Genomic DNA, 57,671 nt, shown 5'->3' on the forward strand with positions numbered 1-57,671 from the left:
TACTCACCATCTGCGGCACATTTATGTTATACTAAAAGATAACTATGTGGTTTAAAGAGCTGTTTTTATATACAGGAGGAATATAGGTGAGAAGGAAAAGGTGGTCGTACCTGATTGCCTGTGTGGTGCTGGCAGGTGGGCTGGCAGCACCTGGCACATATACCAAGGTGTACGCGCAGGATTATGAAAATGTAGAATACGTAACCAGTGTGTCAGAGCTTAGAGATTCCATGGACGAAGCTGATGTGGTAAACTCGGCCGATGTGATGGATAGAGGAGCGGATGTCGACGCAGCGGCAATGTACAGCAGTGAGTCAGCCGACATATACAGTCTTCGCAGGATCATATTGTATACAGATGAAGTGCCGGAGACCTATGGCGCGACAACAGTCATCTGTTATGACAAATACGATTACTATGTGCTTGGCTACGATACCGAGGAAGCGACGAAACAGGCATACGAAAAGCTTCAGGAAGAGTACGAGCCTGACAAATGTATGCTTGATCAGGTCATATATTCAGAAGATGTGCTGGCGGATTCAGATTTGGATTCAAATTCGTATGCTGCACAGCGGAACGTTGATGCCATGCTTGCCGCATCGGAGACATATAAGGCTGTAAGCTGGGGCACAAGGTACATGGGAATGGACAGGCTGAAGGCAGAGGTGTCGGAGTACAAGCTGAATGCTAAGGTAAATGTGGCGGTCATAGATACCGGAGTTAATTCCTCGGATACTCTGTTTGAAGGCAGGATAAATGAGGAAGGAAGTATGAACTGCTGCGAGGGCGAAGACCGGAGCGACTACGGAGACAACATGGGACATGGAAGTCATGTGGCGGGCATAATAGCGGATGCGACACCGGACAATGTCCAGCTCACGATCATCAAATGTTTCACAAGCCGGGGAGCAACCACAGTGTCAACGGTACAGCAGGGAATCATGGCTGCGCTTGACAGCGGTGCGGACGTGATCAATATGAGCTTCTGCTTCTATGGTAAAAATGCAAGTGACAACACCAGGTCGATGCTTGACGAATTGTTAAAAAGTGCAAAAGAAGATGGCGTCATCATGTGTGTGGCAGCAGGCAATACGAACAGCACTGTGAACAACTGGGAGATCAGCGACGTGGAAGGTGTGTCATATCCTGCGGACAGCAGCGATGTGATAACAGTGTCGGGGCTTATGCAGAAGGCTGGAACGGAGGAGACAGCAGACAGGATATCGACGGATGCGGTGAAATTTGACGATAGCTATTCTTACTATGGAAATGCTGTAGATTTTTCCGCTCCCGGAACGAAAATAACATCGGCGTGGAAGACCGGAACAAATCATGGGTTTTCCACTTCAGGAACATCCATGGCGGCTCCGCATATATCAGCGGCGGCGGCCTACGTGAAGCTGGCGGAGCCAGAGCTTGACAGTGACCAGTTGAAGAATAGACTTATCTCATATTCCGTGGATCTGGGAACAGCGGGAAAGGATAAATACTACGGTTACGGTTGTCCATACATGGCGGATTATTTTGCTAATACATTTGGCGGAAAACATCCGGAGACAAAGGTCGGAACCTGTGCGGTGGAAAGTCTTGGAAATGCGAAGGATGGACTGAGACTGTCGTGGACTTCGGCGGATAATGCAAGTGGGTATAAGATATACAGGAAAACTGCGACAAGCGCATACAAATGTATAGCTGAGATAAAAGGTTCAGGAGTCAGAACATACACTGACAAGACTGCGGCGGCTGGAATCAGATACAGATATGCGGTGAGGGGCGTGAACGGCACGGCCGAGGGACAGCCGGCGGCTACAAAGGCACTGGTCAGACTTACCCAGCCGAAGTACAACGTGAAGAATGCATATTCCGGCGTGAAGGTATCCTGGAACAAAGTAAAGGGCGCGAGTGGATACAAAATATACCGCAAGGCACCGGGGCAGAACGGATGGAAGCAGTACAAGGTGCTGTCAGCGGGAACGCTCACATTTGTCGATAAGAATATGACTAATTACAGAAACTATACATACACGGTCAAGGCGTTCAAGGGTACTTCTGCAAGCTCGTATGATACTGCGGGGGTCAGGTTGTACAGGATGCCGGGATGCAAGGCGAAAACGGTCAGATCAAATTCCAGAAAGACGATGGATGTAACATGGAACAAGGTCAGGTATGTCAGCGGGTATCAGATCCAGTACAGTACATCGTCGAAATTTGACAGATATAAGGTGGCAACGATAAATAAGTCCACAAAACTCAGACGCAGGATAAGCTCTCTGTTCTCAGGAAAATATTATTATGTGAGGATGAGAACCTACAGAAGAGTTGGCGGCAAGACCATTCATGGCGGCTGGAGCAGTGTACAGCGCATAAAGGTAAAATAGTGAAAGGCAGATAAGATGGCAGAAAATAAGGATTTGGAAGGATACAAGATCTCCACGATGGAGGATGAAGAGGATTATTTTGACAATGTGGAGATGGAGCTCGACTACAGCATCAGTATAACTGAGGGTTCCATGGAGCTTGGAAAGGACAATATAAAGGAACAGAAGAAGTACATGCGTGACAGCCATGGAGACATGGACGACGAGGAGTTCCTGCAGAACATGCAGTCGGTGAACAATGATGAGGCGTTCCTCAGAAGAGCTGCGAAGCGCCTGGAGGTGTATGAGCACCAGAAGAAGGTGCCGTACTTTGGCAAATTTGTATTCAAATATAAAGATGACGAAGAGTATCTCACGGTATATGTGGGTATGAGCGGTTATCAGTCAGATATGAATGGGCAGCAGCTTGTGTACGACTGGAGAGCACCTGTATCCTCTATGTATTATGCTTATGAAAAGGGACCGGCATCCTACAATGTCCATGTGGATGACATGGAAGATGACGAGTTTTCTGGAGACATAGTGGAGAAGAAACAGTTTCTGGTGTCAAATGGCAGACTTAAAGACGCGGTGGATACTGACTCCAACATCAACGACGCCATATTGCTGGAGGCCCTTGGCGGCAACAGTGGTGTGAAGATGAAAAATGTGGTGGCTACCATACAGAAGGAGCAGGATGCGATCATAAGAAACCGCACGGCGTATAACCTTATAGTGGACGGCCGCGCCGGAAGCGGCAAGACGGTCATAGCCATGCACAGACTGGCGTGGCTGTTGTACAATTACAAGACACTTGAGAGTGACAATGTCATGATACTGTCTCCAAACAGTATATTTGGTGATTATATATCAGAGGTTCTCCCGGAGCTCGAGGAGAACAGTGTGCCTGAGAAGGAATTTGACAGTCTGCTTGAGGAGCTTCTTTTCATAGAGGAGGAATATGAGAGCAAGCTGGATCAGTCGGAGTTCATTATAGACAGCGGCGATCAGGACAACCAGAGGATGAGAAATATCAAGGTCAAGTCGTCCATCTCTTTCTACGACAGTTTCAATGAGTATCTGGACAGGTATGTGTCAGGTATAAAGTTCAGAAATTTCCACTATCAGAAGGTGGAGTATACAGGCGAGGATATAGCTGCCATGTTCAATGGAAGATTTGCAAGAAAACCTGTGTATGAGAGATTCGAGAACATAGCATACTTCATAGTAGACAGGGTGGAGGATAATTCACCAAAGGAGTTCCCGGACGAGAAGAAGCGTAATCTGGCAAGGCAGATACAGAAGCAGATGGTAAATTTATTTGCAGAGAGGAATCTGGTTGAGTTGTATGTTGGATTCCTGGCGGAGATGGAGAAGAAATATCCGGGTATATCGGAGTACAGAAATGAATATGGAAAGATATGCTATGAGGATATCCTTCCTATACTTTACCTGCAGGTGTATTTCTACGGATGTCATTCCTACAACAATATCAAGCACCTCGTCATAGATGAGATGCAGGATTACAATATATTCCAGTATGCGGTGATAGACAGGGTGTTTGGCTGCAAGAAGACTATCCTAGGCGACAGGTATCAGGTGCTCTTCTATGATCCTGAGGAGACTGTTGTGGATGTTCTGATGAAGATATTTGCAAAGCGTAACGGACAGGGCGGTTACGAGCTCAAGGAGTTGTTCGCATCGTACAGATCAACTGCGGAGATCACAGAGTTCTGTAACGGCATACTTGGCGGTGAGGGGGTAGGCGGCAATACCGTGGAGAGGCACGGCAGGGTGCCTGAGGAGATACAGTGTGAGTCACTGGATGAAGCTGTGGAGTTCATAAATGACAAGCTGAGCTACGGAGACATGGACGCCTACGACAACATAGCAATCCTGACAAATGACGAGGCAGACGCCTACGAAGTGTACAAGCAGCTTTCGGAGTACACCGAGGTGACGCTCATCACCAATCAGTCGGTTGTCTATGCGGGCGGTGTGGTCGTACTTCCAAAGTTCCTTGCAAAGGGAATGGAGTTCGATGCAGTGTACGTCATGACGGACGGAACCTACGACGGAAGCATGGTCACAAGACATGCGCACTATATAGCCTGTACGAGAGCACTCCATGAGCTGTATGTGCTTGATGTGGAGCAGCCATAGGAGTGATACAAAGACAGAAATATTATATCTAGAAATATTTTTCGGGAAAATCGCGATTCCAACTGAACATATATGATGTACTATACGGCATTTCCGCTTTGGGAGATGCCGTATTTTTTATTGTTGCTATATGGCAGATGGTACGCCTGAGCAGAAATGTAATTGTGAGTGTCAGAACTCTGTAAATTATTCGCCAGCTAATAATTGAGATTTGTGTTGATTGTGCAAAAATTATACATAAATCGAGATAACGTATTTTTATTGTTGCAATATCTACAAAGAAATGTTATCATCAAGGAAACGGGGAAACTAAAAATAGTTTCTGAGTTTCCTGAGCGGGAAGTATGTACAGGAAGCTGACAGACACGGATGGACAGGAGGGAGTTATGGACGGAGAAGCACAGCAGCAGCTTAAATTGAGGATATATGAGGCGACCATAGAGGAGTTCCGGGAGAAAGGGTTCAAATTCACCATGGACGATATGGCAAGGCGACTTGGAGTGAGCAAGAAAACCATATATCAGGTCGTCAGGGACAAGGAATCATTGTTCTTTGACACGGCGACATATATATACGAGCAGATCAAGAGAAGTGAACAGGCGGTCATGGATGACGACCGCCTGACCACGGTGGAGAAGATAAAGGCGATTCTCATAGCCATGCCGGACAGCTACAGCGAGCTGGACTGGAGGCAGATATACCAACTGGAGAATTCATATCCACGGATATTTGCCAGGGTGAGAGTAATGATGGAGCAGCAGTGGGATAATACCATAGAGCTTCTGAAGCGCGGAATTGCCGAGGGTGTTATAAGGAATATTCCGATTCCGGTCATCAAGACGATGTTCGAGGCCACGCTTGAGAAATACATGGAGACTACAGTCCTGATAGATGCAGGGCTTACATTTGACGAGGCGGTGCAGTATACACTGGATGTGCTTATGAATGGTATATCCTGTAAGGAGTAGAAACGGCTATGAATGAAGGGATTATCTGGAATAGGGCCCCGCGACCGGTTCAATTCACCGGGGTGAGATGGGTGGTATATATAAAAGACAGGAGGGTGTGCTATGGGCAAGAGATCTGAGGTTATATTTGGCAACAGGATGAGCGGTCAGGTCGTCAAAAAGGCGGAGAACTCCAAGGAGAGATTTGTCAGGAGATTCGGTGATGACAGTGAAGTGGATTATCCTCTTGCAGTTGTGAAGAATCCGTATATTGGAGATACTCTCGGTGTCTCCAATATTGTGATCGACGGCGGAGTCAGTGATGATGCGGATGCCGGTGAACGTGAGGCGTTTGACAGGGACAAAGGAATCATAGTTGGCAATATCAGGATGGGATTCGGACACTACAGGATATCCATGGCGATAGCATCAGCGGCCAATCATCTGGGATACAAGCCGTACTGGATGGATCTCAATTCCTACAGTGAGACCACTGGAGGAAAGGTCATAGAGGCGCAGAACAAGCTCTATTCCCTGGGATCCAGGATCTCTGGAAAGAGCAAGGTTTTCAACAAGGTGGTGTGGGAGCCTATGAATTATGAGGGCTTCAGGAAGCTGTCATACAATGCCTCAGATCAGATGAATGCGGAGCTCATGACACCCGTATTCGGGAATGTTCCGAAGGATATCCCGCTTGTGGCGACACATGTGTGGCCTGCCCAGGCGGCGGTTCATGCAGGAATGAAACATGTGGTGAATGCAATCCCTGACAACTGGCCTATGGCGCTCCACCTTGCGGAGGGAAGCCTTCACACGGTTCAGACCAGATCGGCATACCTCGGATACAGGACCCTGAACGGAATGCAGGGCGACGAGGTGCTTAAGCCTATGCCCAGCGATTCAATCAGATACGTTGGACACTATATAGACCATGAGCTGGTGGCAGCCATAGAGGAGGACTGCGACAGGAGAATAGAGAGAAGAAAGAAAAAGGCACCGATGCGTTTCCTTCTCACCATAGGAGGTGCCGGAGCACAGAAGGATATATTTGCAGCTATCATCAGGACGGCGCTTACCAGTGTGAAGAAGGGCAACATGGTCCTGTATGTAAATGTGGGCGACTACATGAACGTGTGGGAAGAGCTGGTGAGAGAGATACCCGCCATGGAGAGCCTTGTCACTACACATTTCGATGACTGGAGCGACACCACAGCATTTGCGGATAAGGCTCTTAAGGAAGAGGTGTACGGAATACACGCATTTTGCCATGAGAATATATATGAGGCTGTGTACTGCACCAACCTTCTCATGAGAAGCTGTGATGTACTCATAACGAAGCCGTCTGAGCTGGCCTTTTATCCAGTTCCAAAGCTGTTCATCAAGAGAGTTGGCGGGCATGAGCAGTGGGGGGCGATACACTCGGCGGAGATCGGAGATGGAACACTGGAGTGCCGTGATATACCGCACACTCTACAGATGATGAAGCTGTTCATGCAGGATGACAGCATACTCACAGATATGTGTGAGAACATAAAGCGGAACAAACTGGATGGAATATACGACGGAGCGTATGAGGTCGTAAAACTGGCGATGGATATGAAGAACTGAGAATGGAGGGTTACATTATGTATAAGGTAAAGAAGAAAGAGACATTTATACCATCATCAAATGGCAAGGACAGGCTGCACGTTATCGTGTGGGAGCCACAGGGGGAGATAAGAGCGATACTTCAGATATCCCATGGAATGATAGAGCTGATAGACAGATATGATGAATTTGCAAGGTATCTTGCAGCAAAGGGCTTTGTGGTGGCAGGAAATGATCATCTGGGACATGGACTCACGGCGGCAAATATGGATGAACTTGGATATATGAATGCATACGATGCGAGCAAGGCAATAGTCGCGGATCTTCATAGAGTCACTAGAAGTCTGAAGAAGGCATACAAAGGAGTACCGTTCTTCCTGATGGGACACTCTATGGGTTCATTTATGGCGAGACGATACATGAGTGACTACGGCTGGGATCCAAAATATCCGTCACCTTACACGGAGGGCTCAAGTGTGGACGGCTTTATCTGCATGGGAACTGGAAGCATGCCTGAGTATATGCTGCAGATCGGAAGACTTGTGTTGGAGCTTGAGAAGAGTCAGCACGGCGAGAGATACAGAAGTACCCTCATGGAAGTGTTGGCATTTGGAACATACAACAGGGGTATCCCGAAGACCACTATCGTGGACGGTGAGGTGAGAAAGAGGACGAATAAAGACTGGGTGAGCCGTGACCCGAAGCGCGTGGATGCATATGTGGATGATCCGCTGTGCCAGTTCTCATTTACCCTGAAGGGCTACGAGACGCTGTTCAATACACTCCACTATATACAGGAGGACAGGAACATAGCGAAAATACCGAAGAATGTGCCGGTTCTGTTTGTGTCCGGTGACAGGGATCCTGTTGGACATTACGGCAGGGATGTTCTGAAGCTCTACGAGTTATACCACAGGAGAGTTTCGCACAATGTGGCATGCTATCTGTATGAGGACTGCAGACACGAGATACTGAATGAGCTGTGCAGGGATAAGGTATTTGACGATATTGACAAGTGGCTTGAGACAAGGCTTGCAGATATAAAAGGTTAGGCCTTTAAGGAGGTTATATATGGGAGAAAATTCACAGGATAATACACAGAATGGCGCACCTACGGGCGGCCTTCAGAAAAAGACAAAGATAGCCTACGGAGTAGGGGCCGTGGGAAAAGACATGGTGTATATGCTGGTAGCCAGCTATATACTGTACTACTACAATTCTGTGCTTGGTGTCAGCTCAGTGTTCATAGGAACAGTGCTGATGGTGGCGAGAGTGTTTGATGCATTTAACGATCCTATCATGGGTATCGTGGTGGCAAAGACCAGAAGCAGATGGGGAAGGTTCAGACCGTGGATATTCTCGGGAACCGTGCTGAATGCGGTTGTCCTCTATGCGATGTTCGCCGTGCCGGAAAGCATGGGAGCTGGTGGGATGAAGGTGTTTCTGACAGTGACATATTTCCTGTGGGGAATCACATACACGTTGATGGATATTCCGTACTGGTCCATGATCCCGGCCATCACTGAGCCGGGCAAGGAGAGGGAGAATCTGTCTGCACTTGCAAGATCCTGCGCGGGCGTGGGTTCTGCCATCCCTACTGTACTTACTATGATAGTAGTTCCAGCCATCAGCGGCGCAGCCCTGGCGGCGGACAAGCTGAAGATCACGGATTACCGCATCGGCTTCAAGTGGTGGGCTCTTCTGGTTGCAGTGGTGTTCGTCATCTCGGAGGCCATTTGCGTGGCAAATGTAAAGGAGAGGGGTGACACAGTAGTGGAGTCCCATGGCATAGGTGAGATGTTCCATTCGCTGGTGACAAATGACCAGGCTCTGGCGGTGGTCATCACCATCGTGCTCGTAAACTCTGCACTCTATATAACAAGCAACCTGCTCATATATTTCTTCACATATGACATAGGAAGTGAGAGCGGATATGCGCTGTTCTCCGCATTTGGCGGCGGTGCGCAGATACTTGCTATGATGCTGTTCCCGCTCTTTAGAAAGAAGATGTCCAAGAGAAAGCTGTTTGTACATTCGGTGGTATATGAAATCGTCGGATATGTGATGCTGCTTGCCTGCAGCCTTGCCGGTGTTACCCGTATGACGGTGGGCGGAGTGCATTGTTGGTACGTTCTGTTCATCCCGGGACTTCTGGTATTTGCGGGAAGCGGACTTCTAAATGTGCTGATAACTGTGTGTCTTGCCGACAGCATAGACTACGGAGAGTACAAGAATGGGCAGAGAGATGAGAGTGTCATATGCTCCATGCAGACATTTGTAGTAAAGCTTGCATCGGGAGTTGCAGTGTTCTTTGCCGGACTTGCGATCAAATGGGTCGGACTTATCCAGCCAGCAGATGGAACATCGGAAGTCATAGAGCAGAGCACAGGAACTCTCATGGGACTTTCCATGATGATGACGGTCGTTCCGATAGTCCTTCTCATCATAGGACTTGTATTCTTCATCAGGAAATACAAGCTGACCGAGGAGAGGATGCAGGAGATCATGACGAAACTTAGATAGGAGGAACCGCTATGAACGAAGTTCATACTCGGAATCGGTTCCGACGACCTGCCCCGCTCGCATATGCGAGAGGGGCGATACATATTAGATAGGAGGAACCGCTATGATCAGATATATAGAAGAACATCAGGTATTCATACTGGAGACAAAGTCGACGCAGTATGCCATGTGCGTGCGCCCGGATGGACACCTTGAGCACCTGTACTACGGTGGCAGGAGTCTGGACTGCGGAGATCAGAATATTGTGGGACTTTGGGATGTGGCACATGACCGCAGCCTGTTCGAGACCGGCAATGCCATAGTGCTGGATGGTGGACTTACCTTAGAAAGTCTGCTGCAGGAACTGTCGTCAACCGGCAAGGGGGATGTCAGCGAACCATTTGTCTGTATGACCCATGCAAATGGCAGTACGACCTGCGACTTTGTGTACGAATCATACGAGATAAAAAACGGCAGGGATGAGCTTGAAGGACTTCCGTGTGCGGTGGAATATCATAGGGGGACAGATGGCAGATTCAACACAGTAAATGAGCAGCAAGGCACAGAAGTGGGAAGCGGTGTGGCTGGTGGATTGCAGAGCATACAAGCATATGAGCGACAGAATACAGCGGGCGAGGTAACACAGCTCACAATAACCCTCCGGGACAAATTCTACAGACAGAAGCTTGAGCTAATATATGTCACATGGGATGACTGCGACGTGATAACCAGAAGTGCCCGCCTGACAAATGAAAGTGATGACGTGGAGCGGGTGGACAGACTTATGTCCATGCAGTTTGATATGAGAATGTATCAGGAATATGACATGATACATTTCGGAGGAGCCTGGGCGAGGGAAATGCACAGATCGGTGCACCCTGTAAGGCAGGGAAGAGTGTCTGTCTCATCGTCGACCGGAACCTCGGGCAGCAGGGCCAATCCGTTCTTCATGGTGGTTGAGCACGGCAGTTCAGAGGAACACGGTGAGTGTTACGGCTTCAATCTCATATATTCAGGAGACCATATGGAGAGCTGTGAACAGAATTCATATGGACGTATGCGTATACTCAGCGGCATCAATCCTGAAGGATTTTCATTTGCGCTTGAGCCGGGACGGTCATTCCAGTCGCCGGAGGCGGCCATGACATATTCAGATTCAGGATTTGGCGGTGTCAGCAGTCATATGCATGCATTTGTCAGAAGACATATAGTCAGAGGCCGCTGGGTGGACCGGGAGAGGCCTGTTCTGCTGAATAGCTGGGAGGCCGCATACTTTGATATAAATGAGAAAAAGCTGCTGAAGCTTGCAAAAGAAGCAAAGAAGTGCGGCATAGAGCTGTTCGTCATGGATGACGGCTGGTTCGGACACAGGGACAATGACACATCCTCACTTGGAGACTGGCAGGAGAACCGCAGCAAGCTTCCGGGCGGAGTGAAGCAGCTTGCGGACAAGATAAATGCACTTGGACTTGACTTTGGCATATGGGTAGAGCCGGAGATGGTGAACGAGGACAGTGATCTCTACAGGGCACACCCGGAGTGGGCGGTCAGAGTGCCGGGACAGAGCCATGCCGAGGGGCGTCATCAGATGCTTCTGGATCTCACCAATAAGGATGTGAGAGACCATATAGTGGAAGCCATGACAAATGTGTTCTCATCTGCCAATATATCGTATGTTAAGTGGGATATGAACAGGATTATGTCTGACAGGTACAGCCAGACGCTGCCGCCTGACAGGCAGAGTGAATTTGGACACAGGTATGTGCTTGGACTCTACGACATCATGGGAAGACTCACGGAGCGTTTCCCTGAGATATTGTTTGAGGGATGTGCCGCCGGGGGAAACAGATTCGATCTCGGTATACTGTGTTACATGCCGCAGATATGGGCGAGTGATGACACGGATGCCAGGGAGAGGCTTGAGATACAGACGGGTTACAGCTATGGCTACCCTATGTCGGTAGTCAGCAGTCACGTGTCCGGATGCCCGAATCACCAGACACTCAGAGTCACCCCGCTTGAGACGAGATTCGGAGTGGCGGCATTTGGCGTGCTGGGCTATGAGTGCAATCTGTGCGATATGAAGAAGAAAGATCTGGAGGCAATAGAAGAGCAGGTGGAGTTCTACAAGAGACACAGGCGCACATTTCAGTTCGGCGAATATCACAGGATCGAGAATGGCACAGTGTCAGATCTCCGGAGGAATGAGTACCAGTTCATGACGGTTTCCCAGGATGGCTCCGAGGCGGTGTCTTGCTATTATGAGGGACAGGTGATACCGAATTACACTTACAAGCATATGCGGACTAAGGGACTTGACGAGAATGCAGTTTATGTCATGGAGGGCAGAAGCCTGCAGTACAGCGTAAAGCTCATGGGAGATCTCATCAACACTGTTACGCCGGTGCATGTGAAACCTGATTCCCTGACCCAGAGTGCGATAGACAAGGTGGTAAAGCTTCAGGGCGAGAAGGAATATGTAAAGGCGTCCGGTGCAGTGTTTAACCGCGTTGGGGTGAACCTTGCTCCGAACTTTGCGGGAACTGGCTACAACGACCAGACCGCTCTCTGGACAGAGCATGGACTGAGGTTATATACCTTCACCAGACAGTGATATATATGATCACATGCAAATGCTCATACATGGAATTGAATCACAGGAAAAACTTACATTATAAAAATAGTGGAAATAATATATGGAATGTGTTATCTTACTCTTATAGAGAACTGTTCCTAATAGAAGATTATAAATACCAGAAGGAGGACTATACAATGAGTGAGAAGCGTAACACATGGCAGAAACAGGTCATATACTCTGTTATAAAGGAGCTCAAGACTCATCCTACAGTCCAGAGCCTGATAGATGAACTGGAAAAGAGAGGATATAAGATAGGCAAATCAACTGTGTACAGGGTGCTCTCTGATGCGGTTGATGAGGGAATTGTCATGAATGTGTATTCAGGGGACAAGATGGAGCATTTTGATGGCAATACCGAGAATCACTATCACATACGCTGCAAGGTATGTGACAGGATATTTGACAGTGAGCTTCCATACCAGGATTCCATCACACAGATGGGCGTGGAGGCGGACAGCGATTTCGTCATACTGTCACACAACCTAGAATTCATCGGGATATGTCCATCCTGTAAGGACAGCCTGAAAAGTCTGTGATGGGGAAATGCAAAAGACCGGTACACATAAACGCATATTGTATGCGGTGTATGTGTACCGGCCTTTTTGTATGTGCAGGCAATGCCAAGAGCCTGTATCTTATCTGCTCTGTCAGTCTCTCTTTTTCTGTGAAATGATATTTGCAGATTTTATTTCCTTCTTTATAAATTCAGGAATCGCGGAATTGTCTTTCTGGTCAGATTCAGGTGTGTCCGGCTGCGCCTCAACTGTATGTGAGTTTACACTTATAGGATCCACACGTGGATTACTGATAAATGTCTTGTTGGCCGAAGGCTTTACAACTGTCATTCCGAGGATGGACTTCTTGTTGCGAAACTCTCTTTCCTCCTCTGGTGTGCGCTCAGGGGCGGCATCCACCAGATTGCCGTCTCCGAAAAGGTCTATCTCAAAGCTGCTGTCATTTTCCTCCTGCTCATCATCCGTATCGTCATCCAGCGCATCTGTAATTATCGGTTCTGCGTGGATGGAAGTATCCGTATTGTCGTCTGCAAATGCACTGTCGAGATCAGGATCGTATTCATCAGCAAATGCGCTGTCAAGATCAGGGTCATATTTTTCATCTGATTCAGTGTCGCCAAATTCAGGATCGAAGTCGACATACTCCTCAGGCTTCTCAAAAAATGTAGGATCTATATCGAGCTTGAAGTCGACCTCTGAGTGACCCACTTCAATGCCGCAGTCGTTGAACAGCTTGGTCGTGTAGCAGTTTTTCAGTTTCTCGATGAGTTCAGTGTTTTCGTACTTGAGCTGTTCGAGTATGTTTGCGATTATCATTCCCTGATATTCATCCGTCCATCCGTCCTCAAGCTTTACTGCGATACCGAGCTTCATGCTCTTTATCGCCATACATATAACACCCCTGGAGCCGTCCTTCATTATGAGGTCAGGATTTTGGTTGATATAATATGAAGGTGTTCCGTAATCGTTGATCTTCTCAGGATATTTGTGGATGCATGAGAAGTTGTAGTCTATAGTCTCCCGGAGTTCGTTTGACAGGCTGAATGGATCCATGAGCTTTGCGTAGGACATGGCGATGCTTCTAAGTGGCAGTGCAAATACTGGAACTCCACAGCCGTCTATGCCGAGCCCGATCTTGAATGTAGGGGTCTGGCTGAGCATGGATATGAAATTGATTATCTGCTGCTGTACAGGGGAATCCTTGAGCTGATAGCCGTCCGGCTTACCGGTGAGCTCTCTCTGGAGCAACATAAGGCTGAAATGTTTTCCCGAGCAGCAGTGCTGAAGTTTGCTCTGTCCCTGCCTTGGGTGGAGCTTTGACCTGTCGGTGAGCTTTGCCGCCAGCGCTGAAGCTGATGTGGAAGCGCATGGCTTCATGATCATGTCATCGGGATTCAATCCTGTCTTGCGCGAGATCTCCTCCAGCACAAATATATGATGGTTGCTTCCCCAGTGGGAAGAGTTGAACATGGCAACATCCTCGTCGGTGAGGTTGAACCTTCTGTGAAGTCCTGCCAGCAGTGTAGGCAGCACCTGTATAGGCTTGCTTGCGGAACGCATGAAAGTCTGTTTCTCTATGTCGCCAAGGTAGGCGATTGTATCTCCTGTGGATGACACAACTGCGATGGAGCCGCGGTGTGCATTCTCAACAATATTTCCACGGTATTCTTTTACTAATATCTCTGACATATATTCAACACCTCATTTGTATTTTGTATGATTTTCTTCCGATATAGTCATTATATGAAAAAGATATCCGTTTGCAAAATGAAAATTACATAATATATAAGAAAAATATGAGAAATGTAATTGAGTGTAAGTAAGTAATAACTAAAAAATATCGCCTGATACTGACAAAATACATCATTTGTCATATATACCCTGAGTAAAAAATGTTTAAAAAAATCGAAAAATGCGCATTTTTTTTGTGAAAATGCATAAAAAACTTTGATTATTATAAAAAGGATGGTATAATGTCTTTATAATTTTGCATGGAGAGGTGACTTACATGATTAAAAAAGAAATGATCGCCATGCTCCTTGCTGGTGGACAGGGCAGCCGTCTTGGGGTTCTTACATCCAAGCTTGCCAAGCCAGCGGTAGCATTTGGCGGCAAATACAAGATAATCGATTTCCCACTGAGCAACTGTATCAACTCGGGGATTGACACAGTAGGTGTACTTACACAGTACAGACCACTCAGACTTAACCAGCATATCGGAATCGGCATTCCTTGGGATCTCGATAGAAACATTGGTGGTGTCACAGTGCTTCCACCATACGAGAAGAGCAACAACAGCGAGTGGTACACAGGTACTGCCAACGCTATCTACCAGAACATAGAGTTCATAGATTATTACAATCCAGACTATGTTCTCATACTTTCCGGTGATCATATCTACAAGATGGATTATGAACACATGCTTGACTATCACAAGTCCATGAATGCGGATGTGACACTTGCCACATACCAGGTTCCATGGGAGGAGGCAAGCAGATTCGGAGTAGTTATAACGAATGATGACGGCATTATCTCAGAGTTTGAGGAGAAGCCGGAGAACCCAAGAAGCAACAAGGCTTCCATGGGTATATACATATTCAACTGGAAGATCCTCCGCGAGGCACTTGTTACCATGAAGGATCAGCCGGGATGCGATTTCGGTAAGCATATTATTCCATACTGCCATGAGAACGGCAACAAGATATGTGCATACGATTTCAAGGGATACTGGAAGGATGTAGGAACTCTCGGTTCATACTGGGAGGCCAACATGGAGCTTGTCGACATAGTTCCTGAGTTCAATCTGTATGAGGAATTCTGGAAGATATATACGAAGACAGACGCCATACCACCTCAGTACATAGATGAAGCGGCAAAGGTATCCAAGTGTATCATCGGAGAAGGAACCGAGATATACGGAACCGTTGAGAATTCAGTTATAGGCTCTTGTGTAACCATAGGAGAGGGTGCGGTCGTTAAGGATTCGATTATAATGAATGGGGTTACGATCGAAGCTGGTGCCTATGTTGAAAAGGGAATCATTGCCGAGAATGTCAAGGTTGGTGCAAATGCCAAGCTTGGAGTTGGTGAGGAAGCTGTCAATGAGATGAAGCCTAATATCTACGCATTTGGCCTTGTTACTATAGGTGAGAACTCAGTTATACCTGAGGGCGTAACAATAGGTAAGAACACTGCAATATTCGGTGACACAGATCCTTCGGATTATCCGGACGGAACACTTCCGAGTGGCGGTAGTATTATAAAGGCAGGTGAGTAGACATGAGAGCATTAGGAATTATTCTGGCAGGTGGTAACAGCAATAAGCTGGGAGATCTTTCAGCAAAGAGAGCCGTTGCAGCCATGCCTATCACAGGAAGCTACAGAGCAATTGATTTCGCACTTTCCAATATGACTAATTCTCATATTCAGAAGGTAGCGGTATTCACACAGTACAACACAAGATCACTGAATGAGCATCTGAACTCAAGCAAGTGGTGGGATTTCGGAAGAAAGCAGGGAGGTCTGTTCATCTTCACACCTACCATCACAGCAGCTAACAGCTACTGGTACAAGGGAACAGCAGATGCACTTTATCAGAATATCAAGTTCCTCAAGGAGAGCCATGAGCCATATGTAGTTATCGCTTCAGGAGACGGTATCTACAAGCTCGACTACAACAAGGTTCTTGAGGAGCATATAAGCAATGGTGCAGATATCACGGTTGTATGCAAGGATATGGCACCGGGCGAGGATGACATCAACAGATTTGGTGTTATCAAGATGAACGAGGATGGCAGGATCATAGACTTCGAGGAGAAGCCTCTTGTGGCAGGAACCAACACGGTTTCCATAGGTGTATATGTCATAAGAAGAAGACAGCTCATCGAACTCCTTGAGACATGTGCCAACGAGGGAAGAAATGATTTCGTAAGAGATATTCTCGTGAGATATAAGGGTGTCAAGAGAATTTACGGATACAAGATGGACAGTTACTGGAGAAACATAGGAACAAAGGAGTCATATTACAGAGCTAATATGGATTTCCTCAAGAAGGACGTAAGAGACTTCTTCTTCAAACAGCATCCGGATATCTACTCAAGAGTGGATGATCTCCCACCAGCAAAGTACAATGCAGATGCGGTGGTAAATAACAGCTTGATAGCAAGCGGTTGTATCATCAACGGAACCGTTGAGAACTCAGTTATATTCAAGAAGGTATACATTGGAAATAACTGTGTGATCAGGAACTCGATCATACTTAACGATGTCAACATCGGTGATAATTCCATCATCGAGAATTGTATCGTGGAGAGCAGGGATACACTCCGCGCGAACACAGTACATCAGGGAACACCTGAGGACATCAAGGTAATAGTGGAGAAGGATTTCAGATATGCGTTGTAGGATGCATACGGTATAAGTAGTACAAATGACAGTTGCGTGTGGGATCGCAATGTGTGTCAGGGTTAAGGGGGTAATTCAGATGCAGATAACTGATATCAGGATCAGAAGTGTTGAGAAGGAAGGCAAGATGAAGGCGGTTGTTTCTATTACGATCGATGACGAGTTTGTTGTGCATGACATCAAGATCATCGAGGGTGAGAAGGGCATGTTCATCGCGATGCCGAGTAGAAAGGCAGCGGATGGAGAATATAGAGATATCGCTCATCCGATCAATACAGCTACAAGAGAGCGTCTGCAGAGTATGATTCTTTCAAAGTATCAGGAATCTTTGGAAGAGTAATACCAGTCTCAAATAGACATTCAGAGCCAGTGCTAGAGGCGTAAGTCACCAAGCTGATAGCATTGGCTCTTTTTATATGGTCTTGTAAAAAAATATAGTATAAAGTAGAATGTATCTGTTTAGATCCAGATAGAATATGGAGGATATAATAATGGTAAAATCAGTTATACTTGCGGCAGGCAAGGGAACAAGAATGAAGTCAGATAAGCCAAAGGTAGTTCATCAGGTGATGGGAAAACCGATGGTATATTATTCTATAGAAGCGGCGCGCCAGGCGGGTGCAGACGAGGTGTGTGTGATCGTTGGATACAAGGCAGACGAGGTGAAGTCAGCCATAGCTGCCAGTGTCAACGATGTGAAGGTTGACTATGCGCTTCAGGAGGAGCAGCTCGGAACAGGTCATGCGGTAAAGTGTGCTGCAGATTTTATTGGACGTGATGGGGATGTGATCATACTCTGTGGAGATACACCGCTTGTGACAGGGGACACACTCAGAAAAGCACTTGATTTCCACAAGGAGAGCGGGAATGGTGTAACTGTAATATCGGCGATGCTTGATGATCCATTTGGATATGGAAGGATCATAAGGAACGGTGACAGCCTGGCAAAGATCGTGGAGCAGAAGGATGCTGACGAAGCGGAGCAGGCTGTGAAGGAAGTTAACTCGGGCATGTATATATTTGACTGCGCAGCACTTCAGGACGCACTGTCACAGATATCAAATGACAACGCCCAGGGAGAGTATTATCTTCCGGATGCGATAGAGATAATAAAGAAAATGGGGCTTCCGGCTTCCGCTGTTCCGATGGACGATGCTGACCAGATAAGAGGAGTCAACACCCTGGAGCAGCTTGCAGATGCTGAGAAGATCATGGAGAACAGATAACAATAGAACGATCCACCTGGGTGGAGGAAAATGGAGAGACCAAATGAAGATCATAGTTGGACTTGGCAATCCCGGTGCGAAATATGCCGGAACAAGACACAATGTAGGATTTGCGGTTCTGGATGAGCTGGCAGAGAGACATAATATAAGGATAGACACTGCAAAGCATAAGGCACTTATAGGAAAGGGTATAATAGACGGAGAGAAGGTCATACTCGCCATGCCTCAGACATTTATGAATCTCAGCGGAGAGAGCGTAAGGGCGATAATGGACTTCTACAAATGCACGGTTGAAGATCTGATAGTCGTGTACGATGACATAGATCTTGACGTCGGCAAGCTCAGGATCAGACAGAAGGGAAGCGCCGGCGGTCATAACGGTATGAAGAATATCATACAGCACGTTGGCAGCCAGGAATTTGTCAGGATCAGAGTGGGTGTTGGCAAAAAGCCGGATCACATGGATCTGGCTGATTATGTGTTGTCGAGATTTGGAAAGGAAGATCTGGCGAATATAAGAGAGAGCTGCGGTAATGCCTGCGATGCGGTGGAGACCATACTGGCGGATGGCACAGTTGCAGCTATGAATAAGTTTAATTGAGAGTGATGGAGAATGATACGTGTACTTGGTGAGCCATTTGAAAAACTGAATATATATACAGAGTTGAAGGAGTGGCTTGCATCCGGAGATGGATTTGTCAATGTGACAGGTACGACGGGCGAGGGCACGGACAGAGTATTCATGATGCAGGGCTTCGGTGATGACGCATCGGTGCGCCTGATACTGACATATAACGACAGGCGTGCGGAGGAGCTGTACAGCGATATGAAGTTCTACGGAAGGGATGTATATATGTATCCTGCAAAGGATATTCTGTTCTTCAGTGCAGATGTCCACGGCAATGCCATAACCAGACGGCGCATGGAGGTCCTTCGGCGTCTGGCAACGGGAGAACCATGTACGATCATAGCCACGGTAGATGCAATGTATGACAAGATACCTGCACTGTCCTATATGAAAAAATACGTGATAAATATCCATGCGGCACAGTCTCTTGATCTGGATGAGCTCAAGGGCAAGCTGGTGGACCTTGGTTATGAAAAAACTGACAGTGTGGAGGAGCCGGGACAATTTGCCATACGAGGCGGTATCGTGGACATATTTCCGCTGACTGAGGAATGTCCATACAGAATAGACATGTGGGACGATGAAGTCGATACCATCAAGACATTTGATGCGGAGAGCCAGAGATCCATAGAGAATGTGGATGAACTTGTAATTTATCCCGCGGGAGAGATGGTGCTTTCAAAGGAGAGAATCGACAGAGGTATACACAGGCTGGAGGCAGAGCTGAAGCCGTATGCGAAGAAGCTTAAGGATTCATTTCAGACGGAGGCGTATGCCAGGATAAAGGGCGAGATAGCCACGCTGAAGGAACAGCTCACGGAGTTCAGTGCGATATACGGAGTGGACAGCTATGTTGATTATTTCTACAGTGACACGGTGTCTCTGGTGGACTGCCTGCCGGAGGATGCGTACATTTTCATAGATGAGACGAAGAAGGTCACGGAGAAGGCGGATGGCAGTGAGAAGAGTTTTCTTAGCAGCCTGACGCACAGGCTGGAGGGGGGATATATCCTCCCGGGGCAGATGAAGGTTCTGTTCACTTATGATGATGTTCTGGAAAAATGCAGACGCTACAAGGTTGTGGGCTTTGACTCATTTGTGGGTGAGGATGACCGTGTAAAGTATGCTCACCGCGTGGAGATCGAGAGCAGGGAGGTTCACAGCTACAGGAACAATTTTGATGCGCTGGTTACTGATATCAAGAAATGGAAGAAGGACAAATACAGCGTCCTGTTCGTATCGCCATCATCGGTCGGTGCGAAGAGAATGGTCGATAACCTCATGGACAATGACGTCATATGTCATTACCTGAACGACCCGGACAAAGCTCTGGCTGCCAGAGAGATGGCGGTCATGCCGGGAAGGCTCAGAGCCGGTTTTATGATACCGGAGATGAAGCTCATCGTGGTCAGTGAGGGAGATGTGTTCTCCAGCAAGACATCACATTCGCAGGCTTCGAGGAAGAAGCTGCCGCGTGCCGGGGAGATAGTAAAGTCATTCTCGGATGTGAGCGTGGGCGATTATGTGGTCCATGAGAAGTACGGAATAGGTATCTATCGTGGGCTTGAGAAGATAGAGGTCGACGGCGCCTTGAAGGACTATCTGGTTATCGAGTATGCTGAGGGCGGCAAATTATATGTCCTGGCTTCCGAGACGGACAGGATCCAGAAGTACAGGAGCAAGGAGAGCCGAGCCCCGAAGATCAACAGACTCGGTGGCAGTGAGTGGCAGAAGGTAAGAAACAAGGTTAAGGGCCATGTCAGCGAGGTGGCTCAGCATCTTGTAAAGCTGTACTCAGAGAGACAGGCGAGGGAAGGCTTTGCCTATTCTCCTGATTCCGAGTGGCAGAAGGAGTTCGAGGAGACATTTCCTTATACTGAGACTGACGATCAGTTAAAGGCCATAGAGGATGTCAAGGCGGACATGGAGAGCCATAAGATCATGGACAGACTGGTGTGCGGAGACGTTGGATTTGGCAAGACTGAGGTGGCGATCCGTGCTGCGTTCAAGGCTGTCGGTGACAGCAAACAGGTTGCGTATCTTGTGCCGACCACGATCCTTGCCGAGCAGCATTATGAGACGTTCACAGAGCGAATGAAGGATTATCCAGTGACGGTGAGACTGTTGTGCAGATTCTGTACCCAGAAGGAGATAAAATCTACACTCAGAGAGCTGAAAGAGGGCAAGGTGGACATAGTCATAGGAACCCACAGGCTGCTCTCAAAGGATGTGGAGTTCAAGAATCTGGGACTTCTCATAATAGATGAGGAACAGAGATTCGGTGTAAATCACAAAGAGAAGATAAAAGAGATGAAGACCAATGTGGATGTTCTGACACTGACGGCGACGCCTATCCCGAGAACACTCCATATGAGTCTTGTTGGAATCAGAGACATGAGCCTGCTTGAGGAGCCTCCGGTGGACAGGAGGCCGATACAGACCTATGTCATGGAATATGACAGGGAGCTTGCCAGGGAGGCGATTGCCAGAGAGCTTGCAAGGCATGGTCAGGTATACTATGTGTACAACAGGGTCGAAGGCATAGAGAGATTTGCGGATGATGTGAGAAGCCTCGTGCCATATGCAAATGTAGAGTTTGCCCATGGACAGATGGATGGCCGCACGCTGGAGGACATCATGTACCGGTTCAACAAAAAGGAGATAGACGTGCTTGTGTGCACGACCATCATAGAGACCGGACTTGATATACCGAATGCAAATACCATAATCATACACGACGCTAACCTGTTTGGTCTGGCACAGCTCTACCAGTTACGCGGAAGAGTTGGTCGCTCGGACAGAAGTGCATTTGCATTTATGTTCTACAGGCGCAACAAGATGATATCCGAGGTCGCTGAGAAGAGACTTAGAGCGATAAAAGAATATACGGATCTCGGCTCGGGAGTCAAGGTGTCCAAGGCGGATCTCAACATCAGAGGTGCGGGAAGCGTCCTGGGCGAGAGTCAGTCGGGCAACTATGAGGTCGTGGGCTATGACCTTTACTGCAAGATGCTTAATGATGCGGTCAGGGAGCTCCGCGGCGAGAAGGTTTTCCATGAATACGAGACGGAGATAGACCTTCCGGTGGATTCGTTCATCCCTGAGACGTACGTCAAAAACGACTTTGTCAAGCTGGAGCTTTGTAAGAGAATATCCCTCATCAAGAATGAGGATGAGTACAATGACATAGTGGATGAGCTCATTGACAGATTTGGCGACATCCCTGACGAGACAATGAATCTTCTTGATGTGGCACTGTTAAGGGCAAATGCAAATATCTGCTTCATAACCCGTATATGGTACAAGGACGGAGACCTGAGATTTGTCATGTACAACAGGGCTGACATAAATGTAGATGGGATAGATGAGCTCGTTAAGAGTTATTCAGGCAGGATGAAATTTGTCATGGGGGCAAAGCCTGAGTTTATATTGAAGCTTGGACGGGAGGAGAAAAATGATCTTCTCAGAAAGGCGGAATTTGTCGTGGCGGATATGTCCCAGATGTTGATAATGACCCACAGTGAAGAAGACAGTGTGGATAACAAAGCATAGATAATGAGTTAGAAATATACAGACAGGAGAATACAAAGATAAGGAGGTGCGGTTCAGTTGAAGAGATGGTTGTGTGTGCTGCTGGCGCTCATATGTGCATTTGCCGTGACTGGATGTGGCAGTGATGCCACTGAGGAGACTGGCAAGGAGGTAGTTCTCAGATACAACGGGCAGAACATAGAGATAGACGAGGTGTATATTTATGCCCAGACTGTGAAGGAGGAGTACGAATCAAAGTATGGCAGTGACGTGTGGAAACAGAGCATAGTGACTGATGATGGTCTGGAGATGGATGCCGTGGATGCAGCAAGGCGTCAGGCGATATCAAAGCTCATAAAGACCAAGACTCTTATAACCAAATCCGGGGAGTACGGCATAAGCCTGACTGCAAGCGAGCAGAAGGATCAGGATACGGCGGCGCAAGAGTTCTATGACAAATTGACTGATGCCCAGATCGCAGAGGTTGGACTTGAACTCGATACGGTGAAGAGAGTTTTGCGTGAGAGCGCACTGGCAGACAAGATATATGATTATGTGATGAAGCAGAGCTCCACGGAGATATCCGATGAGCAGGCCAGGATGAGTACATTTTATGACATGTTCTTTGAGTGCTACTCGGAGGACGATTATGGAAATATCACCCTGTACTCACAGGACAAGATAGATGAGCAGAAGAAAAAGGCGGATGCGGCATATGAATCCATAGTGGAAGCCTCGGATGGCACAGATATGGATATATCATTCCTTGGAAGCGCAAAGGAGCTTAAGTATGCGGGAACACATACGATGAGCAGGGATGATATATTGAGCACCTATGGCCAGGATACGCTGGACATACTGTACAGCATGTCGGATGGCGAGGTATCCACGGTGGTGGAGACTGAGTATGGTTATCATATATTCCAGATGATAAGCATTACGGATGAGAAGGCCACGGCCGAGAACAAGAAGAAGCTCACGGATGCCGCTGATGCGGAATACTATGACAACCTTATGAAGGACTGGATAGATGAGCTGGACAGCGGATATTCATACAGTAAGAGTGTGGATATGGATGTGTACAACAAGATAAAATTTGACGAATGAGAGGAGAAGAAAGATGGCAACAGTATACGATATCAATATTAAGAAGCTGGATGAAAAGGCAGTCATACCGACATACGGTTCAGAGTACGCAGCGGGGGCGGATCTGTATGCGTGTCTTGATGAGGCGATTACTATAGAGCCGGGACAGACGGTGATGGTTCACACGGGTATAGCCATGGAGATACCTGAGGGATTTGCAGGACTTGTGTATGCGAGAAGCGGTCTGGCATCCAAGAAGGGGCTTGCACCGGCCAATAAGGTTGGAGTTGTGGATGCGGATTACAGAGGGGAAATCATGGTTGCACTCCACAATCACGGAACTCAGGCACAGACGGTTGAGCCTGAGGAGAGAATAGCACAGCTTGTGATCGCTCCTTATATCGTTGGAGCATTCCATCAGGTGGACGAGCTCAGCGATACAGTCAGAGGAGCCGGCGGATTCGGTTCAACAGGAAAGTAACAAAAAAGCGGCCGGGCATCATCATTTTAATGGTGTGCCAGACCGCTTTTCTTTTATTTAAAATACTTTCCGCTTTCATCCCACAGGACTGTGGTGCCTGTCTTCAAGGACTTTGGTACATCTATGATACGCTGGTTCCTTGAGCCCTTGAATCTCAGTGACAGATCCTTCTGTTCGTCTATGAATTCTCCGTCCACAAGGACGTCAATGTAGGAGAGAAGTTCTTTTGTATACTCCCATTCATTACACATGCGGTCTAAGAGATCGGTTTCAAATGTATAACCGGTGTAGCACCAGATGGTCTTGTCAGGGTAGGTCTCTTTGAACTTTCTTGCCAGAGGAAGAAGCCCCTGCTGGTTCACATATTCCATAGGTTCTCCGCCGAGCAGGGAGAGACCTGCTATATAGTCCTCCTTGCAACTATCTATTATGTGGTTGATCTCCACATCCGTGAACGGCTTGCCGTAGCCGAAATCCCATGTGTCAGGGTTGAAACAGTTCTTGCAGTGGTGTGTGCAGCCGGATACAAATACAGACACTCTGACGCCGGTTCCGTTTGCCACATCAAATAGTTTGATATCTGCGTAATTCATAATGTGATCCCTTCTAAATTTATCTTAAAACAAAAGTATGGCCTGCGTTGCCCTCTACGACATGCAGACCATACAATTGAAATTATTAATGCATACTGTTATTTTATATCAGTTGCCTGAATATATCAAGTGTTTTTCTATAAAAGACTATAGATGAAGCACTCTTGCCTTTATCTCTTTGGTCTTGCCCACGTTCCAGAAGTTCTCGCCCAGATAACCGCAGGTTCTTCTGGTAACATTCATCTTGTTGTGATCCTTGTTGCCACACTGCGGACATTCCCATTCGCCGTCATCGTTGATGAGGATCTCACCATCGTATCCACATACATGACAGTAGTCAGACTTGGTGTTGAACTCAGCATACTGTATGTTGTCGTATATATATCTTACGACCTCTGCCAGAGCATCCAGGTTGTTGCGCATGTTTGGTATCTCAACATATGAGATGGCACCACCTGATGATATGGTCTGGAACTGGCTCTCAAATCTGAACTTGCTGAATGCATCGATCTTCTCACGGACATCAACGTGGTAAGAGTTGGTGTAGTAGCCCTTGTCTGTGACATCCTTTATGGTTCCGAAACGCTCTTTGTCGATACGTGCAAATCTGTAGCAAAGGCTCTCGGCCGGAGTTCCGTAGAGTCCGAAGCCAAGTCCCGTATCTGCCTTCCATTTGTCGCAGGCTGCGCGGAGCTTGTGCATAAGCTTCAGTGCAAATTCCTCGCCCACAGGATCTGTGTGGCTCACACCACGCATGAGCTTGGTGGTCTCATATACACCGATGTATCCCAGTGATATGGTTGAGTAACCGTTGTGGAGCAGTGGATCGATGACCTCGCCCTTCTTAAGTCTGGCGATGGCACCGTACTGCCAGTGGACTGGGCTGACGTCAGAGGTTACACCCTCGAGGGCTCTGTGGCGGCACATGAGTGCGTCGTAGCAGAGCTGCAGTCTCTCATCCAGAAGACTCCAGAACTTGTCATCGTCTCCCTTTGCAAGTATAGCTATCTGTGGAAGATTAAGACTGACAACTCCCTGGTTGAAACGGCCTTCCCATTTATATTCTCCGTTCTCATCCTTCCATGGGGAGAGGAATGAACGGCATCCCATGCATGAGAATACATTTCCCTCGTAGTTCTCACGCATCTTCTTGGCTGATATGTAATCAGGGTACATTCTCTTGGCAGAACACTTGATGGCGAGCTCTGTGATATAGTCGTACTCACCGCCCTTGAGGCAGTTGTGCTCGTCAAGAACATATATGAGCTTAGGGAATGCAGGTGTAACATACACGCCTGCCTCGTTCTTGATTCCCTCAAGTCTCTGTCTGAGGATCTCCTCGATGATCATGGCGTTCTCCTTGATGTACTCGTCGTCCTCTCTGAGGTTGAGGAAGAGAGTGACAAATGGAGACTGGCCGTTGGTGGTCATCAGAGTATTTATCTGATACTGGATAGTCTGAACTCCTGACTTCAGCTCGTCCTTGAGTCTCTCGGTGATGAGCTTCTCAAGTGTGTCAGGGTCTATCTTGTCGCCGAACTCTTCGGTGTATCTCTTTTTATATTTGTTGTAGCTCTTTCTGAGGTACTTTCCAAGGTGACGGACATCGACTGACTGGCCGCCGTACTGGCTGGATGCGACAGATGCGATGATCTGAGTCACGATGGTACATGCCACCTGGAAGCTCTTCGGGCTCTCTATGAGCTTGCCGTTCATGACTGTGCCGTTGTCAAGCATATCCCCAATGTTGATAAGGCAGCAGTTGAATATAGGCTGGAGGAAATAATCTGCGTCGTGGAAGTGGATGGCGCCCTCCTCATGAGCCTTGGAGATCTTCTCAGGGAGGAGCATTCTCTTGGTAAGATCCTTTGATACCTCTCCTGCGATAAGATCACGCTGTGTGGATGCGACGGTGGCATTCTTGTTGGAATTCTCCTCCATGACATCCTTATTCCTGTTCTGGATAAGACTGAGGATAGAATCATCAGTCGTATTTGCCTTTCTGATGAGCTCGCGGCTGTATCTGTATATAATGTAGGTCTTGGCAAGGACAAACTTGCCGTCGGCCATAAGCCCCTGCTCGATGATATCCTGGATATCTTCAACGAGCATTCTCTTTCTGTTCTTGGCTTCGATGCTTCCGACGATCTCCTCGATCTTCTCGTCAGAGATCTTCTCACAAGGCTCAACCTCCGAGTTAGCCTTCTGGATAGCCAATATGATCTTGCTTCGGTCGTAAGTAACAGCACGACCGTCTCTCTTGATAACTTGCATTTCCCATTCTCCCTGTGTGTGATGTGAATGGGCGTTAAAAAAAGTACGCCCCCTAAATATTGTATACTACCATACAGGAGACATCAATATATGGTATGCCGACTGAAAAAGCCGCAAAAAAATTAGCGACAAATAAGGTGCCTCGTCGCAAATCTCACACTGATGTCTCAACATGGTCGATTATATCATTCCCAATTTTGTTTGTCTACAGGTTATTTGCAAAAAGTACAAAATATAGAAAAATAAAAAATATGTAGGCACAACATATTGTGGATTTGCCTTTGATTAATGTGGGACAGATAAAATACATCACAAAAACAGATGTAAAACTGCCTGTTATAGGAATGTGAAATCATTTGTGAGAATTCTATGAATTATTTCAAATTGCTTTATTTTTACAGGAAAATATGGTATAAGTTTACTCGTTGAAGTTTATCATGAAGATGGTTACACTTCTAATAAAAAGTAAAAGAGGTATGATTATGCGAAAATTTAATAAGGGATGTGCAGTTGTTCTTGCACTCGCTCTGTCCATGTCATTTATGACAGGCTGTGGCGACAGTAATGGTACGAGTGGAAAGCTGGATAATACAGCGAGTAAGGCAACATCTTCTGATGCTACAGAGAGTGCTGACAATTCATCAGAAGAATTTGCTTCTATAGAGGATATGGTGGATCAGTATGCGGCAGATGTCACACTCGGTGAATACAAGGGCATGGAGTATGAGGAGAAGGGCACTGATGTCACGGATGATGAGGTTCAGGCCAAGGTTGATTCATTTGTGAACGGACTTGCTACATTTGATAAGGACACAACCAGCGAGGCGAAGAACGGAGATACAGTAAATATTGACTTTGTCGGAACTGTAGATGGTGAGGAGTTCGATGGAGGCAATACCAATGGCAGCGGATATGATCTCGTCCTTGGTTCTGGTTCATTCATAGATAACTTTGAGGATCAGATAGTTGGACATAAGCCGGGAGAGACATTTACCGTGAATGTAACCTTTCCTGAGAATTATGGCAAGGATGAGTTAAATGGCAAGGCGGCCAAGTTCGAGACGACACTTAACTATATAAAGATAGATAAACCGGCTACATACAATGATGAGCTGGTTGCAAACAATACTTCATATAAGACAACTGCTGAGTATGAGGCATCTGTACGTGAGCAGCTCAAGCAGGACAAGGAGGATTCAGCTCTTGCAAGTGCTCAGAATGAGGTCATGGTTGCCGTTATAAACAACAGTACAATAGAGAACATATCAGCAGATGATGTTCAGGCGAATGCTGACAAGATCATAACATCCATAAAGACTCAGGCAGAGACAAACGGAATAGAGTATGACACATATATCTACTATTACTATGGATATGATGACAGCGCTGCATTTGAACAGTATGTACAGCAGGTTTGTGAGGAATCACAGAAGGAGAGAATGGTCGTATGTGCCATTGCCAAGAAGGAGAATATCAGTGTCACAGATGACGAGGCTGATAAGTATATAGCTGATTATGCAACGAAGAACAGTGTTGATGAGTCTACGCTCAGACAGAATCTTACAGACGTTGAGATAAAGTACAACGCTCTGGCAGAGAAGGTCATGAACTTCCTTATGGACAATGCAAAGGCGACAACTGGAGCAACAACTGAGGCTGCAGAGACCACAGAGTCAACAGAGGCGGCTGACGCAGAGCAGGCTGAAGAGTAAGTAAAGGGGTACGGAGAAAGATATGAGAGTAAAGAAGATATTTGCAGCAGGAATGGTGGCAGTCATGTGCGCAGGCCTGATGACAGGCTGTGGCAGCAATGACACAAAGAGCCAGTTTAAGAAGTTTTCAAAGTGTGCGACCATAGACAAGGCGGCATACACTGATATCGAATATGTTCCGGCATCGAGAGAGGTGTCCGAGGACGATGTAAACAGTGCGATAAGCAGTTTTTGCAGTGACAATTCTGAGACTACAGAGGATAAGACCAGCACAGTGGCAGATGGCGACAAGATCAATGTGGACTATGTTGAGACTGTCTCAGGAACAGAGAAGGACAGCAAGACAGATTACACACTGACCATGGGAAATAACACTCTTGGTGATGGCAGTGACGATCAGCTCATAGGAAGCAAGCCGGGTGATGTCAAGACGATCACAGTGACATATCCTGATGATTACAGCGACACAACAGTTGCCGGACTTACAGCAGAGTACAAGGTTACGATCAATTATATATCAGTTACCACGGTGCCTGAGTACACAGACGCACTGGTCAAGAAGGCTACTGATGGTGAGTACACAACAACCGATGATTATACAGCACATCTGAAGGAAGATGTTCAGAAGAACAAGGACGATTCCGCGGACGAGACAGACAGAGCTTCTGTTCTCAAGGCTGTTGAGGAGAAGGTTACATTTGACAAGTATCCTGAGGATGAGGTAGCTTCCTACATTCAGTCCATGGTGTCAAATGTGAGAAGTGCCGCAGACAACTACGGAATCGACTTCGAGGCATATATGAAGTATTTCTATGGATATGAGGACGAGGCATCATTCCTTGAGTACCTTCACACCACAGTTGAGAACGTCATGAAGGAGAAGATCGTTGTGTCATGCATAGCAATGGACAATGACCTCATCGCCGATAACGCAGACATAAAGGCGTACAGACAGAAGGTTATGGACAAGAACAATCTGGAGAATGACTCAGACGTGGACAAGTATTACTCAGAGTCAGACCTGATGTTCTATGCCACAGAGGAGAACGTGCTTGACTATCTCATGAACAGATCAGTTCAGGTGGAGGCAACTGCAACAGATGCATCTGAGGCAGCCACAGAGGAGTAAGCTGCACGCGATATATTTGAATATGGATAAGCTGATAGAGACCGAGGTTTTATGCCCGGTCTCTATTGTCGTCTATAGACAAATGAATCTGTGGTTTATCCACATTGACTAAGGGGCTCCGGGAATTTAAAATAAAAGAGAACATGTCTTTATTTTAAAGATAGAAAAGGAAAGGGGATATTATGAGAAAGAACATTGCGAGAAAATGTCTGTGCATTGCTCTGGCTTCAGCCATGATGCTCGGTGAGGCGGGTACGGCTATGGCAGCCAGTGTGGAAAATGTGGCAGACGGAAGAACTGCTGCCACAGTGGCGGCGGAGGAACAGGCTGATGTGGCGGCAGCCAATGTCAGCATATGGTATGCGGGAGCTTATAAGAACTCAAGGACCATAACGATCAATGCAAGCGGCCGGGCTTACAGAGTTGAGGTCTGGGTCAATGGAGTAAAGTGCGGGGAACAGTACAACGGAGAGGACCAGCAGTCCTTTAGTATTAACTGTGAGATCCCGGCGCTGCTTGATTCCACCTACAACGCAGAGGTCAGAGCCTACGATTCAAATGGAGAGGTGACTGTACAGAAGGTTTCACCGGTCAAAACTGACAAGGTGAGCTTTGATGGTGATCCTAGTGTTAGTGTAGGATATACAGTCGGAAGCACTGGCTATGCAAAACCAGGCTATGTGTCTGTCAGCGTATATCTTGATAGCAGGCATTCAGATGAGGTCAAGTATGAGGTTCAGAGAGCGACCAAGTCAGGTGGGCCATTTACCACGATCGCAACGGGAAGTGAATCTTACACGTCAAGACTTGCATATCTTGACAGCACTGCGAAGACCGGAACTACATATTATTACAGATTCAGGATCGTGAGCGGTTCAGATCAGTATGTGAAGACGAGCAAGGTCATAGCTACAAGTAAGACAGCTTCAGTAAAGGTGGGCATTCCAGAGGTGGATCAGCTCTATGCTTCAAGCATGAATGTATCAGAAAAGATAAGTAAGCCGGGAGTATTCCTGTGGATGACCAGCAATTTTGCAAATCAGTACGATGTGTACCGCTCAACAAACAAGAGCAAGGGCTACAGAAAGATAAAGACTATATATTCTGCTGATTTCACGGACACAGCGGTCAAGAGTGGAACGGTATACTACTACAAGGTAGTGCCAAAGTATTACGACTCACAGACACGAAAGATAACAACAGGAAAGACATCTGGTGTTGTCGGCGTAAAGTTTATCATGAATGCAGCAGGTGCACCTAGCCTTATACAGACAGGCAACAGATCACTGAAGTGTACATGGGCTGCGGACAATACCGCAGACGTATCATACGAGGTATGGGCAAAGAGAACCGATATAACCGGTGATGCATACAAGCGTATGGTGGTCACCAAGAAAAACTCATGCACCCTTACAAAGCTTGATCCGAACGGAACATACAAGGTGATGATAAGGACAGTCAAGAAATCAGGAGCTGCCGTGAGATATGAGACGACAGATACATCTGAGAGGACCATGGGTTACACCAAGAGAGTCCAGGATCTGACTGCGGGAGCTGTATCTTCATCACTGAACGGCAAGAAGGATGTCCTGTCTGTAAGATATTCTCTCACATGGTACAGAGACTGGGGCGCATCAGGATATGTTATATCAGGCCTCAACAGCAGTACAGGCAAGATAGAGACCATCAAGAAGATAACATCGGGAAAAAAGACATCATATACATTTACAAACACAAGTGCCAAGGGCAAGGAGCGCAAATACTCTCAGATATATGTGAGACCATATAAGGGAAAGGCAAGAGGCGAGGATAACACTCTGTGGAATTCAGAGATGCCAAGTGCAAAGCGTGTTAAGGCTGTAAAGAAGAGCACAACATCGACCAAGATAACATGGTCTGCTGTAAGCGGGGCAAAGGAATACTATGTATACAGAACTACAGAGCTCGGTGTACGCCAGTACATAGGATCAACAAAGGCAACTAACTTCACGGATGTGAACGTGACAGACGGAATGAAGTATACATACTCTGTTGTTGTAGGCACAGACTTTGGATTCAGCAGCGGATATGATTTGTATAGCAGTGACTATACACATAAGCTTGCATCACCGGCCATAACAAAGGTTGTAAACGGTTCCAAGGGTACAGCGACTGTAACATGGAAGAAGGTTACAAATGCAACCAGATACTATGTATATCGTTCAACCAGCAAGAATGGAACATACAAGCTGGTCGGCAAGACTGGAGCTACAAAGCTTTCATACATGAACAAGAAGCTCAAGAAGGGAACGACCTATTACTACAAGGTTGTGGCTTCAACAGTTAATGATGGAGGAAAGACAGTCAAGTCAGTTGCATCACATGCAAAGGGAATAAAGATCCGCAAATAGATGAAAAGGGGTAAACTATGAAGAATAGATTGATAAAGAAAGCTTTATGCGTGGCGCTTGCTTCAACCATGGTGTTTGGTGAGGCATTGCCTGCACTGGCAGCAGACGGCAGTGCAGATGTACAGTCCGCTCAGGCTGAGGTGGCATTTGCTGAAGAAGCATCCATAACATATTTTAGTGTAGGAGGTCAGGATACCGTAAGCAGCGGTTCTGTACATATAAGTGCCGCGGGATATGGAACAGAGGCTGTTCTCTATGTAAATGGAGCATGGTATGACTCGTGGACAGGCAGTGACTATGACGGAAGCTGGCATGTGGATACGGAATTCAGAGGAGTTGCCGGTGCGACATATCAGTTTAAGCTGGTAGTCAGTGATGACAATGGACAGACGGTGTCGCAGGAGTCGGGAAAGATATATTTTGAAGCACCTAAGTTCAGCCGCAGCAGGAAGCCTTCAGAATACGTATCATATTCTACGGGAGATACCGGATATAGAGAATTAGGTGGAGTATCTGTGTCGTTCCCATTTGACAGCTACGTACAGAATGATATCTGGTATGAGGTGTACAGATCCACAAAGCCATCAGGAGGCTTTACGAAGATTTTGTCAGGCGTCGGTTACATGTATGGAGCTTCTGAAGTGAGGTATTATGATGATAATGTAAAAGTAGGAAATACCTATTACTATATGGCGAAGATAGTAACCGGAACTGACTCATACAATAAGACATCCAGGGTTGTAGAGACATCAGCCGTTGCAAAGGTGGACTGCAGGCTTGGGACAGCGGAGCTTTCAGTCGATAGAGGCGCAAAGGGTGCTGATATAACGGTAAGCGATTACGGCGCTGCTAACCAGTTCGATCTGTACCGTTCAACTTCAAAGACAAAGGGCTTTAAGAAGATAAAGACGATATACACACCGGAGTATACAGATACAACAGTTAAGGCTGGAAAGACATACTACTACAAGGTAGTTCCAAAGTATTATGATGCCTCTACCAGAGCGGTTTCAAAGGGAACTGCAAGTGAGGTCCGCGGCGTAAAGATACTCATGGGTACCACGGAGCTCACAGCGGTTCAGAACACAAAGAGCTCAGTAAAGCTCACATGGGATAAGGCAGCCGGAGCAAATATGTATGAAGTCTGGTATATGAGATCCGATATATCGGGAGACAGATATAAGAGAGCTGTTGCGACAAAGGGAACATCATGCACCATCAAGGGACTTGCATCTGGCGCTGAGTATTCATTCAAGCTTAAGAGCCAGAGTGTTTCAGGCGGAAAGGTCATTTGTGAGAACGTGACATACAAATGGCTCCAGACCGGATACACAGAGAGCGTGAGAGAGCTTGAGGCTGTCTCATCCACGGTATCTGCAAGCAAAGACAAGAAAAACCTGACGATATACACCAATCTCAAGTGGAACAGAGTCTGGGGAGCTTCAGGCTACAAGATATTTGCGAGAAATAACTACACAAATAAGCTTGAGCAGGTTGCAGTGATCAAATCTGCAGCCAGAAATACATACAAGTTCAAGAATACAGGAAGCAGCAGTAAGGGTATTAAGTATTACTCTGCATACGTAGTGCCATACAAGGGTAAGAAGCAGGGCGAGATGACATCCGTCAGCGTCAACTATATCCCTCTTGCTAAGAATGTAAAGGCTGTGAGAAAGTCCACATCCGAGGTCAGAGTTACATGGTCAGCGGTGCCTGGTGCAGATTCTTACACAGTATACAGAATGAACCCTGTTCTCGGCACAACCCAGTGGCTGGGACAGACAACGTCAACAAACTTCAGTGACCGCAAGCTCACGACCAAGCTTGAGTATACATATTTTATACAGCCATCGACAATTGTCAGCGGGGTTAACTGCAGCATTGACTATGAAGCTGCAAAGCAGTATAAGGCAGTGTATACACATGCTGTAGGTACACCAAAGATGTCAGGTGCATCTAACACCGGAGCCAAGAAGATCACAGTAAAGTGGAGTAGCGTTACAGGAGCGAAGAACTACGTAGTATATCGCGCAACAAAGAAGAATGGTAAGTACTCTAAGATCGGTACAACATCATCATGCAGCTTTACAGACAAGAAGGCTGCAAAGGGCAAGACATACTATTACAAGGTCGCTGCAGTGGCAGTTAACGACGGTGGATGTGCTGCTCAGTCAGCATACTCCAAGACCGCCAGTGCCAAGAGCAAAAAGTAATGGCATATGTTAGGTAATAACAAGCAGTAGATATATTTGCGGGAAAACATATATACATGCATGGAAATGTGGTATATATGTTTTTCCTTTTTTATGGGAAAATGCTTGCGGAAATGCAAAAAAAGTGGTTGACATACCAAGGCAAACAGTATATTATATTAACGTTCGTTGTGAACATGCGGAAGTGGCGGAATTGGCAGACGCGCAGGCTTCAGGTGCCTGTGGTAGCAATACCGTGTGGGTTCAAGTCCCATCTTCCGCATTTTTTTATACCATAGTATGCGGAAATGCTGAGCTGTGGAGTCAATAATTTATGATATTTAGGAGGTATGTGCGGCAATGGCAGAGAAGAAGAATGTGGTTACTTATTCAGGTCTCAAGAAGATAGAGGAAGAGCTTCAGAATCTGAAGGTTAATAAACGTAGAGAGATCGCAGCTAAGATCAAAGAGGCCAGAGAGCAGGGAGATCTGTCAGAGAATGCAGAGTACGATGCAGCCAAGGACGAGCAGAGAGACATCGAGGCAAGAATCGAGCAGCTCGAGGCCATGCTCAAGAATATAGAAGTAGTCGACGAAGATGAGGTCGATACAGGAGTTGTAGGTATCGGATGTAAGGTAGTTGTATATGACTACGAGTTCGATGAGAAGATCGAGTACGATATCGTTGGTTCATCACAGGCGGATATCATGAACAACAAGATCTCAGATGAGTCACCTGTTGGAATGGCACTCAAGGGTGCAAAGGTTGGCGAAGAGGTTCTGGTGGAGGCACCGGACGGAGAGTTTAAGTACAGGGTACTTGATATTAAGAGACAGGAGCTGTAAGAGAAGATGGCAGAGCAGAATAACAAGGGAAAAGATCAGGATCTTAATAAGCTGCAGATGGTGCGCCGCGAGAAGCTGGCAGACCTTCAGGCGGCAGGCAAGGATCCATTTGTCATAACAAAGTATGATGTGCAGCAGCACAGTGCAGATGTGAAGGAGATGTACACAGCACATGAGGCAGAGCTTCTGGCTGGTAGACAGACACCTTCAGTTGAGGACCTTGAAGAGGCAGAGAAGAGAGAAGTTTTAAACAACGATTACAATGAGAGAAGAGCCATCATGGATGCTTCACCTATCAATGTGAGCATCGCAGGACGTATGATGTTCAAGCGTGTCATGGGTAAGGCTTCTTTCTGTAACATTCAGGATCTTAAGGGCAACATTCAGGTGTATGTTGCAAGAGATCAGATCGGTGAGGAGTCATACGCTGACTTCAAGAAGTCAGATATCGGTGATATATATGGAGTTAAGGGATATGCATTCAGAACAAAGACTGGTGAGATATCCATACATGCAGAGGAGATCACACTTCTCTCTAAGTCACTCCAGATCCTTCCTGAGAAGTTCCACGGACTGACAGATACAGATATGAGATATCGTCAGAGATATGTGGATCTCATCATGAACCAGGACAGCAAGGAAGTATTTATCAAGAGATCACAGATATTAAAGGAGATCCGTAACTTCCTGGCAGGACGTGACTTCATGGAGGTTGAGACACCTATGCTGGTCAGCAATGCCGGTGGTGCCGCAGCCAGACCATTTGAGACACATTACAATGCACTCAATGAGGATGTAAAGCTCCGTATATCACTTGAGCTCTACCTGAAGAGACTTATCGTCGGCGGTCTTGAGAGAGTATACGAGATCGGACGAGTATTCCGTAACGAGGGTGTTGACACACGTCACAACCCTGAGTTCACTCTGATGGAGCTGTACCAGGCATACACAGATTACTATGGTATGATGGAGCTCACAGAGTCCATGTTCCGTTACCTCGCAGAGAAGGTATGTGGAAGCACCAAGATCTCATACAACGGAATCGAGATCGACTTTGGCAAGCCATTTGAGCGTCTGACTATGGTTGACGCTATCAAGAAATATACAGGTGTTGATTTTGACCAGGTTGCTGATGACGCTGAGGCGAAGAAGATCGCTGACGAGCATCACGTAGAGTACGAGGAGCGCCACAAGAAGGGCGACATCGTGAACCTGTTCTTCGAGGAGTTCTGTGAGGAGAAGCTGATCCAGCCTACATTCATCATGGATCATCCGATCGAGATCTCACCACTTACGAAGAAGAAGCCTTCAGACCCTACAAAGGTTGAGCGTTTCGAGCTCTTCATCAACACATGGGAGATGTGTAACGCTTACTCAGAGCTGAACGATCCTATCGATCAGCGTGAGAGATTTGCCGCTCAGGATGCGAATGCCGCAGCCGGAGATGACGAGGCTGAGCACACAGATGAGGATTTCCTCAATGCGCTTGAGATCGGTATGCCTCCAACAGGCGGTATCGGTTATGGTATAGACAGACTGGTTATGCTCCTTACAGATTCACAGGCGATCAGAGATGTTCTTCTGTTCCCGACTATGAAGAGTGAGGGTGGTTCAGATTCTGATTCAGTATCTGAGACAGCCGGTGACAACAACGGATTCTTCACACCAAACGAGAAGATCGATTTCTCCAAGGTAGATATAGAGCCACTTTTTGCTGATGAGGTTGATTTCGAGACATTTTCAAGATCAGACTTCAGAGCGGTAAAGGTTAAGGAATGTTCAGCAGTGCCAAAGAGCAAGAAGCTCCTTCAGTTCACACTGGATGACGGCACAGGCACAGACAGAACCATCCTCTCAGGAATCCATGCATTCTATGAGCCAGAGGAGTTAGTCGGCAAGACACTTATTGCAATAACAAACCTTCCACCTAGAAAGATGATGGGAATCGATTCATGCGGTATGCTTCTTTCAGCTATCCATGAGGAAGAGGGCGAGGAGAAGCTTCACCTTCTGATGGTTGACAACCATATTCCGGCAGGTGCTAAGCTCTATTAAGATGAGAAAACTGAGCCTTGCGGCGGTGTGCGCTTGCGAACACCGACATAAGGTGAAAAACACACGGAGACGTCAGTCGACGTGATGTAAAGATGTACCGTTTTACCAAATAGACGGGACATACTTCATTTGATAAAAATGAAAAACAGCGATTTACATCAAAATTACATCATTTGATGCAGAAATCGGTGTAAGTAAGAAAAAATTGCATGATTAGTACGATGAATGGGCAATTCCAATTGGAATTGCCCATTTTTGAAAAGAGGAAAAATATGAATATTAAGGTATATCTTGGTGCAAACGAAGGTAATAATCCCTCTGCAATTTCTTTACTTCCGTGATACAAAATCAAAACTTTTCTCCTTCATCCTATACTTCCTCGGTGTCACTCCATACTTCTGTTTAAACGCCTTGATAAAATGGCTGCAGTCACAAAATCCTGTCTCCTGGCTGATATAAGTTAGGTCAAAATCTGTGAATTGCAATAAGTCCTCCGCTTTTTGCAGTCTTACCGTGAGAATCATCTCCTTGCAGGTCTGTCCATAGTACTCCTTGAATATTGCGGCAAAATACGAATAACTCATATGAAATTTTTCTGCCAGCTCCGCCACCGAGAGATCTTCCTGGTAGTGCTGTGAAATGTACTCAGATACCTCTGTAAATTTTTCGCTTAATACAGTTTCCTTTTTCCTTTTTTTTATCTGAAAGCCTTCCTGCTTCCAGACACGAAGAATTTCTGCCATAAGAAGACAATAATTCGAATGCATAATAATGTCATAACCAAATTGCTTTTCTTCTAACGTCTTCACTGATCCCTGAATCAGCTGCTTCATTTTTTCCTGATTAAATTTCTCTTTCGAAAAATAAACCGATAGCTTCTGCTCCACTGCGGCCATGGCGATCAGACTCGAAATCGATGGAAGTGCCGAACCGGATATATTCAGATGTGCCGGATCGAATTTCAGGACATAGTAACGGATTGGAAGCTGTCCTGTTGAATAAATTGCATGAGCCATCTGTGGATAAAATACGATCAGATCTCCCGGTTCCAATACATAATTCTCTTCTCCTGCCTCTACATACGCCTTTCCCTCCACCATGTAAAGAATCTCCACAAAATAATGCCAATGTGGAAGAATTGGGAACATCTCAGATGTCTGTGCATCAAATAAAAAGGCTTCATATGGTTTGTTTAATTTGTCTAAACATTCAAAATAAGGTTTCACAGATTATCTCCATCATAGATTTTTACAATTTTATAATAGATTCATTATATCATATCTTTTTTCTACATGATATACTCCCAGCAGAAAATATTCAGAAATTATATAATTCGAAAGACAGGAGGTTTTTACCAAAATGAAAATTCAAAATCAACTTGGATATATTAAAGGAATTACATTTGCCCCATTTCACAAACGTGGTTCTCTTTCTACACAGACTGCCCGTGACAGTTTTGATTATATGATAGAACACACTGCTGCTGATTTCATAATCCTTGCTCCTGTAGGGCTACAGGACCACGCACACTCAGAAGAGATTTGTTACACTTCCAGTGCCACATTCTCAGATGAAGAATTAATCAATATGATCCGCTATGCAAAAAGCAAGCGCATCCGTGTTGCCTTGAAACCTACCGTTAATTGTAAAAATGGTGTCTGGCGTGCTTACATCAGTTTCTTTGAAAAAGATGTTCCGTGTGAACCGAAATGGGAAAACTGGTTTGCCTCTTACACAGAATTCCAGACACACTATGCCAAAATTGCAGAAGCCGAACAATGTGATCTTTTTATTGCAGGATGTGAGATGGTAATGACGGAACACCGCAGTGAAGAATGGAGAAACGTAATCGCTGCGATCCGAAACTATTACCACGGACCTGTTTCCTATAATACCGATAAATATCAGGAAGAAAATGTAACCTGGTGGGACTGTGTCGACATGATTTCTTCCAGCGGATATTATCCGATTGATCAGTGGGAACAGGAACTTGACCGTATTGAAAAAGTCGTTCAGAAATTCAAGAAACCATTTTTCTTCGCCGAAGCAGGATGCATGTCCAGAAAAGGATCCTCACTGGTGCCTAACAACTGGGCAATTCAGGGAGATTTACGTCTGGAGGAACAGCCAGACTGGTATCGTGCTATGTTTGAGGCCTGTGCAAAGCGCTCATGGGTCAATGGTTTTGCCATGTGGGAATGGGCTCCGGTTCTCCCGTCCAGAAGTATTGCATCAAGAGATACCAGCTACGAAATCTGCAACAAACCGATACAGGAGGTTATTAAAGACTACTATGGGAGAGACACAAGAAAATAACATACAACAAACTTCAGAACAGGATCTCTGGCAGGAAGAAGCTGCCATGATGCACATCTTCAGCCGGAACAGAAAAAATAACCTGCGCACGCTTCTTTCTCTTTTCAAGGGACACTATGGCGCGCTGGTTGGTTCCATTTTCTTTTTCATTATCAAGCATTCCCCAACCTGGGTTCTTCCAATCGTCACAGCTAATATTATCAATGCAGTGACAGACCACAACGGGAATATTACCAAAATTCTGATTCTGAATACCATCCTTATGATTGCATTTCTGGTACAGAACATACCAACCAACTACATCCATACCTGGCTCTATGCTAAAACGGTACGAACAGTAGAGAAAGAACTGCGAGAAGCCCTAGTCTGCAAGCTTCAGCAATTGTCGATTACCTATCACAAGGAAATGCAGTCCGGAAGGCTTCAGTCGAAGATCATGCGAGATGTAGAACAGATACAAAATCTTGCATCTCAGATTTTTATCTCTCTTTTGACTATCATTCTGAACATTGGTGTATCCTTCGGAGTGGTCATCTTCAAAAGTCGGATCGTATTTCTTTTCTTCCTCTGCACGATACCGGTTTCTGTTTTGATCATTGTTGGTTTTAAAGGAAAAATCAAAAACCATAACCGTGCTTTCCGTAAAGAAATGGAAGAAACTTCTGCAAAAGTAATGGAAATGGTTGAAATGATTCCTGTAACTAAAGCTCACGCTCTGGAAGATCAGGAAGCCCGTAAAATGAGTGAACAGCTTCGTAAAGTTGCTGAAAAAGGGCTTCAGCTTGATATGATTCAGACATACTTTTCTTCAATCAGCTGGGTTGCATTTCAGATCTTTCAGGTATTCTGTCTTGCATTTACAGCCTACATTGCATGGAAAGGAATCATCGGTGTCGGAGATATCACCTTATACCAGACTTATTTTTCCAGCATCGTCGCTCAGATTGCAAGTATTGTGACTTTGCTGCCAATCATTGCGAAAGGCCTGGAATCCGTTGAATCGATTGGTGATGTGCTTTGTGCAAATGATATTGAGGACAACTGTAGGAAGAAAAAAGTAGTTGATCTGAAAGGTGAGATTACATTTCAGGATGTATCTTTTACTTATAAAGGCAATGAAAAACCAGTATTAAGTCATCTGAACTTCAAGATTCAGCCGGGGGAAACAGTTGCCTTTGCCGGTGGTTCCGGCTCTGGAAAAACAACAATCCTCAATCTTGCCATCGGTTTCCTGAAAGCTGACAGCGGACAGGTATTGGTTGATGGAAATGACCTGATGGAACTGGATCTGCACAGCTACCGAAAGCAGATTGCCGTCGTTCCACAACAGTCCATTCTCTTCACCGGAACTCTCCGCGAGAATATCACCTATGGATCTGAATCTATCTCCGAGGAACAGTTATGGAATGTCATACGTGCAGCCAACCTGGAAGAAGTTGTCCAGAAACTGCCTGATGGTCTGGACACGATGATCACAGAACATGGGGAAAATCTTTCCGGCGGACAACGGCAGCGCATCTCCATTGCCCGTGCATTTTTACGGAATCCGAAGATCCTGATTCTGGATGAGGCAACTTCTGCGCTTGACAGCATCTCTGAAAAGAAGATTCAGGATTCAATCCAGAAACTTGTGAAAGGACGTACCACACTGATCGTAGCCCACCGTCTGTCTACCATTCGCAATGCTGACCGGATTGCTGTGATTGAAAAAGGAAATGTTCTGGAATGTGGCTCTTACGAAGAATTGCTAGAGAAAAAAGGCGCATTTTATCGGATGGAGAAAATGTAAAAAATCATTAGGATATTTGAGTCCTATAGAGTACAGACATAGACTTGGATTGGTCACTTATATAGTCCAAGAAAATGTCTGCACCCTCCACTCATCACATATATGGAGTTAGCAATCGCAGTTTTCACTTCTTCTTCTTTTTTTGCACCAAAACATTTAGAAACGATTACGCCTATGCCGGAGGAAAGTCCCATACATAATGAGAAAAATAAGAAACTTATCATGCCTACAGAACCAACAGCTCCATAATAGTAGTTATTCCTATTATAGATGGGCTTTAGTTTTATATTTCCGACTTTCTGGTTTTCCGATATTCCCTCGGAGAAAATCCCTTCAGCTTATGAAATAATCGGCTGAAATAGAGCTGGTTATCGTAGCCTACAATCTTAGATATTTCATTGATGGAATAGTTGGTTGTCTCAAGCAAGACCTGTGCGTTGTTGACACGGAGCGCAACAATAAACTGCATAGGAGTAGAACCCGTGAACTTCTTGAAGCTTCGTATGAACCAACTGACGCTCATCCCCTTGGATGTCGCATACTCTTCTATATTGATATCACGGTTATAATTTTCGTTAAAATATGTCATGGCGGTATCCATCTCGTGGTCGAGATATTCATTTTTTAAAACTTGCTCTCTGGTAAGCTCACGTTGGAATATGATCAGAAGATGACGGAGCAATAATGTGAGCATTTCTTCGTAGTTATCCTGACAACGTTGTAATTCTATAATAATTCTCTTAAATATACGCTCATATTCCATGGATGTACCAACCGGGAATATTCTCTCGTTATCTGGGAAACCATATTTTCTTAGGATATTTTTTACATCACTTCCAGTAAAATGAATCCAGTAGACTTCTGTCTTATCTTCCCCATAGTATTCATATTTCTGAAGCTCTTTTGGACGGAATATGACAATGTTACCAGCGGGAACAATTGTTTCGTTATCAACAGTATCAAAATGAAAATGTCCGCATCCGGCTGCAATATATATAATCTGAAAATCAACACGTCCTCTTGGGCGATAGGTTGGCATCTTTGGGTGCTCAGACAAACGATAGATTCCGCAGCTACCGACAATCAGTGGTCGGCTTTTATCCTTAAAATCCATATGTGAATGTTTCAAATAACCGGTGTTCATGTACATAGGGCAGCACTCCTTTCACTCGATACAATAATCACGATTTCTTCGTTCTTCGAACTCTCGAAATCGTGCCAGCCATGCGCACTCCGGACTATCGTCCTGCGTGCTTATGACTGTTTACCCATCAAATAGAAAAGTGTCCGATGCTACAAGCAGTTCGTCCACTTTTCTGCTTGATGGGATTATTGTATCATTTTGTGCATATTTTGTCCATTCTAGTTTATAGACATAAGAAATGGATTAAGGTAATATAAATCTAACAAAAGCGAGAAGGAAAAAAAGCAGACAGTAAGGAGAAAACTGTTTGCAGGGTTACAAGCAACAAAAAAGTGTATAAACTGTATGAATGAAGGAGGATTATTTATGATCGTGCCACGTTACTATGAGGACTTAAGTGTATTACATGACAATACGATGCCGGCGAGAGCTTATTACATGCCGGCTTCCAAGCGGATGGATGACCTGGTAGAGCACAGAGAGCTGTCAGACAGAATGCAGCTATTGAATGGTACATGGAAGTTTCAGTATTTTGACAGCATCTATGATATGAAGGATGCCTTTTATGAGGATGGTTATTTGGTTGAGGGCTTTGATGAGATCAAAGTTCCGAGTGTATGGCAGATGGCAGGTTATGATACACACCAATACACAAATATCCGTTACCCATTTCCGTTTGATCCGCCATATGTGCCACAGGATATTCCATGTGGAGCTTATGTGCATACCTTTGACTATGCAAAGGATGCTGCAGCACCAAAGGCATATCTTAACTTTGAAGGTGTGGATAGCTGCTTTTATGTATGGTTAAACGGCACCTATGTAGGCTACAGTCAAGTGAGCCACATGACCAGTGAGTTTGATGTGACAGACGTATTGCGGGAAGGAGAGAACCGGATTTCCGTGCTTGTGATGAAGTGGTGCGACGGTTCGTACCTTGAAGATCAGGACAAGTTCCGTATGAGCGGAATCTTCCGTGATGTGTATCTCTTAAAACGTCCGGAAAAGGGAATCCGTGATTATCGCATTACAACACAATTAGATTCAGACATTGCAAGGATAAATCTTACAGCAGCATTTTACGAGCCGACAGAGGTTCGGGTAAAGCTCGAGGATAAGAATGGAGCAGTTGTTTCCGAGGGTGTTATTTCCGAGAGTGGAGAAGCGACTTTTGAGATTGTAGATTATACACTCTGGAATACAGAGAATCCGTATCTGTATACGATTATTCTGGAGACGGAGCAGGAGGTAATCGTAGACCATATAGCACTCCGCAAGATCGAGATCAAGAATCAGGTAATCTACTTAAATGGACAGAAGATTAAATTCCGTGGTGTGAACCGCCATGACTCCGATCCGGTCACCGGATTTACAATTAGCATGGAGCAGATCAAGACAGACCTTACCCTGATGAAGCAGCACAACTTCAATGCCATTCGTTCCAGCCATTATCCAAATGCACCATTTTTCTATGAAATGTGCGACCGCTATGGATTTATGGTGATTGACGAGGCAGATATCGAAGCACACGGACCATTTATGCTGTATCGAAAAGAGGATACGGATTACAACCGCTTTAAGCGTTGGAATGAGAAAATAGCAGATGATCCGGTATGGGAAGCTGCGATTGTTGACCGTGTGAAGCTGATGGTGGAGCGTGACAAGAACCGGTTCTGTATCGTGATGTGGTCTATGGGAAATGAAAGCGCTTATGGCTGCAATTTTGAGAAGGCACTGGCATGGACAAAGAAGTTCGATTCGGAGCGGATCACGCAGTATGAGAGTGCCAGATACCGCAATTACGATGTAACCTATGATTACGAGAATCTGGACTTATACAGCCGTATGTATCCGGCACTTACTGAGATAGAGGAATATTTGGAAAAGGATGGCAGCAAACCATTCCTTCTGGTGGAATACTGCCACAGTATGGGAAATGGTCCCGGAGATTTTGAAGATTATTTCCAGATGATACAGGCAGAGGATAAGATGTGCGGCGGTTTCGTGTGGGAGTGGTGCGATCATGCAATCGCCCATGGTGTAGCCGAAAACGGCAAGACGATCTATGCCTATGGCGGCGATCATGGCGAAGTAATCCATGACAGCAACTTCTGTATGGATGGTCTGGTATATCCGGACAGAAGGATACACACCGGACTTTTGGAGTACAAGAATGTATACCGACCGGCAAGAGTAGTATCGTATGATGCAGCAAGTGGAGAATTAGTGCTTCACAACTATATGGATTTTGATGATCTGAAGGATTATGCAGAGATTACCTATGAGCTGTCACAGGATGGGCTTGTAATCGGGAAGGGGAAGCTTTCCGAAGTATCCATTTTACCGCATTGTGATGGAAGCACAACTTTAAAGCTTTCAATTCCGGAGAATGGGAAGGTATATCTGAAGCTGTTCTATAAGCTGAAGAAGGACATCCCGCTTCTTTCCAAGGCGTATGTCTTAGGCTTTGATGAGATAGATGTAAGCAGTAAGGGTGCAAAGAATCAGCAGGCAGTAAGCTGGCTTACAAAGGAAGTGCCGAATACCGGTATTCAGGTACAGGAAAATGATACAGAGATCATCATAAAGGGACGGGATTTCTCCTATACGGTCAACAAGCGGACAGCACTTTTTGACAGCCTGACATTTGCAGGCAGAGAATATATGAATCATCCGATGGAACTGAACATCTGGAGAGCACCGACGGATAACGATATGTATATCAAGGCAGAGTGGAAGAAAGCCCACTACAACGAAGCCTATACAAGAGCATACAAGTCAGAGGTGATTCAGGGAAAGCACGGAGTAACTGTGACAAGTCAGGCTTCGGTCGTGGCAGCAACCGTGCAGAAAATTATGGATGTGACAATCACTTGGACGATTGACGCAGCCGGAAGAATTGGAGCGGATATCGCAGTGAAAAAGGATGAGGAGTTCCCGGATCTTCCAAGATTTGGTGTGCGGATGTTCTTAGATAAGAAGCTTACAGATGCAGGGTTCTTCGGTATGGGACCGCAGGAAAGCTACCGGGACAAGCATAGAGCAGCAAGCCACGGATTGTATCGTCTGAAGGTTTCCGATATGCATGAGGACTATATCCGCCCACAGGAAAACGGAAGTCACTACGACTGCGATTATGTGGAGCTTGGCAACAGCCAGTACGGTATCACTGCCGTTGCAGAGGAAGATACATTTTCATTCAATGCGTCCTTCTATACACAGGAGGAGCTGGAAGAAAAGGCACATAACTATGAATTGATAGAATCGGACAGTACGGTATTCTGTCTTGATTATGCACAGAATGGAATAGGCTCTAACAGCTGCGGACCAGACGTGTTAGAAGCATACAGATTTGATGATAGATTATTCCGGTTCCGGTTTACACTGGTTCCGTATGTGAAAGGATAATGATATAACTCGTTTCCCGAATATCGACGTATAAGTCCGGACATACGGGGATATTCGGGATACAAGAGAACAAAAGTAAAAGCATTTAGAATAATATAGGCATCAGACTGTTTGACACATGAAATTCTAAACATGATTAAGATGAGGAGTGATTCTATGGAAGAAAAAAAGTATTTAAAATGGTATAACAAAGTTGGATACGGATCCGGCGATATAGCAGGAAATGTAGTATATGCATTTTTAACGTCCTTTGTGATGATTTATCTGACGGATTCAGTCGGACTTGCAGCAGGTATAGTAGGTACGTTGATCGCAGTTTCCAAACTGTTTGACGGATTTACAGACATTTTCTTTGGCTCGATGATTGACAAGACACACAGCAAGATGGGTAAGGCGAAACCGTGGATGCTTTACGGCTACATTGGATGTGCGATTACACTGGTATGTTGTTTTGCGGTTCCTACAAGCTGGGGAAATACAGCAAAATATGCATGGTTCTTTATTGCATATACATTGTTAAATGGTGTGTTCTATACAGCAAATAATATTGCGTATTCTGCACTTACTTCTTTGATTACGAAGAACAGTAAAGAGCGTGTGCAGATGGGATCTTATCGTTTCATCTTCGCATTTTCTACAAGCCTTTTGATCCAGTCTGTAACCGTAAAATTTGTTGATTACTGCGGTGGAGATGCAGCAGCATGGAGAACGGTAGCAATCATCTATGCAATTATCGGTCTGATTGTAAATACAATCTCAGCGCTCTCCGTAAAAGAGCTTCCGGAGGAGGAGCTTAACGATGGAGAAGTAAAAGGAGATGAAGAAAAGTATGGACTGGTTCAGGCATTTAAGCTTCTTGTAAAGAACAAGTATTATATGATGATCTGTGGAACATATATTTTACAGCAGCTTTATAGTGCCATGATCGGTGCTGGTATCTACTACATGACATGGGTATTGAAGGACAAGAATCTTTTTGGTCAGTTCGCCTGGGCGGTGAATATCCCACTTATTATAGCTCTTATCTTTACTCCGACACTCGTTGGCAAGTGGAATGGTATGTACAAGCTGAATCTCAGAGGATATATCATTGCCGTTATTGGTAGAGCGTTGGTTGTTGTAGCAGGATATATGGGAAGTATTCCTCTTATGCTGGCATTTACAGCCCTTGCAGCACTTGGACAGGGCCCATGGCAGGGAGATATGAACGCAGTGATTGCTTCTTGTTCAGAGTATACTTATCTGACACAGGGAAAGAGAATTGACGGAACTATGTATTCTTGTACATCACTGGGTGTAAAGATTGGTGGAGGAATCGGAACTGCAGTATGTGGCTGGTTATTAGAGCTTAGTGGTTATGTCGGAACAAATGCAACACAGCCGCAGTCAGCACTTGATATGATGCAGTTTATGTATTTATGGTTGCCATTGATCCTTGATGTGTTAATTATGATTGTTCTTTCCAGAATGAACGTGGAAGCTGTAAATGAAAAATTGAAAGCTGAAAAGGGAATTAAGTCTGATGAAGTAACAGACGCAACAGAGTATTAAGGTTTATATGTAATGAAAAGCATTGTCTAATTGAACATTCGAGAAAGGCAATGCTTTTTGTGCAAGCTAGGTATTCAGTTTTCACAAAGTAGTCCTTTTAGTATTTTATGCATGATATACATGTTCAAAGTAATCAGCGTAGAATACTAAAAGGTTGTTCATATAATTCTTAAACTTGTTCATAATGCGTACCTCCTTTCCTTATTTACAAGCTGATTATAGAATAAATACAATGTGATTGCCTGCCAAATCGAAAGGAAAAGTAGACAAATCTTGCAAAGGGGGCGTAACCAATGCATTTATCATTTGTTGATACAAAAGAAGAAATATTAGCTTTAAAAAGAAAATCGAAGCATGTTGCTCCGCATTTACATAATGCATTGGAGATCGTATGTGTGACAAATGGAACACTGGAGCTGGGAGTTGGACAAGAGTTATACCACATGGAAAAGGGAGATATTGGTTTTGTATTTCCTGATATTATCCATCATTATCAGGTTTTCTCTTCGGGAGTGAATAAGGCGGTTTACATTATTTCTCCACCATTTGCGATTGGGAAATATGCTGATATTATACAGACGATGGCACCGGATTACCCAATCATAAAGGCAGAAATGGTGGAGCCGGAAGTATACCGGGCAATTAATGCCATCTTAGATACAGACCACATGGATATAGCAGTTATACAGGCATACCTGCAGATTTTGATTGCAAGATGCATTGGAAAGCTGAAACTGGTCGAGAAAGGAGATGTGGGAAGTAAAGATCTTGTCTATCAGGCAGTATCGTACGTGTCTGGTAATTTTAGAAAGAATTTCTCGTTAGATGATATGGCAAGAGATTTGGGAGTGAGCAAGTATGTTTTATCACGAACATTCTCCAAAACATTCCATCGTAATTTCAATCAATATCTGAATGATGCAAGACTAAATTATGCTTGCCATCGCTTGGAAAATACCAGTGATGCCATTACAAATATATGCTATGATAGCGGATTTGAAAGTCAGAGAACATTCAATCGGGCATTTAAGGAACGATACAAAGTTACACCGAGCGAATACAGAAATACAAGCCGTACAGATATAATATCGTGACTATCAAACATAGAGGCAGAGAATGGAAAAGTTGTGGCTGTGATTGGATATAGGCAGTAAATGTGGCAATTCTACCTTTGAGGGGTGTACTCTTTTGCTGTGATAAGATAAGATTGTCATGATGAAAGGAGGAATGACCTATGGATATTGCTAAGATTGGAAGATATATCGCAGAAAAAAGAAAAAGAGCTAGGCTGACACAGAGACAGCTTGCAGATAAGCTCGGGAAGAGTGATAAGTCTGTTTCAAAATGGGAACGTGGAATTTGCCTTCCAGACGTTTCTGTATATATGGAACTGTGTGAAATATTGGAAATCAGCGTCAATGAATTTTTAGCCGGTGAAGATATCAGCGAAGATAGTGTAAGAGAAAAGTCTGATGAAACGCTATTGCAGGTGTCAAAGGAAGGAAAGAATAAACAGAAATTTCTGCGACGAATCATTGTAGCACTTTGTATTATTCTGACAGGATTTATCACTGTAATCGCTGTTATAGCGTGTAAGAAGATGAGACAACCCCGAAATTTCATAGAAGAAGTATCGCCGGATAGTGCGGAAATGAAAACTGCGGAACTGATGTCTGGAGCAGATGGGGTAATGATGTTTCGGTATAAGACAAAGGATAACTATAAATGCCTTTTTGTTTACTTGTCTGAATATCAATCCGGAAAAAGAGTATCGCATGAGAAAATTGCAGAAATATCTTTTAATGGTACAGAATCTACCGAAACTGGAATGATAGTGGTTGTTCCTAATTTTGAAAAATTTTCTGCAAGTCTAATTGTGGCAGATAACTATACGAAATACACAACAGAAAATCCAATTTTAAATGATGTTGAAGATCGGAAATATTATGGAAGATCGGCGACAAGCATAAACCATATATGTCCGATAGATTTTGGAACAGAGCAGGGGTTAGCGGCTTTGGTTTATGGTAAAAATGGATTAAGTATGTTACCGATACAGGATATTTCCGGAGATTATCTAAATACAGAGAATGATTATATGTATTATTACTCCGTAGAGTTTACGAAATGAGAATATGGATGATCTTCCTATAAAATCTTTACTGATAAGCATGAGGACTAAATATCCTCATGCTTTTTCCCTAGATAGGTGTCAATTTCCTTCTGGTAGTGTTGCAACTCCTTCAGGTCACGCTCATTTTGCCGCTGTTGTTCTTCAAGGTTATGCATGTTCTGTTTAGCCTGTTCCAGTAGTTTTTGTAGGATTTGGATGTTGGAATTCTCGGTATACCGGATGCCGTACCTGTCGTGCAGGTTCTTTTGTATCTCCTGCATGCGTCTGGCGTTCTGTACATTTTACCATTTCTGCAAGCCAACGGTATCCCGTGATACATCACCAGAGAAGTCACACATGGACGAGATTTTCAATCGACTTTTATCCAGTTTTTTTCACCGAGCGACATGGCATCATAAGCAGCTTTTCGCTTTTCTTTTCGTTCTTCCGCTTTTTTCTTTTGTGTTTTCAGATAGTCCTGTCGTCTCGAAATTCTCTTTTTTATGTTGTCATCGGTATAGAATGAACCGAGAGAGTAGCCACGATGAAAACGTTGTTCAACCGAAAATCGGTATTTTGTAACCGTTCCGTATTTCTTTGAGTTTCCGGTTTCAATTATAATATTCTGTGCTTTTAGTCGATTGATATAATCCTCAAATGAAACAGCTTCCATAAGAAGCTCCTTCAGTTCACACTGGATGACGGCACAGGCACAGACAGAACCATCCTCTCAGGAATCCATGCATTCTATGAGCCAGAGGAGTTAGTCGGCAAGACACTTATTGCAATAACAAACCTTCCACCTAGAAAGATGATGGGAATCGATTCATGCGGTATATATGAAAAAGGACCCCAGATTAGAAGTACACACTTCAGATTTGGGGTTCTCTTTTTGTGTGAGAGACGGATCAAAATCCATGATCGCAGGCATGAACAAGTCCGGTAAGTATGGCGCTGAGCTCAAGTTTTCTGTTAAGTCCATGGACGTAATGAAGGTCATGGTGAAGAGCGATTCCAAGAGCTCCAACGATGCACTCAAGGGCACGATGGCGCAGATAAAGGGCGAGGATTACACTGACCTGCAGACGGATGCCCCCGATATCAAGGAGACAAATACGATAATGGAGAGTCTGGATGCGATAGAGAATCTTAAGGCGGATTTCACGGTATCGGATTACTACAGCGTGTATTATTATACTGAGAGACGGCATTTCTCAGCTTTTGCTGGGAGTGCCGTCTTTCTGCATATAAGCCGTAGTTAATTCGCAAAACACATTCGCAGAAAGTCAAATTCAGTTCGCAGAATATCAAATGTAATTGATATTCTGCGAACTGGAGGGTATAATATGCGGTATCTTTGGGTTAGATGCTTGCGGTATGTTGATGCAAGCATGTGTGTATTAAAAGCGAAATGACAGGGGTGAAGGGTAGATGAGAAGATTAAAGTATGTTTTACAGAGTGCGATCGCCTGCTTTGTCGTGGCCGGGGCCTTGCTGGTGCTGTTCTGGGGAGCAGGAATATACAATATATATCATGAGTCACATGGAAATATATCGGATCTGTCAGAGCTGTGGTCGTATATTTCGGAACAGGGATTGATGTTTCTGATCGGATTGCTGGCTTTTGTGTCGTTCCTGGTATCCGGATTTCAGGCGAAGAAGGCCAGCGAGGCGGATAGAGCAGCTAACGGTGGGAACGAGTATGATGGTGTAGGATATGGTGATGCTGATTATTCTGGCACGATAAATGCTGGTGGCGGATATACATATGATTCAATGGACACATCTATAAAGTTAGATGAAGGTTCAGGTATGGAAAATGATAGGAATGTATATGGAAAAAACGGTATGCCATATGCGGACATCTATGGGATGACTGGAGATGCACAATTAACCAATACATATTCATTGCAGTCAGGTGCCAGAAAGATAAGCTTTGACCTGCCTCAGAGGTATAGACTGATAGATGGCGATGACAGTGATCCGGCATTTGCGGGGTTTAATGAGGAGCTTAAGCCGGAACTTGTCTATTGTTCACTTCAGGAGGCTATCGATGATGAGACGGCTGAGGATTACGTGCTGGATGAGCTGGTGGAGGATGAAGCCTGCCCGGAGGAACTGCGGACAAGGGCATATCTGAAACATGAAGTGATAGAGGGAAGACTTTATTACTATTATATATTCAAGTATAAGAAGTCCAGAAAGCAGAGACAGAAGTTTGCGGCGGCATGTGACATAGGCGGCGGGCTGTTCTATACGATAGAGACAGAATGGATATGGCGCAAGGAGGAATTGACGCTGGAAGCACTCATAGACTTTTTGAAGATACGGGTAGAGTGATTTATGACATCTACAGAACATGAGGTGATAATATGTGGACAATAAAGAGAATAGATGAGGCCGACTTCGGCTGTGAGGAGAGGCTTCCGGGGGAGCCGCTTATGGTGCTGGTGAGTCTGGAGTGTGACGATGGAAGGATGCTTCAGCTTGAGGTGGCTGACAACTGGCTGACCATGCAGGAGCTTGACGAGGGCGATGAGTGGCCGGATGATCCGGACGAACCGGATGAAGAAGATGCGAAAAGCGCAAAGCAGGTGCAGTGGATGGAGAGTTATCTGGATGCTCTGGAGGAGCTGGAATAAGAGTGAAAATAATAAGAATATCGACAAAACCGCCATATCATAAGCGATATTGGCGGTTTTTGTGCGTCTGGAATTACTTTTTGCCATATACTTTAGGATAATATGTTGTTATAACGAAAAGAATGGTCGTGTGAATTTTGTCGATGTTTGGTTTGCAGGCAACTGCGTGTGGGAGAGAATTAATGATTGGATTGTTTGAAATGAAATATATGAATATATGCCTTGTGGCAGGAGTTATACTGGAACTTATAGCTCTTGTCGCAATACTTAATCTTTATATTAATATAAGGAGAAGGGAAAGAAGGCAGAAGAATAGAGAAGATGGAGCAGGACTTTATGATCGTGCGGTATGTGCCGGAACGGATGAGGCGCATATGCTGGTGCGGCGGGAGGACATAAGTGCGGTAAGCCAGCTTATGGATCAGAAAGTATACAGACAGTTGAGAAAGAAATATGCGGGCTGGGACAGACAGGAGAATCTGGAGTTTGATGCACGTGTTGCAGGCAGGTTTGAAAGTCCATATTCTTTATGATGGAATTATATGGATGCAAGGCCGGGCAGAGCTCAGAACCCTGTATATATTTGCCGATAAGTTATACAATGCGAGAAAATCTGTGGGATTTGTCAAGAGACTAAGGATCAGGTATGGCGTGTAAGCCGTGCCGGGAAAACAAATATTTATACATTTGTCAGCGACAGATATGTCCGTGGATGGACATGTCTGCCGCTGTTTTTTGTTTTACTTAAAGATATCTTAAAGATTCGCCTCATTGAAACTTAAAGGGATGGCTGCTATAATCAGCAGGTGTAGTGAGAAGCTGCAGTGCGGATTACGCTGATGGATTGAGGAAGTGTAACCATATTGTAATAACTCTTACATATAATTAAGTCTGTTGAATGTATATTAAGTTGAACTGGCAGAAAGGCTTGGCATATAATCTATTCGATTTTGGAAGAAAGAAAAAGGTGGTTAAACGAGGTGGTAAATATTGAAAAATATATTGGAATTTATAGAGAATTCGGCTTTAAAATATCCAGACAAGCTGGCAGTTGCAGATGAGGAAGGCGGACTCACATATGGTCAGATGGAGAGGCTTTCCAGACAGATCGGTGCATGGATATATGAGAAGACAGATGGCGTGAGGAATAAGCCTGTTGCCGTGCTGCTGGACAAAAAGCCTAGGAGTGTGGCTGCCTATATGGGAGTTGTCTACAGTGGCAATTTCTATGTGGTACTGGATGCGGAGATGCCGGCGTCCAGAGCCGAGTCGATACTCGGAACGCTGAATCCGGTTGCAGTCGTGACTGACATCGGGCATATGGAGAAGGCACTGGAGCTTTCCAGAAATGGCGTGGATGAAGATGGATGCCAGGGACAGGAAGGCGAGAACAAAGAGGTATTCAGGATATTAAATCTTGACGAGCTGGACACAAGTGCAGATCAGTCGGTGTTGGATGCGGTCAGAAGCAGGGCGATAGACACGGATCCCGTGTATGCGCTTTTCACATCGGGCTCGACCGGAGTTCCAAAGGGCGCTGTGGTATCACACAGGAATGTAATATCCTACACCTACTGGTACACGGAGGCATTTGGTATAGACGAGAGTACGATATTCGGAAGCCAGACACCGTTCTACTTCAGCATGTCGGTGTCAGATCTCTACAGCACTCTTAAAAATGGTGCCACGCTGTACATCATACCGAAGGCGTATTTCACCTTCCCTATGAAGCTGATGGAGTTCATGAATACATACAGGATCAACACGATATACTGGGTGCCATCGGCACTGCAGATCGTTGCAAATTACAAGCTGTTCCAGTACGCCCAGCTTCCCGAGCTGAAGAAGGTGCTGTTTGCCGGAGAGGTGATGCCGACAAAGCCGCTGAATTACTGGATACAGAATCTTCCGGATGCCATGTATGCAAATCTGTTCGGCCCAACAGAGACGACCGACATATGTACGTATTACGTGGTGGACAGAGTATTTGCCGATGACGAGCCGCTGCCGATGGGACATGCGTGCAACAACTGTGATGTGTTTGTTCTTGATGAGAACGGTAGGGAGGTGTCACCGGAGATTGATCCTGAGACGGGCTTCAGCCGTGAGGGTGAGCTCTATGCCAGGGGTTCATTTGTGGCGCTGGGCTACTTCGGAAATGCGGAGAAGACGAGAGAGGCATTTGTCCAGAATCCGCTGAATCCGTACTATCCAGAGCTGGTCTACAAGACCGGTGATCTGGTGAAATACAACAGATACGGCGAGCTGGTCTATGTGTGCCGTAAGGACTATCAGATAAAACACATGGGTTACCGCATAGAGCTCGGCGAGATCGAGGCGGCAGCGGGAGCCATAGACGGTATCAGAAGCTATGCCTGCATATATGATGATGCGGCTGACAAGATCGTGTTCATCTACGAGGGCAGGAAGAAGGACGAGACGGAGCTGCTTAAGGCGTTTCAGGAGAGGGTCCCACACTACATGGAGCCGAACCGTTTTGTCAGGGTGACAAGCATGCCCCACAATGCAAATGGCAAGATAGACAGGAAGAGACTGAAGGCGGAATACGCGCAGCATGTGTGACAATTTTATTGATAAGGAGATAAGAGATTATGGAAGAATTATTAAAGATTTTGAATGAGGTAAAACCTGGAGTTGATTATGAGAACGAGACAGATCTTATAGGACATGGCGTGCTGGATTCCATCACGATGGTTACGCTGGTGCTTCAGCTCAGCGATGAGTTTGACGTAGACATTTCTCCTGTTGATATCACACCGGAGAACTTCAAGACAGTCCAGACCATATACGATATGATCCAGAGACTTGAAGACGAGTAAGAGCAGATATAGATATTGGAAGATGGCGGGGACTGACTGCCGTCAAAAAATACTGGAGGAGTGAGAAATATGTCATATACGTCGATATCGTATCTGGTATTTATATTGCTCGGAGCGTTTATAGTGTACAATATAGTGCCACTGAAGCACAGATGGAAGGTGCTGCTGGCATTCAGCTATCTGTTTTATTTTATCAATTCAGGCAGATATATCATATTTATCCTGTTCGGGTCGTTGACCATATATGTGGGCGGCCTGCTGATAAACAAGATAGATGATGGCTGCAGCATGGCAAGGAAAGCTCTGCCAAAGGAAAACAAAAAAGAGTACAAGGCACTTATCGGATGGCAGAAAAAGTGCGTGTGCGTATGCGTGGTGCTTGTGAATGTAGGAATCCTGGTATTCCTGAAATATTCGGTATTCCTTGGACAGGTATTTACAGATGTGCTTGGACTCATACACATAAATGTAGAGAATCCGATGTATCAGAGGATGATGCCGCTTGGAATCTCGTTCTACACACTGTCTGCGGTGAGTTACATAGTGGACGTGTACAGAGGCAAATACAGGGCATCGGACAAGTTTGGCAAGGTTGCACTTTTCCTTGCATTTTTCCCGCACATTGTTGAGGGACCTATAGCCAGGTTCGATCTTGTTGGAGAGCAGATGTATGAGGGGCACAGGTTCAGTTATGAGAACATGACCATGGGACTCCAGCTTATACTGTGGGGCTTCTTCAAGAAGATAGTTATTGCAGATCGCGCAAATATGTATGTGAACCAGATATTTGACAATTACGCAAGCTACACAGGACTTCCGGTAGTAGTAGGAATGCTGCTCTACACATTACAGCTCTATGCGGAATTCTCAGGCTGTATGGATATAGTAAGGGGAAGTGCCCAGATGTTCGGAATAGGACTCTCAGAGAACTTCAATCAGCCGTTTATATCAAAGACGGTCAGTGAGTTCTGGAGAAGGTGGCATATGACTCTCGGTGCATGGTTCAAGGACTATGTGTTCTATTCAGTTTCACTGTCTAAGCCATTTGTGAAGCTGAGTAAGAAGACCAGGGAACATATGAATACTTTCTTCGCGACATTTGTTCCTATGTCTATAGCGATGTTCATAGTGTGGTTTGGAACGGGTATTTGGCACGGCGCAAGCTGGAAGTACGTCATGTATGGTCTTTATTACTGGGCTATCATGGTAATCGGACTTCTCATGGAGCCTCTTTTCAAGAAGCTGTATGGGAAAATGAATGTTGACCGCCAGGGAAAGGTATACAGGCTGCTTCAGGTTGTCAGGACCTTCATTTTTGTGAATGTGGGAATGCTCATGTTCAGGGCTGATGATCTTACAGCATTTGGACACATGTTTGTGTCCATGTTCAGGGGATTTACATTTGCGGATCTGACAAATGGAACTTTGCTTGGAATGAAGCTTGACATGGCAGATTTTGCAGTGCTGGCAGTGGGCGCGCTCATTCTGTTCCTGGTTGGACTTTACAAGGAGAAGGGACACCAGATAAGAGCAGAGCTTGCAACGAAGAATATAGCCCTCAGATGGGCAGTTTACTATGTGCTGCTGTTTGGAGTGATCATACTCGGAGCATATGGCAAGGGCTATGAGGTGGCTGGATTTATATATGCACAGTTTTAGAGGTGATTTATCTATGAAGAAAAGTGGACGTAATATAATAAAATCCATAGCATTTGCCCTGGTGGCCGTGATGATCATGGGAGTGCTGGGAGCTGCGTTTACTCCGAAGCGGAGCGATCCGGGAAGCGGAATAACCAACTCGAATGCAAGGGGCTTTTATGGAGAACCGAAGAATTCGATAGACGTACTGGTGCTTGGAGACAGCAATGCCTACAGCGCATGTTCTCCGATGTATATATGGAACAAATATGGAATTCCAACATATGTGGCGGCTGAGGGGTTCCAGAATGTGACCGGGGCATCTAACCTTCTGGATGAAGTGCTCACATGTCAGAAGCCAAAGCTGGTGGTGTTTGATGTGAATATGCTCTGGACAGGCAAGACGACATTGAAAAAGGTTGAGAACAACCTGAAGAATCTGGCATATAAGTATCTGCCTCTTGCACAGTACCACAACAGGTGGAAGAGCATGAGTGTTTCGGACATGTTCGGTGCCAGGGACTACACATACAGATCAGCCTCAAGAGGACAGTATCTCAGCATGGAGGTCAAGCCGTTTTCAGGCCAGAGCAAGATGGTGGAAACCAAGGCTGTTGAGGACATACCGGAGGTATCAAAGATACTGCTCGATAAGCTGATAGACAAGTGTGAGAAGAATGGAATCAAGATCATGTTCATAGAGACTCCGACGGCGAAGTCATGGAATTATGCAAGACACAATGCCATGGTTAAGTATGCTAAAGCCAAGAATATTGATTTTGTCGATATGAATACGCTCAAGGGCGATTATGTGATCGACTGGAGCACCGACACGAGGGATGGCGGAAGACATCTCAACTGTAAGGGCGCAGAGAAGGTAAGCGCCTATCTTGGAAAATATATTTCAGAGAATTATTCTTTTAAGGATAAGAGACATTCAGAAAAGTATGCGGATTGGAATAATGACTATCTGG

Annotated in this window: 44 protein-coding genes, 1 tRNA gene and 1 pseudogene (1 of these 46 cut by a window edge); 38 read left to right on the forward strand and 8 right to left on the reverse strand. The window is 45.4% G+C overall.

The features are described 5' to 3' along the window. The first annotated feature begins 86 nt into the window (after window positions 1-86). The 8 genes from ARA78_RS09555 to ARA78_RS09590 all read left to right on the forward strand — a co-directional run bounded on the left by ARA78_RS09555 (window position 87) and on the right by ARA78_RS09590 (window position 12,730). Window positions 87-2,378 carry a S8 family serine peptidase gene (locus tag ARA78_RS09555; protein ID WP_055273173.1) on the forward strand — a complete coding sequence of 764 codons (2,292 nt, stop codon included), beginning with the start codon at window positions 87-89 and terminating at the stop codon, window positions 2,376-2,378. Window positions 2,379-2,393: 15 nt separating this feature from the next. Beyond that, window positions 2,394-4,520: a HelD family protein gene (locus ARA78_RS09560; RefSeq protein WP_055273171.1), complete on the forward strand. Its 2,127-nt coding sequence runs from the start codon at window positions 2,394-2,396 to the stop codon at window positions 4,518-4,520. A gap of 386 nt (window positions 4,521-4,906) precedes the next feature. Further along, complete coding sequence (locus ARA78_RS09565) at window positions 4,907-5,488, forward strand: TetR/AcrR family transcriptional regulator (RefSeq protein WP_070097486.1); 582 nt, start codon at window positions 4,907-4,909, stop codon at window positions 5,486-5,488. 102 nt (window positions 5,489-5,590) lie between these two features. Beyond that, entirely contained in the window at window positions 5,591-7,075 is a 1,485-nt protein-coding gene (locus tag ARA78_RS09570) for a DUF6937 domain-containing protein (protein WP_055273168.1), read from the forward strand. Between the two features lie 17 nt (window positions 7,076-7,092). Beyond that, window positions 7,093-8,106 carry an alpha/beta fold hydrolase gene (locus tag ARA78_RS09575; protein WP_055273166.1) on the forward strand — a complete coding sequence of 338 codons (1,014 nt, stop codon included), beginning with the start codon at window positions 7,093-7,095 and terminating at the stop codon, window positions 8,104-8,106. Window positions 8,107-8,125: 19 nt separating this feature from the next. Then, window positions 8,126-9,577 (forward strand): glycoside-pentoside-hexuronide (GPH):cation symporter, encoded by a 1,452-nt coding sequence (locus ARA78_RS09580; RefSeq protein ID WP_055273163.1) that lies wholly within the window; start codon window positions 8,126-8,128, stop codon window positions 9,575-9,577. Window positions 9,578-9,680: 103 nt separating this feature from the next. After that, window positions 9,681-12,170, forward strand: a complete 2,490-nt coding sequence (locus ARA78_RS09585) for an alpha-galactosidase (protein ID WP_055273161.1) — start codon at window positions 9,681-9,683, stop codon at window positions 12,168-12,170. 158 nt (window positions 12,171-12,328) lie between these two features. Then, complete coding sequence (locus tag ARA78_RS09590; protein WP_015533691.1) at window positions 12,329-12,730, forward strand: Fur family transcriptional regulator; 402 nt, start codon at window positions 12,329-12,331, stop codon at window positions 12,728-12,730. Between the two features lie 111 nt (window positions 12,731-12,841). Here ARA78_RS09590 and ARA78_RS09595 read toward each other — a convergent pair whose 3' ends face one another. Next, complete coding sequence (locus tag ARA78_RS09595) at window positions 12,842-14,398, reverse strand: asparaginase (RefSeq protein WP_055273159.1); 1,557 nt, start codon at window positions 14,396-14,398, stop codon at window positions 12,842-12,844. A 319-nt stretch (window positions 14,399-14,717) separates the two neighbouring features. Between ARA78_RS09595 and ARA78_RS09600 the strand changes: the two genes are divergently transcribed. The 8 genes from ARA78_RS09600 (at window position 14,718) to dut (ending at window position 24,065) form a co-directional block, all read left to right on the forward strand. After that, window positions 14,718-15,986 (forward strand): glucose-1-phosphate adenylyltransferase, encoded by a 1,269-nt coding sequence (locus ARA78_RS09600; protein ID WP_022217270.1) that lies wholly within the window; start codon window positions 14,718-14,720, stop codon window positions 15,984-15,986. Between the two features lie 2 nt (window positions 15,987-15,988). After that, window positions 15,989-17,113, forward strand: a complete 1,125-nt coding sequence (gene glgD, locus ARA78_RS09605; protein ID WP_022217271.1) for a glucose-1-phosphate adenylyltransferase subunit GlgD — start codon at window positions 15,989-15,991, stop codon at window positions 17,111-17,113. Window positions 17,114-17,192: 79 nt separating this feature from the next. After that, window positions 17,193-17,453 (forward strand): septation regulator SpoVG, encoded by a 261-nt coding sequence (gene spoVG / locus ARA78_RS09610; RefSeq protein ID WP_015533695.1) that lies wholly within the window; start codon window positions 17,193-17,195, stop codon window positions 17,451-17,453. A 151-nt stretch (window positions 17,454-17,604) separates the two neighbouring features. Beyond that, the gene (locus ARA78_RS09615) at window positions 17,605-18,339 is read left to right on the forward strand and encodes a sugar phosphate nucleotidyltransferase (RefSeq protein ID WP_055273157.1); all 735 of its coding nucleotides are present in this window, start codon (window positions 17,605-17,607) and stop codon (window positions 18,337-18,339) included. A 43-nt stretch (window positions 18,340-18,382) separates the two neighbouring features. Continuing rightward, entirely contained in the window at window positions 18,383-18,940 is a 558-nt protein-coding gene (pth, locus tag ARA78_RS09620; RefSeq protein WP_015533697.1) for an aminoacyl-tRNA hydrolase, read from the forward strand. Between the two features lie 12 nt (window positions 18,941-18,952). Next, window positions 18,953-22,519, forward strand: a complete 3,567-nt coding sequence (mfd, locus tag ARA78_RS09625; RefSeq protein ID WP_055223059.1) for a transcription-repair coupling factor — start codon at window positions 18,953-18,955, stop codon at window positions 22,517-22,519. 57 nt (window positions 22,520-22,576) lie between these two features. Continuing rightward, window positions 22,577-23,605 (forward strand): SurA N-terminal domain-containing protein, encoded by a 1,029-nt coding sequence (locus ARA78_RS09630; protein ID WP_242849707.1) that lies wholly within the window; start codon window positions 22,577-22,579, stop codon window positions 23,603-23,605. Window positions 23,606-23,618: 13 nt separating this feature from the next. Next, entirely contained in the window at window positions 23,619-24,065 is a 447-nt protein-coding gene (gene dut, locus ARA78_RS09635; RefSeq protein ID WP_055146693.1) for a dUTP diphosphatase, read from the forward strand. Between the two features lie 53 nt (window positions 24,066-24,118). On the opposite strand, the gene nrdG is transcribed toward dut, so the two are convergent. Together nrdG and nrdD are read right to left on the reverse strand one after the other, a co-directional pair. Next, the gene (gene nrdG, locus ARA78_RS09640; RefSeq protein ID WP_055146690.1) at window positions 24,119-24,658 is read right to left on the reverse strand and encodes an anaerobic ribonucleoside-triphosphate reductase activating protein; all 540 of its coding nucleotides are present in this window, start codon (window positions 24,656-24,658) and stop codon (window positions 24,119-24,121) included. Window positions 24,659-24,805: 147 nt separating this feature from the next. Then, a complete protein-coding gene (nrdD, locus tag ARA78_RS09645; protein WP_015533701.1) occupies window positions 24,806-26,932 on the reverse strand; it encodes an anaerobic ribonucleoside-triphosphate reductase in 2,127 nt (708 codons plus the stop codon). A gap of 482 nt (window positions 26,933-27,414) precedes the next feature. On the opposite strand from nrdD, the gene tig reads away from it, so the two are divergent. The 7 genes from tig to lysS all read left to right on the forward strand — a co-directional run bounded on the left by tig (window position 27,415) and on the right by lysS (window position 37,256). Beyond that, a complete protein-coding gene (tig, locus tag ARA78_RS09650) occupies window positions 27,415-28,644 on the forward strand; it encodes a trigger factor (RefSeq protein ID WP_015533703.1) in 1,230 nt (409 codons plus the stop codon). Window positions 28,645-28,666: 22 nt separating this feature from the next. Next, entirely contained in the window at window positions 28,667-29,773 is a 1,107-nt protein-coding gene (locus ARA78_RS09655) for an FKBP-type peptidyl-prolyl cis-trans isomerase (RefSeq protein WP_055273155.1), read from the forward strand. A 182-nt stretch (window positions 29,774-29,955) separates the two neighbouring features. Continuing rightward, a complete protein-coding gene (locus ARA78_RS09660) occupies window positions 29,956-32,163 on the forward strand; it encodes a fibronectin type III domain-containing protein (protein WP_055273153.1) in 2,208 nt (735 codons plus the stop codon). Between the two features lie 17 nt (window positions 32,164-32,180). Then, window positions 32,181-34,376, forward strand: a complete 2,196-nt coding sequence (locus ARA78_RS09665) for a hypothetical protein (protein ID WP_055273152.1) — start codon at window positions 32,181-32,183, stop codon at window positions 34,374-34,376. Window positions 34,377-34,554: 178 nt separating this feature from the next. Continuing rightward, a tRNA-Leu gene (locus tag ARA78_RS09670) sits at window positions 34,555-34,638 on the forward strand. Between the two features lie 77 nt (window positions 34,639-34,715). Beyond that, on the forward strand, window positions 34,716-35,201 hold the full coding sequence (greA, locus tag ARA78_RS09675) for a transcription elongation factor GreA (RefSeq protein WP_015533707.1): 486 nt from the start codon (window positions 34,716-34,718) through the stop codon (window positions 35,199-35,201). Window positions 35,202-35,207: 6 nt separating this feature from the next. Further along, window positions 35,208-37,256 (forward strand): lysine--tRNA ligase, encoded by a 2,049-nt coding sequence (gene lysS / locus ARA78_RS09680; RefSeq protein ID WP_055146672.1) that lies wholly within the window; start codon window positions 35,208-35,210, stop codon window positions 37,254-37,256. Between the two features lie 329 nt (window positions 37,257-37,585). Here lysS and ARA78_RS09685 read toward each other — a convergent pair whose 3' ends face one another. Beyond that, a complete protein-coding gene (locus ARA78_RS09685; RefSeq protein ID WP_055223067.1) occupies window positions 37,586-38,482 on the reverse strand; it encodes an AraC family transcriptional regulator in 897 nt (298 codons plus the stop codon). A gap of 133 nt (window positions 38,483-38,615) precedes the next feature. Between ARA78_RS09685 and ARA78_RS09690 the strand changes: the two genes are divergently transcribed. Both ARA78_RS09690 and ARA78_RS09695 read left to right on the forward strand, forming a co-directional pair. Further along, the gene (locus ARA78_RS09690; protein ID WP_055273150.1) at window positions 38,616-39,572 is read left to right on the forward strand and encodes a glycoside hydrolase family 113; all 957 of its coding nucleotides are present in this window, start codon (window positions 38,616-38,618) and stop codon (window positions 39,570-39,572) included. Further along, entirely contained in the window at window positions 39,550-41,361 is a 1,812-nt protein-coding gene (locus tag ARA78_RS09695; protein ID WP_055273148.1) for an ABC transporter ATP-binding protein, read from the forward strand. Before ARA78_RS09690 ends, ARA78_RS09695 begins: the two co-directional genes overlap by 23 nt. Before the next feature lie 53 nt (window positions 41,362-41,414). Here the strand turns inward: ARA78_RS09695 and ARA78_RS14575 are convergent, their stop codons facing one another. Together ARA78_RS14575 and ARA78_RS09700 are read right to left on the reverse strand one after the other, a co-directional pair. Then, window positions 41,415-41,690 (reverse strand): MATE family efflux transporter, encoded by a 276-nt coding sequence (locus ARA78_RS14575; protein WP_334291740.1) that lies wholly within the window; start codon window positions 41,688-41,690, stop codon window positions 41,415-41,417. Then, window positions 41,645-42,511: a helix-turn-helix domain-containing protein gene (locus ARA78_RS09700; protein WP_055223073.1), complete on the reverse strand. Its 867-nt coding sequence runs from the start codon at window positions 42,509-42,511 to the stop codon at window positions 41,645-41,647. Before ARA78_RS09700 ends, ARA78_RS14575 begins: the two co-directional genes overlap by 46 nt. 360 nt (window positions 42,512-42,871) lie before the next feature. Here ARA78_RS09700 and ARA78_RS09705 point away from each other — a divergent pair, with 360 nt between their 5' ends. The 4 genes from ARA78_RS09705 (at window position 42,872) to ARA78_RS09720 (ending at window position 49,595) form a co-directional block, all read left to right on the forward strand. Further along, entirely contained in the window at window positions 42,872-45,913 is a 3,042-nt protein-coding gene (locus ARA78_RS09705; RefSeq protein ID WP_055280453.1) for a glycoside hydrolase family 2 TIM barrel-domain containing protein, read from the forward strand. A gap of 156 nt (window positions 45,914-46,069) precedes the next feature. Further along, window positions 46,070-47,464: an MFS transporter gene (locus tag ARA78_RS09710; protein WP_015533711.1), complete on the forward strand. Its 1,395-nt coding sequence runs from the start codon at window positions 46,070-46,072 to the stop codon at window positions 47,462-47,464. A 293-nt stretch (window positions 47,465-47,757) separates the two neighbouring features. Continuing rightward, window positions 47,758-48,558: an AraC family transcriptional regulator gene (locus ARA78_RS09715; protein WP_055223077.1), complete on the forward strand. Its 801-nt coding sequence runs from the start codon at window positions 47,758-47,760 to the stop codon at window positions 48,556-48,558. 140 nt (window positions 48,559-48,698) lie between these two features. After that, on the forward strand, window positions 48,699-49,595 hold the full coding sequence (locus ARA78_RS09720; RefSeq protein ID WP_015533714.1) for a helix-turn-helix domain-containing protein: 897 nt from the start codon (window positions 48,699-48,701) through the stop codon (window positions 49,593-49,595). Window positions 49,596-49,642: 47 nt separating this feature from the next. Here the strand turns inward: ARA78_RS09720 and ARA78_RS09725 are convergent, their stop codons facing one another. Together ARA78_RS09725 and ARA78_RS09730 are read right to left on the reverse strand one after the other, a co-directional pair. Next, complete coding sequence (locus ARA78_RS09725; protein WP_055273142.1) at window positions 49,643-49,858, reverse strand: hypothetical protein; 216 nt, start codon at window positions 49,856-49,858, stop codon at window positions 49,643-49,645. A gap of 89 nt (window positions 49,859-49,947) precedes the next feature. Then, window positions 49,948-50,250 (reverse strand): hypothetical protein, encoded by a 303-nt coding sequence (locus ARA78_RS09730; protein ID WP_055280454.1) that lies wholly within the window; start codon window positions 50,248-50,250, stop codon window positions 49,948-49,950. Between ARA78_RS09730 and ARA78_RS14645 the strand changes: the two are divergent. The 9 genes and pseudogenes from ARA78_RS14645 to ARA78_RS09770 all read left to right on the forward strand — a co-directional run. Then, window positions 50,251-50,415, forward strand: a pseudogene (locus tag ARA78_RS14645) (hypothetical protein); the annotation flags it as partial. Between the two features lie 58 nt (window positions 50,416-50,473). Then, a complete protein-coding gene (locus ARA78_RS09735; RefSeq protein WP_156329444.1) occupies window positions 50,474-50,839 on the forward strand; it encodes a hypothetical protein in 366 nt (121 codons plus the stop codon). A 169-nt stretch (window positions 50,840-51,008) separates the two neighbouring features. Continuing rightward, window positions 51,009-51,917 carry a hypothetical protein gene (locus ARA78_RS09740; RefSeq protein ID WP_055273138.1) on the forward strand — a complete coding sequence of 303 codons (909 nt, stop codon included), beginning with the start codon at window positions 51,009-51,011 and terminating at the stop codon, window positions 51,915-51,917. A 32-nt stretch (window positions 51,918-51,949) separates the two neighbouring features. Continuing rightward, window positions 51,950-52,219 carry a hypothetical protein gene (locus tag ARA78_RS09745; RefSeq protein WP_015533718.1) on the forward strand — a complete coding sequence of 90 codons (270 nt, stop codon included), beginning with the start codon at window positions 51,950-51,952 and terminating at the stop codon, window positions 52,217-52,219. Between the two features lie 182 nt (window positions 52,220-52,401). Further along, window positions 52,402-52,752, forward strand: a complete 351-nt coding sequence (locus ARA78_RS09750; protein ID WP_055273137.1) for a hypothetical protein — start codon at window positions 52,402-52,404, stop codon at window positions 52,750-52,752. 457 nt (window positions 52,753-53,209) lie between these two features. Further along, window positions 53,210-54,802: an AMP-binding protein gene (locus ARA78_RS09755; protein WP_082419764.1), complete on the forward strand. Its 1,593-nt coding sequence runs from the start codon at window positions 53,210-53,212 to the stop codon at window positions 54,800-54,802. A 29-nt stretch (window positions 54,803-54,831) separates the two neighbouring features. Beyond that, window positions 54,832-55,059, forward strand: a complete 228-nt coding sequence (locus ARA78_RS09760; protein WP_015533721.1) for an acyl carrier protein — start codon at window positions 54,832-54,834, stop codon at window positions 55,057-55,059. A 69-nt stretch (window positions 55,060-55,128) separates the two neighbouring features. Beyond that, entirely contained in the window at window positions 55,129-56,718 is a 1,590-nt protein-coding gene (locus tag ARA78_RS09765) for an MBOAT family O-acyltransferase (protein ID WP_055273134.1), read from the forward strand. 13 nt (window positions 56,719-56,731) lie between these two features. Then, window positions 56,732-57,671, forward strand: partial view of a hypothetical protein gene (locus ARA78_RS09770; RefSeq protein ID WP_055273132.1) — the 5' portion only. 77 nt of this gene lie beyond the right edge of the window; 940 of the gene's 1,017 nt are visible here — the first part of the coding sequence; it begins with the start codon at window positions 56,732-56,734; the stop codon falls past the right edge of the window.

This window comes from Coprococcus eutactus (genome assembly GCF_001404675.1).
GTDB lineage: Bacteria > Bacillota > Clostridia > Lachnospirales > Lachnospiraceae > Coprococcus > Coprococcus aceti.

What these genes read in the sequence shown, in the direction of transcription:
- ARA78_RS09560 (WP_055273171.1), top strand. Translation starts at nt 2,394, where the DNA reads ATGGCAGAAAATAAGGATTTGGAAGGATACAAGATCTCCACGATGGAG.
- ARA78_RS09565 (WP_070097486.1), top strand. Translation starts at nt 4,907, where the DNA reads ATGGACGGAGAAGCACAGCAGCAGCTTAAATTGAGGATATATGAGGCG.
- ARA78_RS09570 (WP_055273168.1), top strand. Translation starts at nt 5,591, where the DNA reads ATGGGCAAGAGATCTGAGGTTATATTTGGCAACAGGATGAGCGGTCAG.
- ARA78_RS09575 (WP_055273166.1), top strand. Translation starts at nt 7,093, where the DNA reads ATGTATAAGGTAAAGAAGAAAGAGACATTTATACCATCATCAAATGGC.
- ARA78_RS09580 (WP_055273163.1), top strand. Translation starts at nt 8,126, where the DNA reads ATGGGAGAAAATTCACAGGATAATACACAGAATGGCGCACCTACGGGC.
- ARA78_RS09585 (WP_055273161.1), top strand. Translation starts at nt 9,681, where the DNA reads ATGATCAGATATATAGAAGAACATCAGGTATTCATACTGGAGACAAAG.
- ARA78_RS09590 (WP_015533691.1), top strand. Translation starts at nt 12,329, where the DNA reads ATGAGTGAGAAGCGTAACACATGGCAGAAACAGGTCATATACTCTGTT.
- ARA78_RS09595 (WP_055273159.1), bottom strand. Translation starts at nt 14,398, where the DNA reads ATGTCAGAGATATTAGTAAAAGAATACCGTGGAAATATTGTTGAGAAT.
- ARA78_RS09600 (WP_022217270.1), top strand. Translation starts at nt 14,718, where the DNA reads ATGATTAAAAAAGAAATGATCGCCATGCTCCTTGCTGGTGGACAGGGC.
- glgD (WP_022217271.1), top strand. Translation starts at nt 15,989, where the DNA reads ATGAGAGCATTAGGAATTATTCTGGCAGGTGGTAACAGCAATAAGCTG.
- spoVG (WP_015533695.1), top strand. Translation starts at nt 17,193, where the DNA reads ATGCAGATAACTGATATCAGGATCAGAAGTGTTGAGAAGGAAGGCAAG.
- ARA78_RS09615 (WP_055273157.1), top strand. Translation starts at nt 17,605, where the DNA reads ATGGTAAAATCAGTTATACTTGCGGCAGGCAAGGGAACAAGAATGAAG.
- pth (WP_015533697.1), top strand. Translation starts at nt 18,383, where the DNA reads ATGAAGATCATAGTTGGACTTGGCAATCCCGGTGCGAAATATGCCGGA.
- mfd (WP_055223059.1), top strand. Translation starts at nt 18,953, where the DNA reads ATGATACGTGTACTTGGTGAGCCATTTGAAAAACTGAATATATATACA.
- dut (WP_055146693.1), top strand. Translation starts at nt 23,619, where the DNA reads ATGGCAACAGTATACGATATCAATATTAAGAAGCTGGATGAAAAGGCA.
- nrdG (WP_055146690.1), bottom strand. Translation starts at nt 24,658, where the DNA reads ATGAATTACGCAGATATCAAACTATTTGATGTGGCAAACGGAACCGGC.
- nrdD (WP_015533701.1), bottom strand. Translation starts at nt 26,932, where the DNA reads ATGCAAGTTATCAAGAGAGACGGTCGTGCTGTTACTTACGACCGAAGC.
- tig (WP_015533703.1), top strand. Translation starts at nt 27,415, where the DNA reads ATGCGAAAATTTAATAAGGGATGTGCAGTTGTTCTTGCACTCGCTCTG.
- ARA78_RS09655 (WP_055273155.1), top strand. Translation starts at nt 28,667, where the DNA reads ATGAGAGTAAAGAAGATATTTGCAGCAGGAATGGTGGCAGTCATGTGC.
- ARA78_RS09660 (WP_055273153.1), top strand. Translation starts at nt 29,956, where the DNA reads ATGAGAAAGAACATTGCGAGAAAATGTCTGTGCATTGCTCTGGCTTCA.
- ARA78_RS09665 (WP_055273152.1), top strand. Translation starts at nt 32,181, where the DNA reads ATGAAGAATAGATTGATAAAGAAAGCTTTATGCGTGGCGCTTGCTTCA.
- greA (WP_015533707.1), top strand. Translation starts at nt 34,716, where the DNA reads ATGGCAGAGAAGAAGAATGTGGTTACTTATTCAGGTCTCAAGAAGATA.
- lysS (WP_055146672.1), top strand. Translation starts at nt 35,208, where the DNA reads ATGGCAGAGCAGAATAACAAGGGAAAAGATCAGGATCTTAATAAGCTG.
- ARA78_RS09690 (WP_055273150.1), top strand. Translation starts at nt 38,616, where the DNA reads ATGAAAATTCAAAATCAACTTGGATATATTAAAGGAATTACATTTGCC.
- ARA78_RS09695 (WP_055273148.1), top strand. Translation starts at nt 39,550, where the DNA reads ATGGGAGAGACACAAGAAAATAACATACAACAAACTTCAGAACAGGAT.
- ARA78_RS09700 (WP_055223073.1), bottom strand. Translation starts at nt 42,511, where the DNA reads ATGTACATGAACACCGGTTATTTGAAACATTCACATATGGATTTTAAG.
- ARA78_RS09705 (WP_055280453.1), top strand. Translation starts at nt 42,872, where the DNA reads ATGATCGTGCCACGTTACTATGAGGACTTAAGTGTATTACATGACAAT.
- ARA78_RS09710 (WP_015533711.1), top strand. Translation starts at nt 46,070, where the DNA reads ATGGAAGAAAAAAAGTATTTAAAATGGTATAACAAAGTTGGATACGGA.
- ARA78_RS09715 (WP_055223077.1), top strand. Translation starts at nt 47,758, where the DNA reads ATGCATTTATCATTTGTTGATACAAAAGAAGAAATATTAGCTTTAAAA.
- ARA78_RS09720 (WP_015533714.1), top strand. Translation starts at nt 48,699, where the DNA reads ATGGATATTGCTAAGATTGGAAGATATATCGCAGAAAAAAGAAAAAGA.
- ARA78_RS09725 (WP_055273142.1), bottom strand. Translation starts at nt 49,858, where the DNA reads ATGCAGGAGATACAAAAGAACCTGCACGACAGGTACGGCATCCGGTAT.
- ARA78_RS09730 (WP_055280454.1), bottom strand. Translation starts at nt 50,250, where the DNA reads ATGGAAGCTGTTTCATTTGAGGATTATATCAATCGACTAAAAGCACAG.
- ARA78_RS09740 (WP_055273138.1), top strand. Translation starts at nt 51,009, where the DNA reads ATGAGAAGATTAAAGTATGTTTTACAGAGTGCGATCGCCTGCTTTGTC.
- ARA78_RS09745 (WP_015533718.1), top strand. Translation starts at nt 51,950, where the DNA reads ATGTGGACAATAAAGAGAATAGATGAGGCCGACTTCGGCTGTGAGGAG.
- ARA78_RS09750 (WP_055273137.1), top strand. Translation starts at nt 52,402, where the DNA reads ATGATTGGATTGTTTGAAATGAAATATATGAATATATGCCTTGTGGCA.
- ARA78_RS09760 (WP_015533721.1), top strand. Translation starts at nt 54,832, where the DNA reads ATGGAAGAATTATTAAAGATTTTGAATGAGGTAAAACCTGGAGTTGAT.
- ARA78_RS09765 (WP_055273134.1), top strand. Translation starts at nt 55,129, where the DNA reads ATGTCATATACGTCGATATCGTATCTGGTATTTATATTGCTCGGAGCG.